Here is a 43,105-nt window from a genome sequence, read left to right on the forward strand (position 1 = left end):
CTCTCTCCCGGCGGGCCCTCCCCCGGCGGGGGGGGGCGGGGGGGGGGGGGGCGCCCGGGCCGCCACCCGCGGCCGGGGGGGGCGGGGCCCCCCCCGTCACCGCGCGTCCATGGCCCCGAATCTCCGTGTACGTCATATTTGGGAGAAACCCGGACCTGGAGGCTCCCATCACTTCCACCGCCACTGGCCCCGCCCTCCCCCCGCTCCACCGGCTCACCTTCGCCCCCGCCCTGCCGCCCCGGCCGACCACCCTCGCCGACGGCACCCCCGCCTGGCTGGTCACCCGCTACCACGACGTCCGCAAGGTGCTGAGCGACCCGCGCTTCACCCGCGACGACCTGAACGCCGTCGGCAGCGACGGCCGCACCGCCGAGGCGACCGGCAACCCGGCGTCGATCTTCAACCTGAACGGCGCCGACCACCGCCGGCTGCGCCTGACCGTCCAGCGCGCCTTCACCCCGCGCGCCGTCGAATCCTGGCGTCCGTGGGTCGCCGAGGCCGTCCAGCGCGCGGTGGACGACCTGGTGGCGGGCGGGTCGCCGGCGGACCTGGTCGCCGCCTTCACCCGGCCCGTGCCGTTCGCCGTCACCAGCCGGCTGATGGCCCTGGAGGGCGTCGACGAGACCCGGCTGCACCGCTGGTCCCTGGCCCTCCTGGCCGAGGGCGATCAGCGGAACGACTCCGCAATGGACGAATTCACCTCCTATGCGGCCGAGTTGATCGCCCGGCGGCGCCGCGCACCCGGCGACGACCTGGTCAGCAGCCTGGTCCGCGCCGCCGACGAGGACGGCGGCATCCCTGAGACCTGGCTCGTCTACCTGGTCTGCGGCCTGGCGGGCAGCGGCAACGAGAGCATCACCGGCGCCCTCGGCAACGCCTTCGTCCACCTCCTCGGCGACCGCCCCTCCTGCTGGCCCCGCCTCGCCGACCCCGCCGTCGCCGAACGCGCCACCGAGCGGCTCCTGCACCACATCCCCCTCGGCGACGACGACGCCACGACCCGGCGCGCCGTCGAGGCGGTCGAGCTCGGCGGGGTGCCGATCCCGGCCGGCGCGGTGGTCGCCGTCAGCCTCAACAGCGCCAACCGCGACGGCGCCGTCTTCCCGGACGGGGGCCTCGACGCCGACCTCGCCGCCCCGCTCGCCGCCCCCACCCTCGCCTTCAGCGCCGGCCCGCACTACTGCCTGGGCGCCTGGCGGATCCGCCTGGAGATGTGCGAGGCCCTCCACCGCCTGGCCGCCGCCCTCCCCGGCCTGCGCCTCGCCGACCCCGGCGCACCGATCGACTGGCAGCTCGGCGGCACGACGCGCAGCCCGTCGCACCTACCCGTGGTGTGGTGACCGGATCGTGGAATTGCGCGCGACCGCAGCGTGGTTGTCGTACCGTCCGGGACCATGGACCTCGAATTCGCCACCCGCTTCGCCCAGGACTGGGCCGCCGCCTGGAACTCCCGCGACCTGGAGCGCATCCTCGCCCACTACACCGAAGACGTCGTCTTCGCCTCTCCCAGGATCCTGGAGATCATCGGCGACCCGTCCGGCGAGGTGCGCGGCAAGGACGCCCTGCGCGCCTACTGGGCCAAGGGCCTCGACCACCTGCCCGACCTGCACTTCACCGTCGAGGACGTCCGCGCCTCGGTCGACACCCTCGTCATCAACTACCGCAACGAGCGCGGCCAGGCCGTCGCCGAGGTCCTGACCTTCCGCGACGGCCTGGTCTGCCGCGGCTTCGGCGCCTACGGCCCGGCGGCGTGACACGGCGGAGCACCCCGGTCGCCCGGGGAGCTCCGCCCTCACCCGCAGGTCAGATCCAGATGACGTAGCGGTCCTCGAACTCCCCGCCGAGGCAGAACTCCCGGCGCTCGCGGATGTCGGTGGCCACCCAGCCGCCACCCTCCTCGCACTGCAGGGCGGTGACGGGCGGCTCGGTGTGCCGGACGTGTGCGGCGTGCCCGGCGGCCCCGGCGTGCTCGGCGGCGAAGGCCGGGCCGCCCATGGAGACGGCGACCGCGGCGAGGAAGGCGGCGGCGGTGATGCGCTTGGAAATGGTCATGCCCGGCCAACGATCCTGCCCGTCCACGGTCACCGCCGCGTCACGCGGTCGTGGGCCGGCGGAGGTCCCCAGCCATCTCCGGAGCGCTATCAGAGGGCGCACCAATCGGGTGCCCCCGGCCCCCGGCCCCGCCTCCCGCCGGTGCCCGCCCCCGATGGTCCGGGCACCGACGGGCCGTCGGATCAGCGGATCAGCTCGCCATGCACTTGGCGTACGCCTTGTTGGCGCGGCGCAGCGCCCCGCCGTGGGAGTAGCCGTTCTCTCGGTAGTGGTAGTAGGTGACGGTGAACTCGACGTCGCAGTCGGCGGCGCCGGCGAGGGCCGCCGCGTGCGTGCCCGCCGGTGCGGCCTCCGCCGCTTGGGCGGCGCCGACGCCCGAGAGCACGACGGCCGCGGCGAGACCGCCGACGACCAGGGAACGGTGCAAGCGCTTCATCAACTGGGCTCCTTCTCAAGGGGTTTGACGTGCACCGTCATTCTGCGGCGGCGGCCGTGGCCGTTCCTATCCCAGACTTGTGGGAAGGGTTCCCGACTGCTGCAGTGCCGATTGATCGGGCGTGAACGGAGCATTAAGCGTTCATTGGGATTCGGTCCCGGGCCCCCGTGCGGGGCCGAGGGTGATCCACTGCCCGGTAAGGTGAGCCTCAGTGCCACCACCCCCTTGGAGACCGACGATGTCCATCAGCCCTGTCCGTCGCCGGGTCGCCGCGGCGCTGGCCGTCTCGGCCGCGGCCGCGCTCGTGCTGTCGTCGTGCAGCTCCTCGTCCGACGGCGGGGACGACTCCGGCTCGGACAGCTCGACTACGGCCCCCGCCACCGGCCCGTCCCTGCCGCCGCCCACCAGCGTCACCCTGCCGCCCGAGCACACGGGCTTCGACTACCAGATCTCCTCGCCCTACCAGCCCCCGGCCGGGGTGCAGGTGGTCAGCCGCGACCACGGCGCGGTGCCGGCCGCCGGGCTGTACAACATCTGCTACGTCAACGCCTTCCAGGCCCAGTCCGGCGCCGAGAAGGACTGGGAGCCGGACCTGCTGCTCCGCGACGGCGGCGGCAAGGTCGTCTACGACACGAACTGGAACGAGGCCCTCCTCGACGTCCGCACCGACGCCAAGCGTCAGCGCATCGCGGCGAAGGTGAACGGCTGGATCGACGAGTGCGCGGCCAAGGGCTTCAACGCCGTCGAGCCGGACAACTACGACAGCTACACCCGCTCCGACAACCTGCTCACCGCGGCCGACGTCGAGGCGTTCCAGACGGTGATCGCCGCCCACGCGCACGAGAAGAAGCTCGCGATCGGCCAGAAGAACACCGTCGAGCTGGCCGGCGACCGCCAGAAGGTCGGGCTGGACTTCGCCGTCGCCGAGGAGTGCGGCGAGCAGGACGAGTGCAACGGCTACGTCGACGCCTTCGGCGACCGCGTCTACGTCATCGAGTACACCGACAAGGGCCTGTCGAAGGCCTGCAAGGGCTGGGGCGACAAACTGAGCATCGTCCGCCGGGACAAGAACGTGCTGCCGCAGGGCAAGGCGGGCAACGTCCGCAAGACCTGCTGAGCCCGGATGTGACGAAACCCTGACGACCGGGCTGCGCCCCTGGTCAAGACGGGGCGGACCTGGTCGAATCGGCGGCGTGGACAGTACAGCGCACAACGGGAAGGGCACCCCGGTCGGCCGCCGGGTCGTGCTCGGGCTGCTCGGCCTCGGCGCGGTCGGCGTCGCCGCCGGGCCGTACCTGCAGAAGGCCCAGGACACCGTGGCCGGCAAGGACCCGACCGGCCTGACCGGGCTCCTCCCCGGGGGCGGCGGCTTCCGGTACTACTCGATCACCGCCTCCGTCCCCGAGCGGACCGCCGAGACGTACACCCTGAGCGTCGACGGCCTCGTCGACCGCCCCGGCACCTTCCGCCTCGCCGAGCTCCAGGCGATGCCCCAGCGCCGGATCGTCCACGACGTGCAGTGCGTGACCGGCTGGCGCGTGCCGGACACCCCCTTCGAGGGCGTCCCGCTGTCGCACCTGCTCGACGCGGCCGGCGTGCGGCCCGGCGCGCGGGCCGTGCGGTTCAGCTGCTTCGACGGCGCCTACACCGAGAGCCTCACCCTCGACCAGGCCCGTCGCGACGACGTCCTCGTCGCCCTGCGCATGCAGGACGCCCCGATCTCCCACTCCCACGGCGGCCCGGCCCGGCTCTACGTCGCGCCGATGTACTTCTACAAGTCCGCGAAGTGGCTCTCCGGCATCACCGTCACCGACGCGGTGCAACCCGGCTACTGGGAAGAGAACGGCTACGACGTCGACGCCTGGGTCGGCCGCTCGAACGGACGTGACGATGCACCGACCTCCTGACCTCCTGCGCCGCTTCACCCGCGCCGAACGCTGGGTCCACCGCGTCACAGCGGCCCTGATGCTGGTCTGCCTCACCACGGCCGCGTTCCTGTACGTGCCGCCCCTGGCCGAACTCGTCGGCAGGCGACGGCTGGTGGTGACGATCCACGTGTGGTGCGGCCTCGCCCTGCCCGTTCCGCTGCTCCTCGGCCTCGCCTCCCGCGCCCTGCGCGCCGACCTCTCCCGCCTGAGCCGCTTCACCCCGACCGACTGGGCCTGGCTGCGCGCCCTGCGCTCCCGCGCCGCCGACCGCCCGGCCGGCAAGTTCAACGCGGGCCAGAAGCTCTACGCCCAGTGGACCCTCGGCGCGATCCTCGTCATCGTCGGCACCGGCCTGCTGATGTGGCTGACCCACCTCGCCCCGCCGTCCTGGCGCACCGGCGCGACCTTCGTCCACGACTGGCTGGCCGCCGCGATCGCCGTCGTCACGATCGGCCACATCCGCATGGCCGTCCGCGACCCCGAGGCCCGCCTCGGCATGCGCACCGGCCTGGTCGACCGGAGGTGGGCCGCCCGCGAACACCCGGAGTGGGACCCGGAGCGCACGTAGGGCGTGTCTTTCGGATCAGCCCGGGTGCCACGACGCCAGGGCACGCGCCTCGCTGCGTTGTCGTCGGTCGCCGATACTCCGCATGGACTCCCTCCTCCGCCTTGCGATGCACGCACCCTGACGCCGCGGCCCTCCGACCTGATCCGAAAGACACGCCCAGGCGGCCGTCGGCGTCAGCGGCCGGCGAGGACGTCCGCGCTCCTGCGCAGCGCCGCGTCCAGTTCGCGGCGCTCCGCCTGGAGCGCCGGCACCCGCTGCCCGAGCGCCTGCTCCTGGAGCCGGACCTCGGCGTCGAACCAGACCTTCGCGACGTTGCTGCGGGCGCGGCAGGCGAGGTCGGCGAGCGCGGTGTCGATCTCGGTCCGCGACACGTCCGTGCCCTTGAAGCGGCGGTCGTCGCTCGCGTCGAGGGGCTCCTTGTAGACGAAGCCGCGCCCCTTAATCCCCGCGGCCCCGCCCCCCACCGCGCCCCCGACCGCCGGATCGCGCTGGCCGCGAACTATGGCGTCGTGGCCGAGCGTCGGGGCGCGCGCGCCCCAGGTGCGGTCGCCGCCGCCCAGACGCTGCTTGCTCTGCACGCCGCACGCCTGCTCCGCCTCGGCGGCGGCGCCCGTGGTGCCGGCCGCGAGGCCCTTCGCGATCGCCGCGTCGTAGGCGGCCTGCTCCGCCGCGTCCGGGCGGTAGCCGCGCTCGGCCGACAGGGCGGCGTCGTGGATGCCGTAGCGCCAGTCGGTGAGGGTCTTGGGGCCGAGCCTCGGCAGTTCCGGCGGCGCCGAGTAGGCGTGGCCGGCCTTGCGCATGCAGTCGCCGACGAGGGTGGTCATCGCCCGGCCGAATCGCCGGGACTCCTCGTCGGTCGGCAGGTGGGCCTCCATCGGCAGGCGCCAGGTCGCGGGGTTCGCGGGGTCGGCGGCGGCGGTCGTGGTGGGACTGGTGGTCCCGGCCGCGGACGGGGCGGGACTGGTGGTCTCGGCCGCCGACGGGGCGGGGCCGGCGAGTCCGCGGTCGACGACGCCGGAACACCCGGCGGCCGTCCCCGCCACGACGGCGGCGGCCACGGCGGTGGCGGACCACCGGCCGAGAGCGGAAATTCTCGTAGCCATCATTCCTGAACTCCTGTGCGTTCTATCGCGATCGCCTTCGTTCGCGGGTTTCCAGGAGTGCGGGGAATTGCCGTCGAGACGTCGGGGATGTGCATTCTTGCCGTGCTGACTTTGCCAATCCTTGAAGGAGGCATGGCCATTACAGCACCGGCGCAACGGGCAAAACGGACACTCGGGAGGCCTCTTGGTAACGGTTTGACATCGCCTGTGTGCTGCCTGGGACTGCTCCGCCGATCGGAGGGGACGCCGGAATGCCCCCCTCTGGCCGGTGGATTTCGGCGATTCGTGCGGGGGTGGTGACAAGAAAGCGCCCCACCGGTGACAGGGAGCCGGTGGGCCGGGCCCGATGGCCTACATGTCGTGCTCGCGCGGCTTGTCGAGCCAGCCGCCCGCGGTCACGTGGGTGTCGTGGCCGACGCCGTTGACCCAGTGCCAGTTGGACGGGGACCCGCCGGAAGCGGTTGCCGACGTCGCCGCGCCGGTGCCCAGGGCGACCAGGGCGGCCGCGGCCATGCCGACCAGTACACGCGTGATCATGGTGGTCCTCCAGGACCTCGAAGGGGTTGGTGCCCCGTACTCGATCACTCGCGCGTAGACGTTCGGTCAACGCCGGTCGCCTACGGTCGGAGCGCGGCGGTCAGGTAGGCGCCGTGGCAGACCACCTCGGCCGGTTCCCGCGCGGGCAGGAACCAGGTGGCGTCCGGTGGCGGGGTGAAGTCCGCGGTGGCGTCGTGGAATTCGCGCAGCAGGGCGCCGACGGCGACGAGGGCGTCATCGGTCAGTGGCCGGTGCCCGACGTCGCCCGGGATGAAGTCGAGGACCTCGCGCCCCTGGGGGTCCAGTCCGTGGGCGCGCGGAGCACCGGCGAAGCCGCGCCGGTGGACGTGATCGAGGAGGGCGTGCACCGTCGCCGTCCACGGCCCCGACGGGCGCCGAACGGTGGCCCCCGCCCGGAAGACCCGGTTGACGCCCCCGCCCGCCAGTTCCACTTCCCGCTGATCATCCGTCATGACCGGGCATGCTACTGCCGAGCCCGGTGCCGTCACGGCGCGACCCGGATGGCCCAACTACCGTTCGTGTTTGCGGACGCGCTCTGCGTGAGAGGATCGCGGGGCAAGGCGATCCGCGTGCGACAAGGAGAAGACATGGCCGACCGTCAGAACGGCACCGTGAAGTGGTTCAACGAGGAGAAGGGCTACGGCTTCATCAGCCCTGAGTCCGGTCCGGACCTCTTCGTGCACTTCAGGGCCATCGAAGGGCAGGGCTTCAAGTCCTTGATGGAGGGCCAGAAGGTCTCCTTCGAAGCCGTTCAGGGCCAGAAGGGCATGCAGGCCGACAAGGTCCGCGTCGAGCAGTAGCCGGGGGCCGGCGGTGCGGACGGGGGGTACCCGGTCGCGTACGCCGAGCACCGTCCGGACGACGCGCAGGCCGCGGCGCGGTGGGCGCTGGAGCCCGCGCCCGGCCTGCGCGTGCCGGACCCCGGTGCTCTTGGTGCCGGGGCGGGCAAGCCGGCGGTGCTGAGCGCCGACGCCACGGCGGTCGGGCCCGGCGCCGGTGTCAGGTTTCACCCGACGCCCTCGCCGGCGACCTTCACCAGTGCCTGCGTGCCGATCACCGCCAGCAGCGCCAGCCGTTCGGCGTCCTCGGTGCCGGGTTCGGCCGTGTAGACCATGATCCGCAGATCGCTGCCCGCGACGCTGAGCACGTCGCAGTCCAGCGTCAGCGATCCCACCTGCGGGTGGTCGATGATCTTGCGCGAGGCCTCCTGGTGTCCCACCGTGCCGGAGTCCCACAGCTCGGCGAACCGCTCGCTGTTGCCGCGCAGATCGGCGATCAGACGCCGCAGCCGCAGATCCGCCGGGTAGCGGCTCGCCGCCGCCCGCAGGTCGGAGACGACCGCGGTCTCCAACGCCTGCCGGGATTCCGGCGTGTGGCGGACCCGGCTGCCCGAGCCGAGGAAGTTCCGCCACGCCCCGTTGCGCTCCTTGCCGTGCCGTTCACCCATCAGCGCGGTGTAGAGCGGATTGGCCAGCAGCAGCGTCCACGCCGCGTCGTAGACCGCGACGGGTGTGCCGGTCAGCCGGTCCAGCATCCGTTGCACGCTCGCCGTGATGTAGGCGGGCACCGTGCCGCGTCCCGGTGCTACCAGCCCGGCGACCCGGAACAGATGCTCACGTTCCTCCGCGTTCAGTCGCAGCGCCCGCCCCAGCGCCTCGACGACCTGCTCCGACGGGTTGGCCGCCCGGCCCTGTTCGAGGCGGGTGACATAGTCGACCGAGATCCCGGCCAGCAGCGCCAGCTCCTCCCGGCGCAGTCCGGCGGCGCGCCGATGGCCGCCCGTCGGCAGGCCGGCCGCCTCCGGCGGGACCCGGTCACGCCAGCGCCGCACCGTCCGCCCGAACTCCGTGGTCGCCATGCCACCACTGTGCACCGTCCCGCCCACGGGTGCCTGGTACCGGCAGTCCCAGGAAGACCGGACGCCTGGCTGACGGCATCGCCGCGCAGCATCGTGGAGGCATGACCACGACACTGATCACCGGAGCGAACAAGGGGCTCGGCTTCGAGACCGCCCGTCGACTCATCGCCGCAGGCCACACCGTGTACATCGGCAGCCGGGACCCCGAGCGCGGGCGTCGCGCCGCCGAGCGGTTGGGCGCGCGGCCGGTCGTCATCGACATCACCGACGACGCCTCGGTCGCCGCGGCGGCGAGGACCGTCGAGGCCGACGGCGGCCTGGACGTGCTGGTCAACAACGCCGGCGTGGAGGAGCGGGCCGAGGACAACGGCATCATCGGTGCGGCGGACGTCACCGCCGACCTGATGCGGAGCACGTTCGAGACCAACGTCTTCGGCACGGTACGCGTCACCCATGCGTTCCTCCCGCTGCTGCAGCGCTCCGCCGCCCCCGTCATCGTGAACCTCAGCAGCGGCCTGGCCTCGCTCACCCGCGTCACCACCGCCGGCACCCCCACCTACGCGTACCCCGGCGTCGCCTACCCGGCTTCCAAGGCCGCCGTCAACATGATCACCGTGCAGTACGCCAAGGCGTTCCCGCACATGCGCATCAACGCCGTCGAGCCCGGCTTCACCAAGACCGACCTCAACGGCAACACCGGCATCCAGACCGTCGAACAGGGTGCCGAGATCATCGTCCGCATGGCCGGCCTCACCCCGGACGGCCCCACCGGCACCTACACCGACGCCGAAGGCCCGCTGCCCTGGTAACCGCCCCGCCCCGACGGCCGCCCCGGCCGACGATCACGTTGTCGCCCTGCAGGAGCACGTGCTCCAGCCCGCACCTTGGGACTCCGCCTCCGGGCCGAGCCCATGCCGCCAACCCCCGCCCATGGCAGTGTCGTTAGGCTGCCCGGATGCAGACAGACGTGCCCCCGTCCCCGGTCAAGGGGCTCCCGGGGCCTCCGGGGCGGCCGGCGTGGCTGACCGAGACGCACCGGTGCGTCATCGACGCGCTGCTGGCCCTGATCCTGGCCGCCGCCACGCTGTCGTTCGCCTACCAGTACCACCCGCCGGGCTGGCCGCCGTTCGACCGGACCGCCGCCGCCCTCTGCCTGGTGGTCAACCTGCCGCTGGCCGTCCGCCGGCTCGCCCCGGTGGGTGTCCTGCTGGTCTCGTGCGCGGCGCTTCTGGCCTACACCGTCGGCGGGTACCAGCCGTCGGCCAACATCTGGGCGCCGCTGTTCGCCGTCTTCACCCTCGCCGCCCGGCGTCCGACCCGTACCTCGGTGGCCGGCGCCTGTTTCGCGGCGCCCGTCTGGCTGTGCAGCGCGATGGCCACGAAGGTGGTCTCCCCGGACGTGGCGCTCGCCCAGGTGGTGCTCGGGGTCGGGACGGCCTGGGCGTTCGGCCTGACGCTGCGGATCCTGGGCGAGCGGAACCTCCAACTCGCCGCACTGACCTTGCGGTTGCAGCACGAGCAGGCCGCCAGGATGCGGCACGCGCTGACCGAGGAACGGCTGCGGATCGCCCGCGAGCTGCACGATGTGATTGCCCATCACATCTCGGTCGTCGCGGTGCAGGCCGGTCTGGCGGGCTACGTGTTCGAGAGCGATCCCACCACGGCACGCTCGGCCCTCGACACGATCGCGGGCAGCAGCCGGGAGGCCCTGGAGGAGATGCGCGGACTCCTCCACGTCCTGCGGGTGCCGCCCGAGGAACCGGAGGGCGGGAGCGGGCGGCCGGAGGAGCCCGCGCCGGGGCTGGCCCGGTTGCCGGCGCTGATCGAGCGGGTCGAGGCGGCCGGGCTGACCGTCGAGCTGACGGTGGCCGGCGAGCCGTACCCGCTCGCGCCCGGCCCGGACCTCAGCGCCTACCGGGTCGTGCAGGAGGCGCTCACCAACGTGCTGAAGCACGCCGGCCCGGCCGACGTGCGACTGTCCCTGGACTACCGGCCCGGCCGGCTGTCGGTCGGCGTCCGCGACGGCGGCCCGACGGCCCGCGGCGGCGCGCCCGTCCCGCCCGGCGTCAGCGGCGGTCACGGGCTCATCGGCATGCGCGAACGGGTCGAGGCCCACGGTGGTATGTTGCGTGCGGGCTCGCTGCCCGACGGGGGGTTCGAGGTGGTGTTCACCCTGCCGGGACCGGGCGCCGGGTCCGCGGGGGGCGGCCCCGATCGCGGGTAGGGGAGAACCGGCGCATGACCACCGTGCTCGTGGTGGACGACCAGATCCTCGTGCGGGCCGGGCTGGCCGCCCTGATCCACGCGGCGCCCGGCCTCGACGTGTGCGGACAGGCCGCCGACGGGGAACAGGCCATCGCGCTCGCGGCCCGATTACGGCCCGACGTGGTCCTGATGGACATCCGGATGCCGGACGTCGACGGCATCACCGCCACCGAACGGATCCTCGCGCAGGCCGCGGATCCGTTGCCCAGAGTCCTCGTCCTGACCACGTTCGACCTCGACGAGTACGTCTACGGGGCCCTGCGGGTCGGCGCCAGCGGCTTCCTGCTCAAGGAGACCCCGCCGGAGCGGCTGCTCACCGCGATCGAGGTCGTCGCCGGCGGCGACATGCTCTTCGCCCCCAGCGTCACCTGCCGCCTGATCGAGGCGTACGCCCACCGGATCGGCCAGGAAGCCGACGCGCCAACGGAGTTGGATCCGCTCACCGCGCGCGAACTCGACGTGCTGCAACTCGTCGGCGCGGGCCTCGGCAACTCCGAGATCGCCGACGAACTGGCGGTGACCGTCGGCACGGTGAAGACCCACCTCAACCGCATCATGACCAAGGTGGGCATCTCCAGCCGCGCCCAGGCCGTCGTCCTCGCCTACGATAGCGGCCTGATCACCCCGCGGCGCGCCCTCCCGGGATAGGCCCGCCCGCGGTACGGAGTCTCGGAGTCCGGGACGAGCAGGACGCGCAGCTCGGCCTGGGCGCGTTCGACGTTCGGACCGGTCCCTGCGGCAACGACCTCCGTACTCGTTGCCGCAGGGCGTCCGGCGCTTTCGTCAGCCGCAGTTCAGACGCTCCGGGCTCCGGCTGACCCACTTCTGGATGATCTCGAATCCGGGGTACTGCGGCTTCGGCTTCGTCCAGGTGGCCACGATCGTGTAGTTGTTCCTGCTGAAGTTGCGGCACTTGTACCTGGGGTTGATGTCACCCTTGCGCGTGGCGGTCTTCTTGTCGACCTGGTGGCCGTTCTTCTGCAGCTCCAGCGACAGGTGGGTGAGGCCGCAGTCGTAGAGCCGGCCGCCGGCCTCCACGTACCAGTCCCGGCCGATCTTGCGTGGGTACGGCTTCCACAGGTCGGGCGACGCGCAGCCCTTGGGGAGGTTCGGCGTCCCGACGGTCTGAGCGAACGGCGTGGCGGCGCCGGCGCTCACGGTCCCGTCGGCGTCGCTCGTGGGCACGGCGACCCACTCCGAGGACACGTCGGCGACGGGGCCGGCGTCGGCCGCCTGAGCGGGAACGGTCAGGCCCAGGGTGGCGAGTCCTGCGAGGGTGGTGGTGACCGCGAGCGTCGTCATGCGCTTGCGCAGATCCATGGATCGGTTCCTTCCGTCTCTGGGTTGCGGTACGGCAGTTCACTCGATCCGGCAAGGCTGGGCGGCACCGAACGGCCGGCCGGCTCACGAGCTGCCGCCGACGGCCGCCCCGGGCCGATGAGTTGTTCACTCGGCCGCCTTCCGGCGAGTGCATGCACATACTGCCGGGCAGCGGGAGGTGCGGTCGTCAGCCCAGTGGGGCAGCGGTCCGTCAACCCTCGCGGTATGCGCGCAGTGGGCCTGCATCCCCCGCGGACGGCCACACCCCGCCGAGTGTCGGTCGCCGCACTCCGGTTGTGTGTTCACAAGAGCGGGAGTCGGCTGCCGGAGGCCTTTCCCCGGGCGTATCCGTCACTGCCCGGTCCGGTTGGTGAGGGGCTGTTGAGGGGCGGTCGGTGGTGCGAATAGTGCCTGGACGGTTTCGGTGGCCAGGTCTCGCAGCCAGGTGTGGGCGCGGTCGTCGTCGTAGCGCTGGTGCCACAGCAGGTACAGGGGGACCTCGGGCAGCGGGAGTGGCGGCGGCAGTGTGGCGAGGCCGAGTTGTTCCCGGGCTGCGCGGGTGACCGCGTCGGGGAGGGTGACGACCAGGTCGGTGTCGAGGGCGAGTTGCAGGGCGAAGGCGGTGGTGGGCCCGGCGGCGACGACGCGTCGTTCGAGGCCGCGGGTGGTCAGGGCGTCGTCGATCGGGTCGCGCAGGCTTCCGCGTCGCGAAACGGTGAGGTGTTCGGCGGCTGCGTAGCGCTCGATGCTCAGCGGACCTTCGGTGAGGGGGTGGCCTGGTCGGACGGCGACGACCAGCCGGTCGCTGCCGACCAGGCGGTGGCGGATGTCCGGGAGCGTCGGGGCGCCGGCGCTCGATTCGAGGTCGACCTCACCCCGGCGCAACTCGGCGTCGTCCGTCCCGGGTTCGGCCGACAGGCGCAGCCGGACGCCGGGGGCCTGGCGGTGGACGGCGGTGATCAGGGCGCTGCCGCAGGCGGCGGTCAGGGCATCGTGCCAGCGCAGGGTGAACACCCGGTCCAGAGCTGCCAGGTCGAGTTCCTGCTGCGCGGACAGGAGTTGGTGGGCCTGCTGTACGAGGGCGTGGACCTGGGCGCGCATGGCCAGTGCGCGGGTGGTGGGGACCATGCTGCGGCCGGTGCGGACCAGGATCTGGTCGCCGGTGGCCTTGCGGATGCGGCCCAGGGAGCGGCTCATCGCCGGTGCGGTGACGTGGAGGCGTGCTGCGGCGCCGGCGACGCTGCCCTCTTCCAGCAGTGCGTCCAGGGCCGTGAGCAGGTTCAGATCCAATTGCATGCCAGTAACTCTATGAGTGAATAGCATGCACTTGTTGTTAATGGCCGGGGATCCTACCTTCGAAGTGCAGGCGCGAGACAAGCCGCCCGCACACATCGAACGCAGGGAGCCCGCCATGAGCACAGCCATGCCTTTCGCCGCCGACACGACGCTGCTGTCCGAGGTGACCGCCGCGGTGGAGACCGCAGGCCTCACGCTGCGCGACCGCCACACCTCGCACGCCCGGGGCGTGAGTCTGGACGAGGTCGTCGCCGAGATCCACGCCAACGACGACGCGGTGCTGGACGTGCTGCGGGAGCCGCTGCTGCGGGCCCGGCCCGGATCGCGGTGGGCCGAGGACGAGCTGGCCGGCGGTGCGCTCCCGCCCGGGGAGTGGTGGGTCGTCGACCCCGCCGAGGGAAACATCAACCACGTCCACGGCATGGAGGACTGGGCCGTCACCGCCACGCTGGTCCGCGACAACCAGCCGGTGCTCACCGTCGTCCACCTGCCGCTGACCGGCGACACCTACACCGCCGTCGCCGGCGGCGGTGCCCGCCTCAACGGCCGGCCCCTGAACGTGTCCGCCAAGACCGATCTGGGCGCCGCGCTCATCGGCACCGGCCAGGCCAGGCCCGGCGAGGACGTGCGCACCTTCCGGCGGATCGGCGACTCGGTCACCGCCATGCTCATCAACGGCCTGGTCGTGCGCGTGTCCGTGCCCGCCACGATGCAGCTCATCCACGTCGCCGCCGGACGCACGGACGCCTTCTGGCAGTTCTCCGACGTCCGCTCCGGCCTGGTCGCCGGCGCCCTGCTGGTCTCCGAGGCCGGAGGCACCGTCACCGACCTGGCAGGCGAACCCTGGCACACCGGCAGCCGCGACTTCCTGGCCGCCGCCCCCGGCATCCACACCGCCGCCCTCAAGGTCCTGTCGACCATCGCCTGACCGGGCACCTCTGCCCCACCCACCCGATACCGCAAGGAGCATCACCTCATGACCAGCATCGGCATCCTGGGCGCCGGCCGCGTCGGCGCCAACCTCGCCGGCAAGCTCGCCGCGGCCGGACACCGTGTCACCCTCGGTGTCCGGAACCCGGAAGAGACCGCAGTCCTTGCCGCCGGCATCGCCCCGCAGATCGCCTTCGCCGACCAGCGCACCGCCGCCCGCACCGCGGACATCGTGATCAACGCGACGCCCGGCGACACCTCCCTGGACCGCCTGGCCGGCCTGCGCACCGAGCTCTCCGGAAAACTCCTCGTCGACGTTTCCAACGCCATCCGCGACACCGACGACGGCCTGCCCGGCGACCTGTGCTACCCCGGCAGCAGCCTCGCCGAGAAGCTCCAGGCCGCGCTCCCCGACACCCATGTGGTCAAGACCCTCAACACCATGTTGTTCATGGTCATGACCGCTCCCGAAACCCTGGCCGTCCCACCGACCGCCTATCTCTCGGGCGACGACCAGAACGCGAAGAAGACCGTCACCGGCCTGCTCGGCGACCTGGGCTGGCAGCCCGCATGGATCGAGGACCTCGGCGGCATCACCACAGCCCGCGCCACCGAGGCCATGATCCTCGTGGTTCCCCACATCCTGCGCCGACACGGCTTCAAGCCCTTCGCCGTCTCCCTCGCCCGCTGACCCATCAAGACCGGGTCCGGACCAAAACCAGCAGCGGGCTCGTGCGAGCCAGCCGGGCGCCGGCACGGACAACGCTCGCTGAGCTGCAAGGGGACGCCCGTTCCCGAGTACAGAGCCGTCCCTCGGGCGCGGCGGCCGAGATCCTGCCTCGCTCCCCATAGCCCCCATACCGACCCGGGTGCCGAATACCCCTGGGGTCCTGATCACCCGGATCGACCTCGCCGCCACGCAGACCGTGCTCCAACGCGCCATCATGAAGGCGGACATCAGCCGTGCCGCCGGCAACGCCTCCGTCAGCGCCGTCTCCTACAACCGGGACGACGCCCGCGTGCGGCGGGACGCCTGGCGGGCGGACGACCTGGAGTCCCAGCGCCGCCAGGCCATCGCCGCCCGCGCCTTCGTCGAGCGCCCTGGCGTCAGCACGCTGACCATTCCCTGTCCGCCGCTTGGTTCACTCATCTATCCTTCCTGACATGTAATTGACGGATTATCAGTTCCCTGAGCCTTTTCGGCCTTGCTGCTCCAGGGTGAGGACGGCCTTGGCCGCTGACGTAAGCCGGCTCGGGCTGCAGCGGGGGTGACGGAAGACCCGCCGGCGCTTGAAGGTGGCCACGCCTCGTTCGACGGGGTACCGGAAGCGGGCGTGGGCTCGGTTCAGCCGGTGAAAGACTCCGCGTAGGCACCGAAGGCGTACATCGCTTCGAGGCTGCCCGGTCGTGGCGGGTCGGCCGGGTCCCAGCCCAGCTCGCGGTCCTGGATCACCTGGGTGAGCAGGGGGCGCCAGCGCGGGTCGAGGGTTTCGCGCGCCCATTCCAGTGCGCCGCGTTTGGAGGCGACCTCGCCGGTGTGCAGGGTGAACAGTGCCCGGCAGTAGGTGGTCACGGCGTAGCGCTGACTCCAGGCCAGGTCGAAGTCGGCCCAGGTCCGCAGGTCTTCCATGAGGCCCGGCAGCATCTCGCGCATCGATTGGCGCAGGGCCTGGGGTGGCACTGGGTCGACGAGGTCGGTGACCGGGGGGCCGGCGAGGGTGATTCCGTGGTTCCTGAGGATCCAGCGGGTGTGCGGGCTGTTGCAGTGGGCGTCCCAGATCAGCTCGCGGTGGCCGTGGTCGCAGAACAGCCACGGTGTTCCGAGCCCGGCGACGGTGCGCAGGGACGTGGTGTCCGCGTAGGAGCCCTCCAGGTGTTTGGTCCAGAAGCCCGGGCGGGTGGGAACCTCGTCGTGGAGCCGGCGGAGCTCCGCCTCTGCGGCCCCGGTGGGCAGGACGGTGGTGGCGACGATGAAGTCGCAGTCGCTGTGCAGGTCTCCGGCGCCCAGTGCGAAGGAGCCCTGCAGGTAAGCACCGACGAACGTGTCGCCGAGGATGGCGCGGACCGCGTGGACGAACTCGTACAGGAGCGCGTCCAGCTCCCGGTACGGGGTGAACATGGGGGATCTCCATACCCGTTGAAGTGGAAGGGGCTCACGGGCGCGGCGGAGATGAACGGGATGTGCCGCCGCGTTCAGGCGCGGCGGATCTGCCCTGCGGCGAAGCAGTACGACGTCATGGGATGGACGGTAGCCGTCGCCCCCTTCGCTGAGCAATCGAGATTCCAGCGGGCGGATCGCGTGGCGGTCTCCTGGGCGGAAGGTCACTCGCCTCGGGGGAGTGCCGGCGGATCGGTCAGAGCCTGGTACCGGGTGAAGGCTTCCTGGGCGTCGGGGACGAACGTCGGGCTGCGGATCGCGTCCCGAAGTTCGGCTTCGGTGAGCCAGGTGTGCCAGGCGATCTCCGAGGCGTCCGGCGTGATCGGCTGGGTGATGGTGGCCTCGTGCACGCCCAGCCAGTAGGGGCTGATCGCTCCGTGGCAGAGGTACTTGAAGACGAGCCGTGTGGAGGTGCGGACACCGATCTCCTCGGCGAGCTCCCGGGCCGCTGCGGCCTCGTACGTCTCACCCACGTTGACGGCGCCGCCCAGCAGCCAGTTGTACCGGCCGGGAAAGCGGGAGTCGTCGTCGGGACGTCGGTGGACCAGGATCCGGCCCTCGGGGTCGCGGCAGACGGTCGTCGCGACGCGATGCAGCCACTGCTGGCGGATCGCCTCGCCCCGCTCGACGACTGCCAGTACGTGGTCTTCCTCGTCGACGCGTTCCACCAGTTCGGCCATGGCGCACACGATGCCAGAGGGCACTGACAGACACAGCTCACGCTGATGCCGGACGAAGGCCGCCACGCCCCGATGGCCGGCCGGGCTCGTCTCTCCGCGCGTCCGCGTCCATTCCCCCCTCGCCGGGCGCGCGGGGCGGCCATCGTGACCCGTGCCCCCCATGGAGCACAACAGATGAAGTACGCCCGCCGCACGGCCGGCCGCGGTCACCGGTGTCGCTCACCGCCGAGGTGATGTACCGGACGGTCATCGACGGCGACGCCAAGACGGTCCGCAACCGGATCGGCCCCGACGGCGAGGCGATCCCGCGCGTCAAGCAACTCCTCGGCCAGGGCCGGGGCCTGGAGGAGCTCACCGCGCGCGATCGCGGCCAGGCCTCCGCCCTGTGGACCGCCCTGATGCCGACACCGGACGGCTCCTAGCCGAGCGATGCTCCGCCGAAGGCGAACCCCAGCACGATCAGCAGCAGGATCAGCGCTGCGGCCGTTTTGATGACCGGATGCTTCTGGCGAAGGGGCTCGTCATCCTCCGGCCCACCGTGCGGTAGGAGTTCGGCCGGCAGCTCGATCCGTTCGTCGGGATCGGCGGGCGGCACCTCCTCCTGGCGCACCGGGCGCCGAACGAGCACCGGCGCCGCGAGATCGACGGGCAGCGTCCGCAGGAAGGCCTCCAGCCGCTGGGCGTCGACGGCCACGGTCAGCTCGTGCAGTTCGGACAGCAGGGCCCGGTCGGCGACCGGGCGGCTCTGCCCGACCCAGGACAGCCGCCAGCCGGTGGCCAGCCCGTCACGGACGAGCACCTGGTCGAGCAGTGCGCGCAGGGCACCGGGCAGCGAGCTGGCAGGAGCCAGTGTCTCCGGGGCCTTGGCGAGGGCCTCCAGAACGGTCCTCAGACTGGGCCGTGTGGTGCGGCCGCTCCGGCCGGCGGCCCGGGCCAGGGCCTGGGCGCTCTCGCCGGTAAGCGTCGCCGCCGCGGTGGAGGCCCAGGCCGCCGTCGCCAACCAGGTCGTGTCCGGGTCGCCGGCGTGTTGTGGCAAAACGGTCAGGCTGAGTTCGACGGTCCGCTGGTCGAGGTCGGTCAGCACGCCGATCGCGGGAACCGGTTCGCGGCACGGTGCGGTTCCGTTCACGCGGTGCGCGAGGGCGTTCAGGCGTTCCGCGAGCGGGGGGTGGCTGTCGAACCGGGAGACGGGCCGGTCCGGTGGCGAGTCCCGCCATCGGCGCAGGGTGTCCTGGTACTCGGGGTCGGCGAGCATCTGTGCGAAGACGGCGAAGGGATCGTCCGGCAGCCAGCCGGCCCGGGCCACCGGCTCCAGGTAGTCGGAGACCAGCCGGGCCCAGGCGAGCGCCAGGGAGTGCACGTTGCGCAAGGCGTCGGCCATCACCGCCGCTCCGACGACCTGGGCCGACATCCGGTCCGCCTCGAACTCCTGGCGCCGCCCGACCGCCGCGGTCAGCCGGAGGTAGACCCGGGCGTAGCCGGAGAACAGGCAGTACCAGGCGTAGGCCGGATGGTAGGCGTTCTCGGCCTGGACCATCGGGTGCCGACCGAGGCGTTCGAGGATGGATCCGAGCGCGGCGGTCCCGCGGCGGGTGACGGACGACAGGGCGGTGTGGCGTCCCGCGTAGTGGCCGAGCTCGTGGCAGATCACCGCCTCCAGCTCGCCCTGCGTCAACCCCACCAGCAGGGGCATCCCCAGGTAGAGCCGACGGGTCCCACCGAGCAGCCCGAGCAGGCTGGCGTGTTCGAGGACCATGGCGTTGGCCTGGGGAATCAGGTACAGCCGGGTCGGCGGGCGCACCCCCAAGCGCTCGGCGAGATCGTACACGGTGTTCCACAGGGCCGGTTCCTCCTCCGGGGCCACCTCGACCGAACCCTCCGGGCCCCGGGCCGGACGACCCGCCGCGCACAACGCGAGAAGGACTGCCGCGACGACGGGCGTGGAGGTGATCACCGTGAAGAGGAGCCTGGCGACGTCGTCCGGCGGTGCCGCCGCGAGGAGGGACAGGAACGCCGCATAGACGGCCACGGCGGCGAGCAGGACCAGGTAGCTGACGAACAGCATGGCGACCGCGAGCAGGGCCCGCAGGGACACGAGGAACAGCGACGGCCTCACCCGCGCCTCCCGGCGTCCTGGGCCCACGCCTCGGCCAGCCGCTCCAGCAGCAGATCGAGACCGAGCTGGTCGTGCTCGAAGGCGTCCTCCAACCACAGGGCCGCGTCCAGGAGTTCGACCATCAGCTGATCCTGCAGCCCGCCGGCCGGCGCGTCCACCAGCGAGTCGAAGTCGGACCAGAGCTCCTGCGAGGTGATCCCGAGCCGCTTCGCCAGGTTGTTGCGGGCCTGCTTCACGTGGACGGCGACCGTGTTGGCGGAGATCTTCAGGTCCTCGGCGATCGCCCGCTGCGGCTCAGCCTGGAGGCAGAACCGCACCAGCACCTCCCGCTGCCGCTCCGGCAGTTCCCGCACGGCCGCGAGGACTTGGCGCGTCTCGACGGTGACCTCGATCCTCGCCTGCTCGGGGATTCCCGCCTGCAACCAGCTCGCACGCTCCCTGGTGCGCCGCTCGACCCGGTCGAGGAACTCGTTGCGCATGATCTGCCGCAGGTACGCCTCGGGGTGGTCCATCGTGCGCAGACGCGACCACATCCGGCTGGCCTGGACGTACGCTTCCTGGACCAACTCCTCCGCGGTCTCCCCGTCCTGGCACAGGAAGCGTGCCTGCATGCGCAACCTGCCCTGGGTCACCCGGACGAACTCCTCCAACTCCTCGGGAGGTTCCATCCGGGGGCGCACTGTTCCCTGATCTGACGTCATGACGTCGTCTCCTGTGTGTGATTCGACTTCGACCGTGCTCCGCGCACCAGGAGGACGCTCCCGTCCGCCTGCCGGTCCTCCACCGTCGCCCCGGGCCCGGCCGCGAGGACAAGGCTCTCCAGTACGGCGCCGCGCGTGCGCTCCCGCATCACGGCCAGTCGGTAGGACACAAGCTGGCGCGCCAGCCTGACGGTGCCGGCGCACACGGCCAGCAGGACCGTCTCCCACATCTCCCCGCCTCCTCTCGTCGACGGCGGCGCTCCTTGCGCCAACCTCGCACGGTGAAAGGGGTCTTGAGCGGAAAACCTTTAGTCCCACAGCAGTCGCACGCATGTGATTCACATCACATTCGTCAAGAGGGGCCCGAGACCGGTCCCTGGTGCCGAGCCCCGCGCCGGTCGGCGCGCGCCCCTGGACGTGTGGCCCGCAGGGTCCCGTGAGTTCATCTCGAACTCTTGTCCAGGGTGCCCGGTGGGTGTCGGGCAAGTCAGGCAAGTGCTCCGGAGCGAAGTTGCCTGACTGGTACGGGGTTCGGTGCCATCGCGCGCAGTCGGCAGGCTGTCGAGGTGTACGAGAGCGAGGCATGCCAGATGGTGCTGGCGGCCCTCCCCGACGGCGTCGAGTGCGACTTCCGCATCATCGAAGGCAACGACTGACCGGCGGGCCCAGCCTTGGCCGGCTCAATGAGTTCGCGTGCCTCTCGGTGTGATGGTGTGTGGCATGCCGCTGTCGGAGCAATCGGGGCACGAGGGCCGTCCGGTCGTCACGCTGTGCCTGTTGACCGCGCTCCGGACCAGGGACAGTACCGCTGCCTGGGTCGCGTGATCCAGTACCCCGAAGCCTCACCTCCAGCCCATCACATCGGGAGACGCCAGTGATCAGACACCACGCCCCAGGACATCCCGTCGCCGGAGGAGAGGCAGGCGTCCACGCTCGTGCGCGGTGGTGGCGGGCCGGGGTCGTGGGAGGAGTGTGCGTGGTGCTGGCCGGTACCGGGGTGATCCCCGTGGCCGCCGCGGCAACGGGGTCCGCGCCGGCCACCACCCCGGTGCGGACCCGAGGCGCCGACCCGGTGTTCACCTTCGGCTTCACCGGCGCCGCGCAGAGCCTCACCATCCCGGCCCAGGCGGTGGTCACGATCACCGCCGACGGCGCGGGCGGCGCCGACAGCACCGGCACCTCCTGTTCCGTCACGGGCACGGGCGGGACGGGAGTGCGGGTCGTCACCACTCTCCCGCAGACCACCGCCCCGACGACGGTCACCGTCAACGTCGGCGGCACGGGCGGCAAGGGCTGCAACGGCACGGGTACGGGGGGTGCCGGCGGGTTCAACGGCGGCGCTCCGGGTGGGGGCATTTTGGCCACGGGTTTCCGGGCGGAAGGGCCGGGTGGGGGCGGGGCCTCCAGCGTCAGCGCGGGCTCCTTCCTGGTGGTCGCCGGGGGCGGCGGTGCCGCCGGGGGTACCGGAGGCGACCTGACGGGCGGCAACGGGGGCAACGGCGGGACGACGCCCGATGCCACCGCCGGTACCGCGGGAAGCGCCACCGGCCCTGGGGCCGCGGCAGGGCAGGGTGGGGACGGCGGCAGGACCAGCACGTCTACGGGTGGTGTGGGCGGTGCGGCCGGCGCGGTCGCGTTCTGTAGCGCCACGCCGGGTACATCGGGCAGCGGGTTCGCCGGTACCACGGTCGGCAGCGGCGGCACCGGCGGAGCGATCGACGGCGGCTGCGCCGCCACTGTCACCGGTGCGGGCGGGGGCGGGGGCGGCGGGTACTTCGCCGGTGGGGGCGGCGGCAGCGGTGCCGTCAACAGAACCGGCACCAAGGCAAGCGGCGGCGGTGGCGGTGGCGGGAGCAGCTTCGCGACCCCGTCGGGCACCGGGACGTCCTATGCGGCCTCGACGGTCGGGACGGCGAACCACAACGGCCAGGTGATCATCAGCTACACCGTGGGGAAGCCGGTCACCACGACCATGACCGCGATGCCCGGGCTCACCCGGATCGGCTCGCCGGTCGTGCTGAGCGACATCGTCTGCCCCAGCGGGGGCTCCACGACCAGGCCCACCGGAACCGTCACGTTCACCGACACCACCACCGGGACGACCCTCGGCACGGGACAACTGTTCCTCCCCCTCGGCAGGTGCGCCGCCGCCGGGACGGTCACCGCCTTCCGCACCGCGGGCACCCACACCATCACCGCCGTCTACAGCGGCGACTCGGTGTACCAGGACAACGGTGCCAGCCCCGAGACCATCACCGTGACGGTGAACCCCTGATCAGAAGGCCGCAGCGACACCGAGGGCACGCCCTCATCAACCGCAACAAGCAGTGCTGCCGGTGCAGGTAACAGCGTGATAGCAGGCGGGGCTCGCGAGGACGAATCGCGGGCTCCGCCACCATCGCGCCCGAAGCCGGCCCCGACGGTACGTGGAATTCGAGAAGCCAGCGGTTCAGCCGCGGATCGCGATGGACGCCCCGGAGTACCGCTCGCCGACCCGGCGGTCGAGCTCGACCTGTCCGGCTCCACTTTCAAGGGCAGGGAGGCAGGCGTCTACCAGCACGGGACGTGACCTACGGTCAGCGGCTCACCGTAGAGCAGCCCTACTTCGGTGGTTCCGAGGCTCAGCGTCGGATGAGGGTGGCAGGCGACCATCGCGTAGTACACCGCGGTTGCCAGTTCGGTCGGGCTGGCCGTCTCGTACCGCAGGTACTCATGACCCACGAGCTCCATGAGATTGATGGTGTCCGGCCCGAGATGGCCGCCCTCGATCAGCAGGAACGGCACGGCCAACAACCCGTACAACCTGCTGAAGGAGAGGTAGAACTCGGCGGTTTGGCCCCTGGCCATCGGAGCGTCGGCAAGGTGGTGCTCAACCCGTCTGTGAATCGCGGACCAAACGGGCCCCGGCACTGTGCCGCCACAGTCGGTGACCAGCTCTTGCGCACACGACACCGCATGCGCCGCCATGTGCTCGGCGCCCCCACGGACGCCGCGTTCTGCGCGTCGGACCGAGTGCGGCGTGTGAAGGCCGGACACGCACGCTTCAAAGGTGTGGCACCAGGGGCAATCCGATGACGTATCCCGGGAGTTCAGGGCAGCCGCCGCGGCCACCTTGGACCAGGTTCGGGACCGTCTGCCCAGGAAGGTGTACGGCAGGGTCACGGCCGCAGCCAGTTCGGCAGGTTCGCAGTCTCCTTCCCGGATGGCCCGCCAACGCCCGCACAGCCAAGCGCTGTAGTGCGCGAACCAGCTGCGCAGTTCACGGCGGAGCCGGAAGACATTCCCCGGCTCGCCCCGCAACACGTCCGTCATGAGGTCGCTCATGTCATTGGTGATGCGCGGAAGGGCGACGAGCCCCATGCCTTCGCGGGACACGAATCGGCGCCGGAGCCAGTTCGGCAGACCCATATCGATCATGGCCCATCGCTCCAGCTCCACATCGCTGAGCGTGCCGGTGTCGAAGAGTGGGACTGTTCCCTGCCTCAACGCCTCGCGACGACCCGCGAGACCTCGCTGCCCGGCCCGGCACACGACGACATCCGCGTAGTCGAGCCACTGCTGGTTGAGACGCAACCGACCGTCGCTGCTCATCGCCCTCGCGGCATCCAGCAGGGCACGGCGCGTCCCGGAATCCGCCCCCATGGACCGGTAGTCCATGATGGTCAGGATGTCGGCCGCGCACCAGTCGCGAGCCTCCGCGTCGGTCAGCGCCCCGGAGTCGGCCATGACGAGAGCCGGCAGAACCCAGCCGAACAGCATGGCCGGTTGCAACAGTGGTCTCCCGACCGACAGCGCCCCAGCTGCGGACGTGTGGAACGCCTCGCTGAAAGCATCCGGGGGTGGTAGTTCCGTCAACAAGCCCCGTTTCCGCGACCAGACGGCCTGGTTCTCCATGAAGAACCCCACGTTCTGACCCGGCTCGCGCACATGGTCGAAACCTTGTCCTGAGTGCCCCGAGACAAGTGCCGCCACGGTTGAGACAGGGCGACTTCTTGTGCGGGAAGTCGGGAGCGCCGGATAGTCGGTATCGACATTCCAGTACTCCGCGGCGTCCGACGGGCACAGCACTCCCATCGTGCGCAACAACGGCGCGCTGGCCTCAACTCCACTGCCCGTCCTTGGCCGCGATCCACCCAGGTCGCTGGCGCACCGCTTCCGTGTCTGCTCGATGCCCCACTCGACCAACGCGTGACGCATGGACCACCCCAGCCTCTCTCCACGCGAGATGTTCTCGCCCCCAATGCCCCGGACGACACAGAATGCACCGGGAAGCAGGCCACTGACAGGCCGATGCCTATAGAACGATGGAGTGTTGGTCGCACGAAAAGCACTTGGTGCACTCACACGGCGCGAGGCATTGGTCGTGCGCCGAAACGACCTCGTCCGACGATGTGCTACAGCATGACGGCGCGCCGACGAACCTGGGTTGTACGCCCGCGATGCCTTCGGGTGCCGACGAACGGACTCCGGTCAGCACCGCCGGCTTGCTCGCGGGCGCTGGCCCCGTCGCCGGCACAACGGGCGCTCGACGCCTTCGAGATCACCCTTCGCTGCCAAGGTGCCTGAATCGCCGAGGCCTGCCAGGAGGCGCGCCACAACGCCCTCGCCGCCGCCGCGCCCGGTCTGGTGGCCGCGGTGCTTGGTCGGCTGGCGGACGGACCAGGCCGCGCCCGCGCCATCGGGCAGTAAGTGCCCCGGCGTCGACCGGATCGTGGGATCAGCCCCGCGGGTGCGGGGAGCAGCGTCGGTGAAGTGCGATTCTGGTGCGAGCGACACGCAGCCGGCGGGGCTGGTCATCTTCACCGACGAGCGGCTCTGCCGGGCGATCGTCGACCGGCTCACCTTCGAGGCCCACATCATCGCGACCGGAACCCAGTCGTTCCGCCTGGCCGGCACCACCGCCAAGCGCCAGGCCGCCGTGGCTGCCACCTGAAGACAAGCTCCCGACAACCCGCATGGATCAACGGGACCGGCCCGTCTCCGGGTCGGCACGCGGGGAGAACACGCAAGCGGATCCGACAACAAGCCTCTGGTGGCCCAGGTGACCGGCTGACGAAGGCACGCCGACTGCCCGAGCACCAAGGCCAGGGCGGCAGTCACCGGGCAGCAGCTCGTCGGCTCAGTCTGTGGTCGAGCGCACCCGGCCAGGGTCCAGGTGCAGCTCATAGGCAGTGTTGCACTCGCTGATCAGCGTGCCCACCTCCACACCGCAGGGGCACAGTTGGTTCATACCGCTTTGGCCGTTGAGGCCGCAGCACCCCCCGGAGTGCTTCCAGTCAGGATGCGGCTGGAGCCCCGGTGCATCCTCCGGGTGCAGGACCACGGTGTTCCGGGGGCCTGCGGACACCAGGAACCCGTCGCTGTCCGGGTCGCCGAGGCAGGGCCCGCCGCCGAAGACCTCTCGACACTCGTCGGAGGGCACGAGCGGGGCGCCCCACGGCTCGGGTTCCAGAGCGAAGAAGCCGAGCCGCAGGGTGGGAGTAGCTCGACGTGATCCGTCTGCCTTGGGAAACCCTTGATCCATCGGACGCGCGGGCACCTCAGGCAGCTTGGTCAATGGCCCCGCTATCGGACGATCGCAGGCCGCACACACGAACACAGTCACCTGGAATTGGTAGCACCCACCCGGCGCCCGTCCAAACGGATTATCAGCCGACGACCGCCGACCAGCCCCGACTCACCATCGGCCCCGACACGGCTGTCGGCTTCCGTTCCGACGCTCCCAGGCGCCCCGCATCGAACACAGCGGCGCCCGCCCTGACGCATCCTGTCGGGGGCGCGACCGGACGGGCAGCACGCAACACAGCTACCGGTCTCCCCGTGGCCGCCGTCCCCGATCCGGAGCCGACCAGAGCAGCAGATCCGGGCTGTCTACTGAGGTTTTCAAGGTGGGGTCGGTGAGGTGAGTGACAGGCCGGTGCCCGTCAGACATCCCTCGATGCGGGTGGACCGGAGCTGGATATGTCGGAGCCCGCGGCGGAGGGTGTGGGCGAGGTGATCGGCGTCGGTGAAGGCGGTGTTCGCCATCGGGCCGCGTCGCAGAAGCGACCAGAGGCCTTCGACCGGGTTGAGGTCCGGTGCATACGAGGGCAGCTGGAAAACGGTGAGCCAGTCGTGCTCGGCGGTGTACCGCTTCATACCGGTTGTTCTCGCATCTATCATCTGCATGCGCGTCGTTCAGGGGGCTGCCGTGGGCTGCTCCACCGTGATGTGCAGGGGTGTCCTTCCGTCGGTCGCGAGGCTAGCGTGACCGCATGGATCCTGACGAACAGTCACGTCATGCCTCGTCGTTCGGCGCCGCCGCGGTCGCGTACGCCGAGCACCGTCCGGACTACGCGCAGGCCGCGGTGGGTTGGGCGCTGGAGCTCGCGCCTGGCCTGCGCGTGCTGGACCTCGGGGCCGGGACGGGCAAGCTGACGGGCGCGCTGGTGGCGCTGGGCGCCGATGTCACGGCGGTCGAGCCGGATCCGGGGATGCTGGCCGAGCTGCGCCGCGCGCTGCCGGACGTCCGGGGCCTGGCGGGCAGCGCCGAGGCGATCCCGTTGTCGGACGGTGCCGTGGACGCCGTGGTCGCGGGCAACGCGATGCACTGGTTCGACATGGCCGTCGCGGGTCCTGAGATCTCCCGGGTCCTCGCGCCGGGCGGCGTTCTGGCCGGCCTGTGGAACCTCCTGGACGACCGGGTCGCGTGGGTGGCCGGGCTCGCGCAGGTTGCCGGGAGTGCGGCGGTCGGCCCCCGGGACACCCCCGACAGCTGGCGCGCCGTGACGGCCGGGCTGCACCTTCCGAAGAACGGCGGGGCCGCCTGCTTCGGCTCGCCGGAGCAGGCCGAGTTCGCGCACGGGCAGCGCCGGACCGCCGGCTCGCTGGTCGAGACTCTCGCGACGCGCGCCGGGGTGCTCGTCATGCCGGAGGGGGAGCGGGAGGCGGCGCTGGGCCGGATCCGCGCCTTCCTCGCCGGTCGGCCGGAGACCGCCGAGGGCGAGTTCACCCTGCCCATGCTGACCGGGGTGCTGCGCCTGCGGCGGGTGTGACCCCGAGGCCTCTACGGTGCCGTCCCCGCGAACCGGGTCACGAGGAGGTCGAGGCGCTCGTCCTGCCAGCCGGACGGGATTCGGCCGCTCTCCGAGAGGACAGCCATGCCGTGCAGCGCGCTCCAGGCGACCTCGGCGAACAGCTCGCGGCGCTCGTTCTCCGGCGGGAAGCAGGCGACGAACTCCTCGAAGCAGGCCCGCATCGGGGCCGGCGTCTCGGCGCTCGCGAACTTCAGGTCGGTGGGCAGGATGAACATCGCCTGGTAGAGGGCGGGCCGCTGGACCGAGAAGTCCAGGTAGGCGCCGCCGACGGCGCGCAGGGCCTGCTCGGGCCCGGCGGCGGCGTCCTGCCGGGCGCGGTGCAGGTGGGCGGCGAGTTCGGCGAACGCGTCCAGGGCGACGGCGCCGACGATCGCGTCCTTGCCGTTGAAGTGGCTGTACAGCACCGGCTGGCTGTACTCGACGCGTTCGGCCAGCCGCCGTGTCGTCACGGCCTCCCAGCCCTCGGTCTCGGCGAGCTCGCGCGCGGCCGTGATGATCAGTTGGTGGCGCTGGGCGCGCTCGCGCTCGCGGCGCTCGCTGATGGCGGACATGTCGCCATTGTAGCAATGCTAGACATTCTGTCGTGGGCAGAGCGCAGCCGCTCCCGAGCCCTCAGACCGCCAGGTCGACCGTGATGTGCGGGGCCAGGGCGCGCAGGAACGCCGGGGCGTCGAAGAGCTCGCCGGCCGAGGCCACGCCGGTGGTGCGGGCCTCGCCGTTCAGGAGCCGGGCGACCGCCTCCACCGCGAGCGGGGCCGTCACGGCGTAGATGTCCCGGCCGGTGGCGACGGCGCGGCGCTCGGCGGTGCCCTTGCGGACCACGACGTCGACGACGAAGGTCTGCGCCGAGCGGCCGTCCGGGTCGACGGGGGCCGGGGCGGGGGTGTCGGGGGCGACGACCTGCGTTGCGGCCTCGACCGTCATGTAGGTGCGGACCTCGGGGATCCGCAGGTGGCTCGGGATCGTGATGACGTCGGCCATCGTGAACTCGGCGACGACGGCGCGCGTGCCGGTCGGGTCGGGGAAGGTCCAGTCGGTGGTCGCCGGGGCGTCGTGGCGGCGCTCGACGGCGCCCTTCGTGTAGACGAGCCGGCCGCCGCTGCCGCGCCGCTCGCGGGAGACGGCGCTGGAGAGGCGGGTGCCGGCGGTGGGGTGCCAGCTGCTGAGGGCGTAGGCGACGTGGGCCTCGTCGGCCTCGGTCCAGTCGGCCATGGCCGCGGTGGCGAGGAGGTCGCCGAGGCCGCCGTAGAAGGCCATCGCGGGCAGGACGGTGGCGCCGGCGGTGCGGGCGCGGTCGGCGAAGTCGGCGAACGTGTCGAGGTTGGCCTCCAGTTCGGCGGCCACGTCGACGTACGGGATCCCGGCGCGCAGGGCGGCCTCGATGACGGGGGCGGTGGTCGAGGCGAACGGGCCGGCGCAGTTGATGACGGCGGCGGCGCCGACCAGGGCGGCGTCGAGGGCGGCCGGGTCGTCGACGGAGGCCGGGCGGACGTCGAGGCCGGTCCCGTCGGCCAGGGCGTGCAGCTTGGCGGCGTCGCGGCCGGAGAGGACGGGGGTGAAGCCGCGCTCGCGCAGGTGGGCGACGACGAAGCGGCCGGTGTGGCCGTAGGCGCCGTAGACGGTGACGGTGGTGTTCGACATTGGGGTTCCCCCGTGCTCGTTCCTTGATCCGACGCGTTCATCCTGCCGGGGGCGGACACCCCCCGACAGTGTCCGGAACGACAGGACCCGTACACTTCCGGACATGGGGACCGTCGCGCTGGCCGTCACGGACGGCATGCTGCACTTCGAACTGGGGCTGGCCTGCGAAGTCTTCGGGGCCGACATGAGCGGGCGGGCCGATTCCTGGTACCGCCTGGAGCTCTGCGGGCCGGGGGCCGTGCAGGTCGGGCGGTTCCGCGTCCAGCCAGACCACGGGCTCGACCGGCTCCCGTACGCGGACACCGTGGTCGTCCCGGGCTGGGCGGACGTCGACGAGGAGCCGCCCCGGGAGCTCGTCGACGCCGTGCGCGCGGCCCACGACAACGGCGCGCGCGTGGTCTCCCTCTGCACGGGCGCGTTCGTCCTCGCCGCCGCCGGGCTGCTGGACGGTCTGCGGGCGACGACGCACTGGGCACACACCCGTGTCCTGGCCGCGCGCTACCCCGAGGTGCAGGTCGACCCGGACGTCCTCTACGTCGACAACGGGAGCGTGCTCACCTCCGCCGGCAAGGCCGCCGCAATGGACCTGTGCCTGCACCTCGTCCGGCTCGACCACGGCTCGTCCGTCGCCAACGCCCTCGCTCGCCTCCTCGTCGTGCCGCCCCACCGGGACGGCGGCCAGGCGCAGTTCGTGCCCACCCCGGTGCCCGCGCCCGGGAACCACCCGCTCGCCGACCTCCTCCCGTGGGTGATCGAGCGGCTGGACCAGCCGCTGACCGTCGAGGACCTGGCCCGCCGGGCCAACATGAGCTCGCGCCACCTGGGACGGCACTTCCGGTCCGTCACCGGCACCAGCCCGCTCCAGTGGCTGCTGACCCAACGGATCCGCCACGCCCAGGAGTTGCTGGAGACCACCGAGGACAGCGTCGACGCCATCGCCGCCGCCACCGGCATGGGCACCGGCACCACGCTGCGCCGCCACTTCAACCGCACGGTGGGCGTGCCGCCGGACGCCTACCGCCGGACGTTCCGACTGCGCGCCGCGGTCAGTCGCTGAGAAGCCGCCACGCGGTCAGTCGCTGAGCCGCCGCCACGCCGTCAGCCGCTGAGCAGCCGCCACGCGGTGAGCGCGAGGCCGGCGCGCAACAGGCCCGCGGGTTCGGTGAGTTCGAGGCCGAGCGCCTTGCCGAGCTGGTCCAGGCGGCGCGCCACGCTGGTGTGGTGCAGGTGGAGGACGGCGGCGGCGCGGCGCAGGGAGCCGGTGGTGCAGTAGGCGTCCAGCGTGTCCAGGGCGTCCGGGTCGCTCGCCGCGATGCGGGCGATCGCGGCCACGTCGGGATCGGCCCGGACGGCGTCCTCCGGCAGGTGGGCGAGGAGGGCCACGGCGCCCAGATCGGCGTGGTGGACGACGGGTTGACGCGCGGTGGTGAAGCGCAGCGCGGTGCGGGCCTCGCGCCAGGACCGGGCCGGTGTCCCGGCGGCGCCGATGCCCGCGCGGACGTCGGGCGGGAGGCGGGACGCGTCGACGGTGGTGGCCAGGACGACCCCCGCGTCGGCGAGTTGGGCCGCCTTCACCGGCCGGTCGGGGCACAGGAGGGTGCCGATCCGGTCGAGGGGGTGCGGCGTGCGCACGGCGACGGCGCGCACCGGCAGGTCGGCGGCGAAGCCGAGCAGGCGCAGCGCCCGGGCGCGGGCGGCCTCGTCGGTGTCGGCGCCGATGACGAGTTCGACGAGCGCGGGGTCGGCCATGGTGGTGCGGGCGGGGCCGTAGCGTTCGACGGCGGTGGCGACGGCGATGGCGAGGCGGTCGAGGAGGAGCTCGTCCAGGAGGCCCGCGGGGGTGGGGCGTTCGAGCCAGACGGTGCCGATCTCCTCCTCGTCCAGGGTGATCAGCGCGGACGTGGTGACGGCGGGCGGCCCGGGCGCCTCGCGGCCGTCGGGGGTCATGCGGATCGTCCGGCCGGTGCCGGTGAGGCGGATCCCGGCCGGGCACTCGGCGAGGTTCGCGGAGGCGCGGGCGAGGGCGGGCAGGTCCACGCGGCGGCGCATCAGGGTGTCGTAGAACATGACGACGCGCACGGCGGCCTCGACGTCCGAGCCCAGTTGCGACATCCGTACCGCCAGTGCCTCCATGGACCCGAGGATAGGCGGGCGCGGGGGAGCGCGGGGGCGCCGATCGGTGCGTGATCCCGGCGGAACGCACGACGGTTGGCGGCGGACCGGGCGGGCGGCGGCCGGGACGATGGTCGGCATGGATCCCGAACTCGAAGCATTCGTCCCCTTCTTCCCCGACCTCGACCTGAACGACCCGGCATCCGCCCGGGAGAGCCTGGCCGCGCTGGCCGGCGGCGTCCCCGCCGCCGACGTCCCTGGCATGGTGATCGAGGACCGCACGGTGCCCGCCGACCCGAAGACGGGCCCCGGCGTCCCGGTGCGCGTGTACCGGCCCCGGGAGGCGCGCGGCGCCGTCATCTGGCTGCACGGCGGCGGGTTCGTCATGGGGGGCCTGGACACCGAGCACCCGTGGGCCGCCCGGATCGCCGCCGACTCCGGCGCCGTGGTCATCTCGGTGGGCTACCGCCTGGCGCCCGAGCACCCGTACCCCGCGGCGCTGGACGACGTCTACGCCGTCCTCCTCTGGGCCGCCGGGAACGCGGCCGAACTCGGCATCGACCCCGAGCGCATCGCGATCGGCGGCCACAGCGCCGGCGCCACCCTCGCGGCCGCCGTCTCCCTGCTGGCGCGCGACCGGAAGGGGCCGGCGATCCACTTCCAGCTGCTCAACCAGCCCGGCGTCGACGACCGGCAGGAGAGCTGGTCGGCCCGCACCTTCACGGACACGCCGTGGATGACCCGCGAGAAGATCTCCGCGGCCTGGCGGCACTACCTGGGCGGCGCACCCGCCACCGCGTACGCGGCCCCGGCCCGCGCCGAGGACCTGAGCGGCCTGCCGCCCGTCCACCTCGCCACGGCGGAGTTCTGCCCGAACCGCGACGAGGGCATCGAGTACGCGCTGCGCCTCCTCCGGGCGGGCGTGCCGGTCGAGCTGCACCAGTGGGCCGGGACGTTCCACGGCTCGCAGGCGCTGCTGTCGGCGGAGGTGTCGCAGCGGCAGATCGCCGAGCTCGGCGCGGTGCTGCGGCGGGCGCTGGCGTAGCGGCCGTTTCCGAGCGTGGGCTCAGACGGGCTCCGGCGGGCTCGGGCGGGTTCAGGCCGGCTCCGGCGGCCACGCGTCCGGCGCCAGGACGCCGTACGCGTAGGCGCGGGCGACGAGCGCCGTGCGGTTGGGGACGTGCCAGCGGCGGGAGAGGCGGGTCAGGTGGTAGTTGACGCCGTCCCTCGTGAGGCCGATTTCCCGGGCGATCTGGGCGGTCGTCGCGCCCCTCGCGGCGGCCGCCAGGATCCGGGCCTCCGTCGGGCTCACCTCGGTGCGCGGCACGGCGGTCTCGGACACCTCGGGCGGCGGATCGGCGGGCAGGTCGGCGAGGACGCGCAGCGAGAGCAGCAGGTTCGGCGTCTGGTCGGGGGTGTCGCTCACGAGGGCGACGTCCATGACGCCGTGCCGCTCCGAGCCGTCGCCGGCCGTCCACGACACCTCGACGCTGTACTGGGAGCGCCGGTGCTTGTGGACGGCCTCGGCGAGTGCCGGGAGGGTCTCGGCGGCGCTGCCCTGGAGGGTGAAGAACTCCAGGATCTTGCGGTGGTGCAGCTGCCCGGTGAGCAGGCCGAACTCGGCGGCCATCGCGCGGTTGACGATGAGGATCCGGCCCGCGTACTCGCACACGGCGATCGGCACCGGCACGTGGTCGAGCAGGCGCAGCGTGCGGTTGCGCCAGACGATCGCGCTGTCGCTGGGGTACACGAGCTGCCTCCTTCAGCAGATCTGACGTCACGTGGGCAAGAGTCGGGTGCCACCGGGTACTACACAATCATGTAGTCGGCGGCGCCCGGTACGGCGGGTGCCGGGCGCAGAGTGGAAGACGTCGCCCCGATCGTCGGCCCGACTCCCGTCACGAAACCCGTGTCACGGAAAACGGAAGGTGAATCACGCATGACCGACACCCTGCCCGAGAGCCTGCCCGCACCCCGGGCCGAGCGCCCGGAGCCCGCCCGGCCCTCGGAGACCCCGAAGGCCGCGGTGGCGCACCTCCCCTCGGCCGCCGCGGGGGCCGTCCCGCTCGTCGACATCTCGGCGCTGCCGCCGATCGCCGCGCCGACCCTGCGCGTGATGGAGCTGATCCGGGAGCACGGCCCGGCCTACGTCCAGCGCGTGCACGGGCGGGACCTGCTGATGGTCAGCGGCCTGGACCTGGTCGAGGAGCTGGCCGACGAGGAGCGCTTCACGAAGTCCGTGGGCCCGGGCCTGGTGAACGTCCGCGAGTTCACCGGCGACGGCCTGTTCACCGCCTACAACGACGAGCCCAACTGGGCCCGCGCGCACGACATCCTGATGCCCGCCTTCGCGCTCGGCTCGATGCGCACCTACCACCCCGTGATGCTCCGGGTCGCGCGCCGCCTGATCGAGGCGTGGGACGGTGCGACGGCCGCCGGGCAGCCGGTGGACGTGCCCGGCGACATGACCAGGATGACCCTGGACACCATCGGCCTGGCCGGCTTCGGCTTCGACTTCGGCTCCTTCGAGCGCGACGAGCCGCACCCGTTCGTCGAGGCGATGGTGCAGTGCCTGGAGTGGGCGATGGCCGCGCTGTCGCGCGACCCCGAGCTCGACCACACCGAGCGCGACGCGGCGTTTCGGGAGGACGCCGCGTACCTCGCCCGGGTGGTGGACGAGGTGATAGCCGCTCGCGTGGAGGCCGCCGGTGCCGCCGGTGCCACCGGGGACGGGGGACAGGACGCCGAGGCCGAGGACCTGCTCGGTCTGATGCTCGGCGCCGTCCACCCCGGTGACGGCAGCAGACTGGACGCCGAGAACATCCGCAACCAGGTGATCACCTTCCTGATCGCCGGCCACGAGACCACCTCGGGCGCGCTGTCCTTCGCGATGTACTACCTCGCCAAGCACCCGGCGGTGCTGCGCGAGGTCCAGCGCGAGGTGGACGCCCTGTGGGGCGACCAGGCCGACCCCGAGCCGTCCTACGAGGACGTCGGGCGCCTGCGCTACACCCGCCAGGTGCTCAACGAGGCCCTGCGGCTGTGGCCGACGGCCCCCGCGTTCAGCCGCGAGGCCCGCGAGGACACCGTCATCGGGGGCCGGATCCCGCTGCGCGCCGGGGAGACGGTCACGGTGGCGACGCCGATGCTGCACCGCGACCCGGCCTGGGGCGACAACCCCGAGCTGTTCGACCCCTCCCGCTTCGACCCCGAGCTGGAGGAGGCCCGCTCCCCGCACGCCTTCAAGCCCTTCGGCACCGGCGAACGCGCCTGCATCGGACGGCAGTTCGCGCTGCACGAGGCCACGATGCTGCTCGGCATGCTGGTGCACCGCTACCGGCTGATCGACCACGCCGACTACCGGCTGACGATCAAGCAGATGCTCACCATCAAGCCGGACGGGTTCACGCTCGCCCTCGCCCCGCGCACGCCCAGGCCCCCGGCGGCGGCGCAGGCCCCGGTGCGCGCCGCCGAACTGCCCGGCCGCGTCCGCCAGGGCACGACGGTGCTGTTCCTGCACGGTTCCAACTACGGCGCCTCGCGCGACTTCACCCGGCAGGTGGCCGAGGCCGCGGGGGAGCTCGGCTGCGAGACCGAGGTCGCCCCGCTGGACGCCTACGCGGACGGGCTGCCCGCCGGCCGTCCCGTGGTGATCACCGCCGCCTCGTACAACGGGCAGCCGACGGACGACGCGGCGCGCTTCGTCCGCGGGCTCCAGGAGGCCGAGGGCGCGGTCGCCGACGGCGTCGAGTACGCGGTGCTCGGCATCGGCGACCGCACGTACGCCGCCACCTACCAGCGCATCCCCACCCTCATCGACGAGCGCCTCGCCGCCCTCGGCGGCACCCGGCTGCTGCCCGCCGGCGAGGCCGACGCCTCGGGCGACCTCGCCGGCGGCGTGCGGGCCTTCGCGACGGCGCTGCGCGGCCTGCTGCTGGAGAAGTACGGCGACGCGGACGCCCCCGCCGCCGGGCTGCCGGAGGCCGCGTTCACCGTGACCGAGGTCGTCGGCGGCCCGCTGGACGCCCTCGCCGCGCGGCACGGGATGACGGAGCTCACCGTCACCGGGGTCGCCGGGCTGACCGACCCCGCCTACCCCCGGGTCAAGCGCCTCGTGCGGCTGGCCCTGCCGGACGGCGTCGAGTACCGCACGGCCGACCACCTCACCGTGCTGCCGCAGAACGACCCGGCGCTGGTCGAGCGCGCGGCCAAGGTGCTCGGCGCGGACCTCGACACCGTGCTGTCCATCGTCGCCCACCGGCGCACCGGCCTCGCCGTCGACCGCCCGCTGACCGTGCGCGAACTGCTCACCCACCACGTCGAGTTGCAGGACCGGCCGACCGCCGAGCAGCGCCTGGTGCTGGCCGGCCTCAACCCGTGCCCGCCCGAGGCCGCCGCGCTGCGCGCCCTGCCCGACGACGACCCGCGCACGCTCGTCGACCTCGTCGAGGACAACCCGGCCCTGCGCGAGGCCCTCACCTGGCCGGTGCTGCTGGAGCTGCTCCCGCCGATCCGGCCGCGCCACTACTCGATCTCCTCGTCCCCGGGCCAGGACCCGGCCCACGTCGACCTCATGGTCTCCGTGCTGAGCGCCCCGGCCCGCTCCGGCCGCGGCACCTTCCGGGGCACCGGCTCGGGCCACCTCGCCCGCGTCGCCGTCGGGGACACCGTCCTGGCCCGCGTCCAGCCCTGCCGGGAGGCGTTCCGGATCGGCCACGGCGCCACCCCGGTCATCATGATCGCCGCCGGGACGGGCCTCGCCCCGTTCCGCGGCGCGGTCGCCGACCGTCACCGCGACGTGGCCGCCGGGGCCGGACTCGCCCCGGCGCTGCTCTACTTCGGCTGCGACCTGCCCGACGCCGACTACCTCCACCGCACCGAACTGGAAACCGCCGAACGGGCCGGCGCCGTCAGCCTGCGCCCGGCCTTCAGCGAGGCCCCCGAGGACGGCCGGCGCTTCGTCCAGGACCGCATCGCGGCGGAGGCCGACGAGGTGTGGCAGCTCCTCGCGGCCGGCGCCGAGGTCTACGTGTGCGGCGACGGCGCCCGCATGGCCCCCGGCGTCCGGGAAGCCTTCCGCGCCCTCTACCGGAGCCACACGCCGGGCGGCGCCGACGAGGAGCAGGCGGAGGCCTGGCTGCAGTCCCTGATCGACGCCGGCCGCTACGTCCAGGACGTGTACGCGGCACGCTGAGCCCGGAGCGCCCCGGAGCCCGGAGCGCCGCGGAGTTCGGGAGCGCCGCGGAGTTCGGGAGCGCCGCGGAGTTCGGGAGCGCCGCGGAGTGCGGGAGCGGGAAGTCGGCCGAGTCGACTTCCCGCTCCCGAACCTTCACACGCGAGTCAGTGGCCGGGGCTCCTCCTGCGGGGACACTGCTCAGCCGTCCGCCGCGCGCGCGGCCGTACCGGAGGTCAGCCGCCAGAGCCCGGCCACCTCGTAGTAGACGCCGTTCACCACCTGCAACAGCAGCAGCGTGACCGGCCAGAGCAGCGCGCCGAGGCCGGGCACCAGGTCCACCGGCAGGGTGTAGGCCATCACGACCCGCACGGCGGCGTCGAGCAGCATCGCCACGCCCCAGATCGCCGTCGAGACCCGCCAGATCCGCCGGAAGGCCGGCTCGCGCTCCCACAGCACGTCCCAGGAAGTGCCGTCGGAGCGGAACCTCCCCTCCAGCAGGGGGCGGCCGCCGTGGAAGAGCAGCGGGCGCCTGGCCCTGATCGAGAGCAGGAACCAGAACCCGGCCACGCCGGTCAGCCAGCCGTCCTTGGCCAGCAGGAACCGCGGGCTGCCGCTCATCAGCGCGGCCGCGACGCCGAGCAGCATGGTCCCGGCGACGAAGCCCGCCATGCCCTCCAGGCTGCGGGTGCGCAGCCACTGCACCGCCGTGGTGAGCGCCGGCAGGAAGGCGCCGGCCAGCAGCGCGACGAAGACGCTCACGCCGGCGGCGCGCAGGCCGTAGTACAGCGCGATCGGGACCGCGATGTCCCGGACGACACCGAGCAGCACGCGCCGGCCGCTCGGCCGCGGCGGCGCCCCGGGGGTCGTCACCGCGGCTCGTTGCGTGTGGTCATGACGTCCTCCGTGTGGCGGGTGTCCGGTCATGACGTCCTCCGCGCGGCGATCGCTGCCCGGCTCGACTGCCGCCTGTCACCTGCACAGCTAACTACTTCCGTGCCGGACGACGGCGAAACCCGGGGCCGCGTCCGGGTGCTCAAGGAGCGCTGGGCGTCGGCCGGTCGCTCTGGGTGACGAACCGGTCCAGCAGCTCGTGCAGTTGATGCTGCTGCTCGGGGGTGAAGACCTCCAGGAGGCCGGCCATCGCGTCGCTGAACAGCGCCGACGCTTCCGCCAGGCGGCGCTCGCCCTCCTCGGTGATCAGGATCTCGTACGTGCGGCGGTCGTTCGGGGTGCGCCGGCGGAGCAGCAGGCCGCGGTTCTCCAGGTCGTCGACGATCCGCACCAGGGTCGACTTGTCGATGCCGAGCGCCGTGCCCAGCTCGCGCTGGCTGCGGGCCCCGCCCTCGCGGACGGCGGTGAGGACGCCGGCGTGCTGCAGCTCGATGCCGCTGGGCCGGGCCGACTGGTTGGCCCTGGCGCGGGCGAGCTGGTGGGCGCGGTACATCAGCAGTCCGAGGGCGGCCGGGGCGGAGGGTTGAGGTTCCATGGGGGTGATGCTACCGTCCGAGACGGTCTCATCTGAGACGATCTCAACTCGGAGGCGCAGCATGCGTGTTCTGATCATCGGTGCGGGCCTGGCGGGCCCGTGCCTCGCCCACGGTCTCCGCCGGCACGGTCACGAGGTGCGGCTCTTCGAGCGGGACGCCGCCATCGACGCCCGCTCGCAGGGCTACCGGATCCACATCGGTGGCGACGGGGACGCTGCGCTGCGCACGTGGCTGCCCGCCGAGGCCTATGCGCAGGCCGTCGCCACGGCCTGCGCGGCGACGGGTGGCGTCAGCATGGCCGGACCCGACCTGCGGGACTTCGCCGAGGTCCCGATCCCGCCGGACTCCGCGGGCCTCACCGTCGACCGGCTCACCCTGCGGCGGATCATGCTGCGGGACCTCGCGGACTCGACCCGCTTCGGCGCCGGATTCTCCCGCTACGAACTGCTCGACGACGGCAGCGTCCGCGTCCACCTGACCGACGGCTCCACCGCCGAGGGCGACCTGCTGGTGGCCACGGACGGCGCCAACTCCGCTGTCCGGCGGCAGCTGTTGCCGGACTTCTCGGTGGCCGTGCAGGACAGCCGGCTCATCTACGGGCGCACGCCGATGACGGACGAGGTGCGGGCACTGACGCCGCGGCAGGCCCTCGACGGCTTCCTCGGGGTGGTCGGTGCGGACGGCCGCCGCCTCGCCCTGGCCGCCCAGCAGTTCCGGCGCGACCCGGCCGACTTCGGGCTCCCGGCGGGCGAGGACTACGTCATGTGGGGCATGGTCGCGCCCGCCGCCCGCTACGGGCCGGACGTCGACGGGCTCGGCGCGGCCGAGCTGCTGGCACTCGCCGAGCGGACCATCGACGACTGGCACCCGTCCCTGCGCGCGCTGGTCGGGCTCGGCGACATCCGGTACGTCGTGCCCGCGAGCATCCTGGTCGCCGAGCGTCCGGCGCCGTGGCCGACGGTGCCGGTGACGCTGGTCGGCGACGCGGCCCACCCGATGGCCCCGGCGGGGGTCAGCGCGGGAGTCGCGATCCACGAGGCCGGACTGCTCGCGTCGCGGCTCGTCTCCGGTGTGCCGCTGCTCGACGCCGTGCGGGCGTACGAGGCGGAGATGCTCGACCACGGTTTCGCGGCGGTCGAGAGGTCGACCCGGCGCCAGGCCGGCGACTTCTCGTAGCAGGCCGCCCCCGGTTACTCCGGCGGCCGGTAGGCCGGCCCCGCGGCCTCGATGTGACTCAGGACGGACGCTCCCGCCAAGGAGACCAGCAGGTCGACGACGACCTCCTCACCCTCCCGGCGGCCGCGCTCGGAGATCTCAAGGCCGATCAGCGCCAGGTCACCGGCCTGGGCCCGCAACTCGTACTGCTCGCGGGTCTCCTCGCCGACGTCACCCGTCTCGTCGCGCTCCCAGGCCTCCACCGCGGCCCTGGCCACGGCCCCGGGCAGCCGCACCGTGACCCGGCCGACCTGGGCGCCGACGCGCTCCCCGATCGCTGCCAGCAGCTTCGCGTCTTCCCGGTACCGGACGTACTGCTCGTCATCCACCACGGGGCGAGACTACTCGGACGACGGGGCCCGGCTCGACCGAATTCGGGCGCGGCTAAGCGACCCGCAGGGTGAGCTCGGCGGTGTGGACCTGGCCCGCGGTCTGGAACTGGAGGAAGACGCGCCAGTCGCCCGGCTCGGGGAGCATGGCCTGGAAGGTCAGCGCCGGGCCGCCGTTGTCGCCGGTCACGGCGTTCGCGGGGTGGAGGTGGGCGAGGGCCTGGTCGCCCTCGTGGAAGGCGCTGAGGTGGGCGTAGCTGTCCAGGTAGGGCTGGAGGTCGGTGACCGGGCGGCCGTCCTTCTCGAAGGACGCGGTCAACTGGTAGGCCCCGGCCATGGGCTGGGCGTGGAGCGTGACGGTGTAGCCGTCCACCGTCGTGCGCTCGGCGGGGGCGGGCAGCGGGACGGGGGCGGCCTCGCCGGGGACGGTCACGGTGCGGCTGAGGACGTACTCCGGGCTGTGGGGGCCGGTGTTCGGGATGAAGTCGGCGTACAGGCGCCAGGTACCCGGGGCGAGGGGCGCGAGGTCGGCGGCCCAACTGCCGTCCGGGGCCTGCTCCGGGTGGAGGTGCTGGAAGCCGGTGAGGTCGGTGCGGATCGCGTAGAAGTGCAGCCGCTTCGTCTGGTGGACGGTGAGGTCGGTGACCGGCGCGCCGTCGGGCCCGGTGATCGTGAAGCGGACGGGCGTCGTGGTGGTCTCCAGCGCGAGCCGGTACCCGTCCTGCTCCGAGGCGAGGCCGCGGGCGGGCGCGGCGGCCTGCGCGACCGCCGGAGCCGGTGCCGTGCCGGTCATCCCCGGCATCCCGGCCATTCCGTCGGCCATCGCGGGCGCGGGCGCTGCCGCGGCGGGCTGCGGGCTCCGCGGGACGGAGAAGGCCATGCCGAGCACGAGCAGCGTCGGCACGCAGGACGCGAGCAGCCAGCCTCGGGAGAACGGACGGGCGGCGGCAGCGGTCATCGGCGGGTCCTTCGGGGCGCAGGCGTTTTCGGTCTTCTCGAACAGGAGACCCCCGGCGGGGCCCGGGATCACACAAAATGCGCGACCTGAACGCGTGGTCGGGAGGCCCGCCCGACCCTGGCATGATCGGAGGCATGCACGAACGAGTCATCGCAGCCTGTGACGGAGCTGCCAAGGGGAACCCCGGCCCGGCGGGCTGGGCGTACGTCGTCGCGGACGCCGCCGGGGCGCCGCAGCGCTGGCAGTCCGGCGCGCTCGGGCACAGCACCAACAACATCGGCGAGCTGACGGCCCTGCGCGAGCTCCTCGCCTCGACCGACGCCGCCGCGCCGCTGGAGGTGCGCCTCGACAGCACCTACACCCGGGACGCGGTCACCAAGTGGCTCGTCGGCTGGAAGCGCAACGGCTGGAAGACGGCCGCCGGGAAGCCGGTCGCCAACCGCGAGCTGATCCAGGAGATCGACGCGCTGCTCGCGGGCCGGGACGTCGCCTTCGTGTACGTCCCCGCCCACCAGGTGGACGGCGACCCGCTGAACGCCATCGCCGACAAGGCCGCCAGCGACGCCGCCCGCACCCAGCAGGGCGCCGCCGGCACGGCCGCCGACCTCCCGGTGCCGGACCCGGTCGCGGCGTCCGCGCGCCCGGCGAAGGCCGCCTCCAAGGCCACGAAGACCGCCGCCAAGAAGACCTCCTCCTCGGGCACCGCCCGGACCCTCGCCGCCCGCTACCCCGGCACCTGCCCCTGCACGCGCCCGTACGCCAAGGGCGACAAGATCACCAAGGTCGGCAGCAGCTGGGGCCACCCGGAGTGCGCGGCGGCCCACGCCTGAGGGCACGCCGAGCGGACTTCTTACACGCCTCTGCCGTTTCCCTTACGAACGTCCGACGTGCCACGGGCACGCTGGCGGCAGGCCACCCGGACCCCGGGACCACCCCCGCCACCAGCGAAGATGACACCATGACAGACACCACCGCGGCCCGCCGCACCGTCCTCGTCGTCGAGGACGACCCGGGCGTGCGCAACACCCTCGACCAGCTGCTCCGCTTCGAGGGCTACGAGGTCCTGACGACCGCGGACGGCCAGGAGGCCCTCGAACTCCTCGACCGGCGGCGCCCGGACCTCGCGGTGGTGGACGTCGTCATGCCCCGCCTCGACGGCCTCGCCCTGTGCCGCATGCTGCGCCGCCGCGGCGACCGGCTGCCCGTCCTCGTCCTCACCGCCCGCCACCAGCTCGGCGACCGCGTCGCCGGGCTGGACGCGGGCGCCGACGACTACCTCGCCAAGCCCTTCGCCGTCGAGGAACTCCTCGCCCGCATACGCGCCCTGCTGCGCCGCGCCGCACCCCTCGACGAGACCGGCCCGCTGCTCTTCGACGGGATCGCCCTCGACGCCGCCGCCCGCCGGGCACAGCGCGGGGACCGTCCGCTCGACCTCACCAAGACCGAGTTCGACCTGCTCGAACTCCTGCTGCGCAACCAGGGGTCGGTGCTCACCCGCCCGCAGATCTACGAGCGCATCTGGGGCTACGACTTCGACACCGACTCGCGCTCCCTGGACGTCTACATCGGCTACCTGCGCCGCAAGACGGAGGAGGGCGGCGAGCCCCGGGTGATCCACACCGTCCGCAACGTCGGCTACACCCTGCGGTCCGCCTGATGCTGCGCGCGCGGATCACCGCCGTCGTCATCGCCGCCGCCCTGTTCGCGATCGGGGTGTCCGTCACCGCTTCCTACCGGGGCGTCCGGGACCTCGTCGCCGACCAGTTCGACCGCAGCCTCAACGACCGGGCCGACGCCGTCGCCGTCATCCTCGACGCCTCGCGCCGCCCGGACCCGCGGCCCGACACCACCGAACAGCTCGTCCTCGCCGACGGGACGGTCGAGTTGCTGACGGCCGGCCGCGCGCCGCTGCCCGTCCCGCCGGGCGCGCTGGACGTGGCCAGGAGCGGGCAGGGCACCCGCGAGGAGGACGTCACCGTCGACGGGACGTCGTACGGCCTCCTCACCAAGGCCCGGCCGGGCGGCGGAGCGCTGATGGTCGGGCAGGCCTACGCGGACGTCGAGCGCGTCGACCACGAGTTCCTGGCCCGGATCACCTGGACCACCGCCGCAGCCACCGCCCTGTCGGCGCTGCTCAGCTGGCTCATCCTCAGCCGCATCCTCGGCCCCGTCCGCCGCCTGGCGCGCGCCGCCGAACACATCACCACCACCCGCGACCTCACCACCGCGCTCCCGCCCGCCGGGCGCGACGAGGTCGGCCGGCTGACCCGCGCGTTCGAGGCGATGGTCGGCGCCCTGCGCCGCTCGCGCGAGCAGCAGCAGCGCCTCGTCCAGGACGCCAGCCACGAACTGCGCACCCCGCTCACCTCCGTCCGGGGCTGCGCCGAGCTGCTGCAGCGGGCGCGGGGCCGGCTCGACCCGAAGGACGAGGAGCAGATCCTCGGCACGCTGGTGACCGAGACCGTCGCCCTCGACGACCTCGTCCGCGAGCTCGTCGAACTCGCCACCGACGCGCACACCGAGGAGGAGCCGGCGGCCGTCGACCTGGCCGAGACGGCGGAGGAGAGCGCCCAGCGTCACCGGCAGCGGACGGGGCGCGCGATCACCGTGACCACCGCCGGCCCGGAGCCCGTGCCGGTGCTGGCCCGGCCGCGGGCCGTCCAGCGCTGCATCGACAACCTGATCGGCAACGCCGTCAAGTTCAGTCCGGACGGCAGCCCGATCGAGGTACGGATCGACGGGCGGCGGCTCGCCGTGCGCGACCGGGGGCCGGGGATCGACCCGGGGGAGCGGGACGCCGTGTTCGACCGCTTCTACCGGGGAGCGGGCCAGCAGTCCGCGCCCGGATCGGGGCTGGGCCTCGCGATCGTGCACGACCTCATCGCCGCCGACGGGGGCACGGTCTTCGCGGGGACGTCCGCCGAGGGCGGGGCGGAGGTCGGCTTCGAGCTGCCGCCGTGCGGAGTGAAGCCGTACGGGGTGAAGCCGTACGGAGCGAAGGTGCCGCGGCCCTCGCGGGAAGGGTGCTCCCGGGGCCGCTGAGCCGGGTTCCGGAACGGGCGCGGGGGGGGGGGGGGGGTGTAGGCGCAGAACAACCACCCCCGCGCCCCCCCCCCCCCCCCCCCCCCCGCGGGGTGAACCC

General features: G+C 72.8%; 46 protein-coding genes and 1 pseudogene. 23 read left to right on the top strand and 24 right to left on the bottom strand.

Going from position 1 to position 43,105, the window contains the following annotated elements; translation table 11 throughout:
- Positions 1–134: 134 nt before the first annotated feature.
- Both ACFV4G_RS01055 and ACFV4G_RS01060 read left to right on the top strand, forming a co-directional pair.
- On the top strand, positions 135–1,340 hold the full coding sequence (locus ACFV4G_RS01055; RefSeq protein WP_380435446.1) for a cytochrome P450: 1,206 nt from the start codon (positions 135–137) through the stop codon (positions 1,338–1,340).
- 54 nt (positions 1,341–1,394) lie between these two features.
- Positions 1,395–1,754 (top strand): nuclear transport factor 2 family protein, encoded by a 360-nt coding sequence (locus ACFV4G_RS01060; protein WP_380435301.1) that lies wholly within the window; start codon positions 1,395–1,397, stop codon positions 1,752–1,754.
- Between the two features lie 49 nt (positions 1,755–1,803).
- Here ACFV4G_RS01060 and ACFV4G_RS01065 read toward each other — a convergent pair whose 3' ends face one another.
- Together ACFV4G_RS01065 and ACFV4G_RS01070 are read right to left on the bottom strand one after the other, a co-directional pair.
- Positions 1,804–2,052 (bottom strand): hypothetical protein, encoded by a 249-nt coding sequence (locus ACFV4G_RS01065; RefSeq protein WP_380435302.1) that lies wholly within the window; start codon positions 2,050–2,052, stop codon positions 1,804–1,806.
- Between the two features lie 190 nt (positions 2,053–2,242).
- Positions 2,243–2,488 carry a hypothetical protein gene (locus tag ACFV4G_RS01070; RefSeq protein WP_380435303.1) on the bottom strand — a complete coding sequence of 82 codons (246 nt, stop codon included), beginning with the start codon at positions 2,486–2,488 and terminating at the stop codon, positions 2,243–2,245.
- Between the two features lie 238 nt (positions 2,489–2,726).
- On the opposite strand from ACFV4G_RS01070, the gene ACFV4G_RS01075 reads away from it, so the two are divergent.
- The 3 genes from ACFV4G_RS01075 (at position 2,727) to ACFV4G_RS01085 (ending at position 4,984) form a co-directional block, all read left to right on the top strand.
- Positions 2,727–3,605, top strand: coding sequence for an endo alpha-1,4 polygalactosaminidase (locus ACFV4G_RS01075; protein ID WP_380435304.1), 879 nt, complete (start codon positions 2,727–2,729; stop codon positions 3,603–3,605).
- 67 nt (positions 3,606–3,672) lie between these two features.
- A complete protein-coding gene (locus ACFV4G_RS01080; protein WP_380435447.1) occupies positions 3,673–4,395 on the top strand; it encodes a molybdopterin-dependent oxidoreductase in 723 nt (240 codons plus the stop codon).
- On the top strand, positions 4,379–4,984 hold the full coding sequence (locus ACFV4G_RS01085; protein WP_380435305.1) for a cytochrome b/b6 domain-containing protein: 606 nt from the start codon (positions 4,379–4,381) through the stop codon (positions 4,982–4,984). Before ACFV4G_RS01080 ends, ACFV4G_RS01085 begins: the two co-directional genes overlap by 17 nt.
- Before the next feature lie 173 nt (positions 4,985–5,157).
- Here the strand turns inward: ACFV4G_RS01085 and ACFV4G_RS01090 are convergent, their stop codons facing one another.
- The 3 genes from ACFV4G_RS01090 to ACFV4G_RS01100 all read right to left on the bottom strand — a co-directional run bounded on the left by ACFV4G_RS01090 (position 5,158) and on the right by ACFV4G_RS01100 (position 7,097).
- Positions 5,158–6,087 (bottom strand): hypothetical protein, encoded by a 930-nt coding sequence (locus ACFV4G_RS01090; protein ID WP_380435306.1) that lies wholly within the window; start codon positions 6,085–6,087, stop codon positions 5,158–5,160.
- A 351-nt stretch (positions 6,088–6,438) separates the two neighbouring features.
- The gene (locus ACFV4G_RS01095) at positions 6,439–6,624 is read right to left on the bottom strand and encodes a hypothetical protein (protein WP_380435307.1); all 186 of its coding nucleotides are present in this window, start codon (positions 6,622–6,624) and stop codon (positions 6,439–6,441) included.
- Positions 6,625–6,704: 80 nt separating this feature from the next.
- Positions 6,705–7,097, bottom strand: coding sequence for a phosphotransferase (locus tag ACFV4G_RS01100; RefSeq protein ID WP_380435308.1), 393 nt, complete (start codon positions 7,095–7,097; stop codon positions 6,705–6,707).
- 135 nt (positions 7,098–7,232) lie between these two features.
- Here ACFV4G_RS01100 and ACFV4G_RS01105 point away from each other — a divergent pair, with 135 nt between their 5' ends.
- A complete protein-coding gene (locus tag ACFV4G_RS01105) occupies positions 7,233–7,445 on the top strand; it encodes a cold-shock protein (RefSeq protein ID WP_380435309.1) in 213 nt (70 codons plus the stop codon).
- 206 nt (positions 7,446–7,651) lie between these two features.
- On the opposite strand, the gene ACFV4G_RS01110 is transcribed toward ACFV4G_RS01105, so the two are convergent.
- Entirely contained in the window at positions 7,652–8,503 is an 852-nt protein-coding gene (locus ACFV4G_RS01110) for a helix-turn-helix transcriptional regulator (RefSeq protein ID WP_380435310.1), read from the bottom strand.
- A gap of 101 nt (positions 8,504–8,604) precedes the next feature.
- Here ACFV4G_RS01110 and ACFV4G_RS01115 point away from each other — a divergent pair, with 101 nt between their 5' ends.
- The 3 genes from ACFV4G_RS01115 (at position 8,605) to ACFV4G_RS01125 (ending at position 11,416) form a co-directional block, all read left to right on the top strand.
- Positions 8,605–9,312, top strand: coding sequence for an SDR family NAD(P)-dependent oxidoreductase (locus ACFV4G_RS01115; RefSeq protein WP_380435311.1), 708 nt, complete (start codon positions 8,605–8,607; stop codon positions 9,310–9,312).
- Between the two features lie 146 nt (positions 9,313–9,458).
- On the top strand, positions 9,459–10,727 hold the full coding sequence (locus ACFV4G_RS01120; RefSeq protein WP_380435312.1) for a sensor histidine kinase: 1,269 nt from the start codon (positions 9,459–9,461) through the stop codon (positions 10,725–10,727).
- A 14-nt stretch (positions 10,728–10,741) separates the two neighbouring features.
- On the top strand, positions 10,742–11,416 hold the full coding sequence (locus tag ACFV4G_RS01125) for a response regulator (RefSeq protein WP_380435313.1): 675 nt from the start codon (positions 10,742–10,744) through the stop codon (positions 11,414–11,416).
- A 135-nt stretch (positions 11,417–11,551) separates the two neighbouring features.
- On the opposite strand, the gene ACFV4G_RS01130 is transcribed toward ACFV4G_RS01125, so the two are convergent.
- On the bottom strand, positions 11,552–12,088 hold the full coding sequence (locus tag ACFV4G_RS01130) for a hypothetical protein (protein ID WP_380435314.1): 537 nt from the start codon (positions 12,086–12,088) through the stop codon (positions 11,552–11,554).
- A gap of 351 nt (positions 12,089–12,439) precedes the next feature.
- Positions 12,440–13,384, bottom strand: coding sequence for a LysR family transcriptional regulator (locus ACFV4G_RS01135; protein WP_380435315.1), 945 nt, complete (start codon positions 13,382–13,384; stop codon positions 12,440–12,442).
- A gap of 115 nt (positions 13,385–13,499) precedes the next feature.
- Here ACFV4G_RS01135 and ACFV4G_RS01140 point away from each other — a divergent pair, with 115 nt between their 5' ends.
- The 3 genes from ACFV4G_RS01140 to ACFV4G_RS01150 all read left to right on the top strand — a co-directional run bounded on the left by ACFV4G_RS01140 (position 13,500) and on the right by ACFV4G_RS01150 (position 15,477).
- Positions 13,500–14,312 carry an inositol monophosphatase family protein gene (locus ACFV4G_RS01140; protein WP_380435316.1) on the top strand — a complete coding sequence of 271 codons (813 nt, stop codon included), beginning with the start codon at positions 13,500–13,502 and terminating at the stop codon, positions 14,310–14,312.
- Between the two features lie 48 nt (positions 14,313–14,360).
- On the top strand, positions 14,361–15,005 hold the full coding sequence (locus ACFV4G_RS01145) for an NADPH-dependent F420 reductase (RefSeq protein ID WP_380435317.1): 645 nt from the start codon (positions 14,361–14,363) through the stop codon (positions 15,003–15,005).
- A 178-nt stretch (positions 15,006–15,183) separates the two neighbouring features.
- A complete protein-coding gene (locus tag ACFV4G_RS01150) occupies positions 15,184–15,477 on the top strand; it encodes a hypothetical protein (protein WP_380435318.1) in 294 nt (97 codons plus the stop codon).
- Positions 15,478–15,659: 182 nt separating this feature from the next.
- Here ACFV4G_RS01150 and ACFV4G_RS01155 read toward each other — a convergent pair whose 3' ends face one another.
- Positions 15,660–16,433: an aminoglycoside adenylyltransferase domain-containing protein gene (locus tag ACFV4G_RS01155; protein ID WP_380435319.1), complete on the bottom strand. Its 774-nt coding sequence runs from the start codon at positions 16,431–16,433 to the stop codon at positions 15,660–15,662.
- 203 nt (positions 16,434–16,636) lie between these two features.
- On the bottom strand, positions 16,637–17,152 hold the full coding sequence (locus ACFV4G_RS01160) for an NUDIX domain-containing protein (RefSeq protein ID WP_380435320.1): 516 nt from the start codon (positions 17,150–17,152) through the stop codon (positions 16,637–16,639).
- 212 nt (positions 17,153–17,364) lie between these two features.
- Here ACFV4G_RS01160 and ACFV4G_RS01165 point away from each other — a divergent pair, with 212 nt between their 5' ends.
- A complete protein-coding gene (locus ACFV4G_RS01165) occupies positions 17,365–17,574 on the top strand; it encodes a hypothetical protein (protein ID WP_380435321.1) in 210 nt (69 codons plus the stop codon).
- On the opposite strand, the gene ACFV4G_RS01170 is transcribed toward ACFV4G_RS01165, so the two are convergent.
- From ACFV4G_RS01170 to ACFV4G_RS01180, 3 genes are read right to left on the bottom strand one after another with little or no spacing between them, the layout of a single operon-like run.
- Positions 17,571–19,268 carry a M48 family metalloprotease gene (locus ACFV4G_RS01170; protein WP_380435322.1) on the bottom strand — a complete coding sequence of 566 codons (1,698 nt, stop codon included), beginning with the start codon at positions 19,266–19,268 and terminating at the stop codon, positions 17,571–17,573. The two genes, ACFV4G_RS01165 and ACFV4G_RS01170, sit on opposite strands and share 4 nt — an antisense overlap.
- A complete protein-coding gene (locus tag ACFV4G_RS01175; protein WP_380435323.1) occupies positions 19,265–19,969 on the bottom strand; it encodes an RNA polymerase sigma factor in 705 nt (234 codons plus the stop codon). Before ACFV4G_RS01175 ends, ACFV4G_RS01170 begins: the two co-directional genes overlap by 4 nt.
- On the bottom strand, positions 19,966–20,199 hold the full coding sequence (locus ACFV4G_RS01180) for a hypothetical protein (RefSeq protein ID WP_380435324.1): 234 nt from the start codon (positions 20,197–20,199) through the stop codon (positions 19,966–19,968). Before ACFV4G_RS01180 ends, ACFV4G_RS01175 begins: the two co-directional genes overlap by 4 nt.
- 746 nt (positions 20,200–20,945) lie before the next feature.
- Between ACFV4G_RS01180 and ACFV4G_RS01185 the strand changes: the two genes are divergently transcribed.
- Positions 20,946–22,244: an Ig-like domain repeat protein gene (locus ACFV4G_RS01185; protein ID WP_380435325.1), complete on the top strand. Its 1,299-nt coding sequence runs from the start codon at positions 20,946–20,948 to the stop codon at positions 22,242–22,244.
- Between the two features lie 275 nt (positions 22,245–22,519).
- Here ACFV4G_RS01185 and ACFV4G_RS01190 read toward each other — a convergent pair whose 3' ends face one another.
- Positions 22,520–23,863 carry a hypothetical protein gene (locus ACFV4G_RS01190; RefSeq protein WP_380435326.1) on the bottom strand — a complete coding sequence of 448 codons (1,344 nt, stop codon included), beginning with the start codon at positions 23,861–23,863 and terminating at the stop codon, positions 22,520–22,522.
- 853 nt (positions 23,864–24,716) lie between these two features.
- Here ACFV4G_RS01190 and ACFV4G_RS01195 point away from each other — a divergent pair.
- Positions 24,717–24,902, top strand: coding sequence for a hypothetical protein (locus ACFV4G_RS01195; RefSeq protein ID WP_380435327.1), 186 nt, complete (start codon positions 24,717–24,719; stop codon positions 24,900–24,902).
- Positions 24,903–25,088: 186 nt separating this feature from the next.
- Here ACFV4G_RS01195 and ACFV4G_RS01200 read toward each other — a convergent pair whose 3' ends face one another.
- Both ACFV4G_RS01200 and ACFV4G_RS01205 read right to left on the bottom strand, forming a co-directional pair.
- Entirely contained in the window at positions 25,089–25,526 is a 438-nt protein-coding gene (locus tag ACFV4G_RS01200; protein WP_380435328.1) for a hypothetical protein, read from the bottom strand.
- Positions 25,527–25,852: 326 nt separating this feature from the next.
- Positions 25,853–26,110 (bottom strand): annotated as a pseudogene (locus ACFV4G_RS01205) (transposase); the annotation flags it as partial.
- Positions 26,111–26,223: 113 nt separating this feature from the next.
- On the opposite strand from ACFV4G_RS01205, the gene ACFV4G_RS01210 reads away from it, so the two are divergent.
- Positions 26,224–27,003, top strand: coding sequence for a class I SAM-dependent methyltransferase (locus ACFV4G_RS01210; protein ID WP_380435329.1), 780 nt, complete (start codon positions 26,224–26,226; stop codon positions 27,001–27,003).
- Between the two features lie 11 nt (positions 27,004–27,014).
- Here ACFV4G_RS01210 and ACFV4G_RS01215 read toward each other — a convergent pair whose 3' ends face one another.
- A complete protein-coding gene (locus ACFV4G_RS01215; protein WP_380435330.1) occupies positions 27,015–27,596 on the bottom strand; it encodes a TetR/AcrR family transcriptional regulator in 582 nt (193 codons plus the stop codon).
- A gap of 61 nt (positions 27,597–27,657) precedes the next feature.
- Positions 27,658–28,686, bottom strand: a complete 1,029-nt coding sequence (locus tag ACFV4G_RS01220) for a saccharopine dehydrogenase family protein (RefSeq protein WP_380435331.1) — start codon at positions 28,684–28,686, stop codon at positions 27,658–27,660.
- A 103-nt stretch (positions 28,687–28,789) separates the two neighbouring features.
- Here ACFV4G_RS01220 and ACFV4G_RS01225 point away from each other — a divergent pair, with 103 nt between their 5' ends.
- A complete protein-coding gene (locus tag ACFV4G_RS01225; protein WP_380435332.1) occupies positions 28,790–29,743 on the top strand; it encodes a helix-turn-helix domain-containing protein in 954 nt (317 codons plus the stop codon).
- Positions 29,744–29,784: 41 nt separating this feature from the next.
- On the opposite strand, the gene ACFV4G_RS01230 is transcribed toward ACFV4G_RS01225, so the two are convergent.
- Entirely contained in the window at positions 29,785–30,819 is a 1,035-nt protein-coding gene (locus ACFV4G_RS01230; RefSeq protein WP_380435333.1) for a PucR family transcriptional regulator, read from the bottom strand.
- A 118-nt stretch (positions 30,820–30,937) separates the two neighbouring features.
- On the opposite strand from ACFV4G_RS01230, the gene ACFV4G_RS01235 reads away from it, so the two are divergent.
- Positions 30,938–31,843, top strand: a complete 906-nt coding sequence (locus tag ACFV4G_RS01235; RefSeq protein ID WP_380435334.1) for an alpha/beta hydrolase — start codon at positions 30,938–30,940, stop codon at positions 31,841–31,843.
- A 51-nt stretch (positions 31,844–31,894) separates the two neighbouring features.
- Here ACFV4G_RS01235 and ACFV4G_RS01240 read toward each other — a convergent pair whose 3' ends face one another.
- Positions 31,895–32,548, bottom strand: coding sequence for a helix-turn-helix transcriptional regulator (locus ACFV4G_RS01240; RefSeq protein WP_380435335.1), 654 nt, complete (start codon positions 32,546–32,548; stop codon positions 31,895–31,897).
- 189 nt (positions 32,549–32,737) lie between these two features.
- On the opposite strand from ACFV4G_RS01240, the gene ACFV4G_RS01245 reads away from it, so the two are divergent.
- A complete protein-coding gene (locus ACFV4G_RS01245) occupies positions 32,738–35,992 on the top strand; it encodes a cytochrome P450 (protein WP_380435336.1) in 3,255 nt (1,084 codons plus the stop codon).
- A 180-nt stretch (positions 35,993–36,172) separates the two neighbouring features.
- On the opposite strand, the gene ACFV4G_RS01250 is transcribed toward ACFV4G_RS01245, so the two are convergent.
- The gene (locus ACFV4G_RS01250; protein ID WP_380435337.1) at positions 36,173–36,844 is read right to left on the bottom strand and encodes a VC0807 family protein; all 672 of its coding nucleotides are present in this window, start codon (positions 36,842–36,844) and stop codon (positions 36,173–36,175) included.
- 163 nt (positions 36,845–37,007) lie between these two features.
- Positions 37,008–37,460, bottom strand: coding sequence for a MarR family winged helix-turn-helix transcriptional regulator (locus tag ACFV4G_RS01255; protein ID WP_380435338.1), 453 nt, complete (start codon positions 37,458–37,460; stop codon positions 37,008–37,010).
- Positions 37,461–37,521: 61 nt separating this feature from the next.
- Here ACFV4G_RS01255 and ACFV4G_RS01260 point away from each other — a divergent pair, with 61 nt between their 5' ends.
- Positions 37,522–38,637, top strand: a complete 1,116-nt coding sequence (locus ACFV4G_RS01260; RefSeq protein WP_380435339.1) for an FAD-dependent oxidoreductase — start codon at positions 37,522–37,524, stop codon at positions 38,635–38,637.
- 14 nt (positions 38,638–38,651) lie between these two features.
- Here the strand turns inward: ACFV4G_RS01260 and ACFV4G_RS01265 are convergent, their stop codons facing one another.
- Together ACFV4G_RS01265 and ACFV4G_RS01270 are read right to left on the bottom strand one after the other, a co-directional pair.
- Positions 38,652–39,008, bottom strand: coding sequence for a hypothetical protein (locus tag ACFV4G_RS01265; RefSeq protein WP_380435340.1), 357 nt, complete (start codon positions 39,006–39,008; stop codon positions 38,652–38,654).
- Between the two features lie 52 nt (positions 39,009–39,060).
- A complete protein-coding gene (locus ACFV4G_RS01270; protein ID WP_380435341.1) occupies positions 39,061–39,963 on the bottom strand; it encodes a hypothetical protein in 903 nt (300 codons plus the stop codon).
- Positions 39,964–40,085: 122 nt separating this feature from the next.
- Between ACFV4G_RS01270 and ACFV4G_RS01275 the strand changes: the two genes are divergently transcribed.
- From ACFV4G_RS01275 to ACFV4G_RS01285, 3 genes are all read left to right on the top strand, one after another.
- A complete protein-coding gene (locus tag ACFV4G_RS01275) occupies positions 40,086–40,793 on the top strand; it encodes a ribonuclease H (RefSeq protein WP_380435448.1) in 708 nt (235 codons plus the stop codon).
- A 128-nt stretch (positions 40,794–40,921) separates the two neighbouring features.
- A complete protein-coding gene (locus ACFV4G_RS01280; RefSeq protein ID WP_380435342.1) occupies positions 40,922–41,620 on the top strand; it encodes a response regulator transcription factor in 699 nt (232 codons plus the stop codon).
- Positions 41,620–43,005 carry an ATP-binding protein gene (locus ACFV4G_RS01285; RefSeq protein WP_380435343.1) on the top strand — a complete coding sequence of 462 codons (1,386 nt, stop codon included), beginning with the start codon at positions 41,620–41,622 and terminating at the stop codon, positions 43,003–43,005. Before ACFV4G_RS01280 ends, ACFV4G_RS01285 begins: the two co-directional genes overlap by 1 nt.
- Positions 43,006–43,105: the final 100 nt, after the last annotated feature.

It is taken from the genome of Kitasatospora sp. NPDC059747 (assembly GCF_042732955.1).
GTDB lineage: Bacteria > Actinomycetota > Actinomycetes > Streptomycetales > Streptomycetaceae > Kitasatospora.

What these genes read in the sequence shown, in the direction of transcription:
- ACFV4G_RS01180 (WP_380435324.1), bottom strand. Translation starts at nt 20,199, where the DNA reads ATGTGGGAGACGGTCCTGCTGGCCGTGTGCGCCGGCACCGTCAGGCTG.
- ACFV4G_RS01280 (WP_380435342.1), top strand. Translation starts at nt 40,922, where the DNA reads ATGACAGACACCACCGCGGCCCGCCGCACCGTCCTCGTCGTCGAGGAC.
- ACFV4G_RS01230 (WP_380435333.1), bottom strand. Translation starts at nt 30,819, where the DNA reads ATGGAGGCACTGGCGGTACGGATGTCGCAACTGGGCTCGGACGTCGAG.
- ACFV4G_RS01190 (WP_380435326.1), bottom strand. Translation starts at nt 23,863, where the DNA reads ATGGAGAACCAGGCCGTCTGGTCGCGGAAACGGGGCTTGTTGACGGAA.
- ACFV4G_RS01210 (WP_380435329.1), top strand. Translation starts at nt 26,224, where the DNA reads ATGGATCCTGACGAACAGTCACGTCATGCCTCGTCGTTCGGCGCCGCC.
- ACFV4G_RS01085 (WP_380435305.1), top strand. Translation starts at nt 4,379, where the DNA reads ATGCACCGACCTCCTGACCTCCTGCGCCGCTTCACCCGCGCCGAACGC.
- ACFV4G_RS01120 (WP_380435312.1), top strand. Translation starts at nt 9,459, where the DNA reads ATGCAGACAGACGTGCCCCCGTCCCCGGTCAAGGGGCTCCCGGGGCCT.
- ACFV4G_RS01095 (WP_380435307.1), bottom strand. Translation starts at nt 6,624, where the DNA reads ATGATCACGCGTGTACTGGTCGGCATGGCCGCGGCCGCCCTGGTCGCC.
- ACFV4G_RS01235 (WP_380435334.1), top strand. Translation starts at nt 30,938, where the DNA reads ATGGATCCCGAACTCGAAGCATTCGTCCCCTTCTTCCCCGACCTCGAC.
- ACFV4G_RS01260 (WP_380435339.1), top strand. Translation starts at nt 37,522, where the DNA reads ATGCGTGTTCTGATCATCGGTGCGGGCCTGGCGGGCCCGTGCCTCGCC.
- ACFV4G_RS01115 (WP_380435311.1), top strand. Translation starts at nt 8,605, where the DNA reads ATGACCACGACACTGATCACCGGAGCGAACAAGGGGCTCGGCTTCGAG.
- ACFV4G_RS01215 (WP_380435330.1), bottom strand. Translation starts at nt 27,596, where the DNA reads ATGTCCGCCATCAGCGAGCGCCGCGAGCGCGAGCGCGCCCAGCGCCAC.
- ACFV4G_RS01060 (WP_380435301.1), top strand. Translation starts at nt 1,395, where the DNA reads ATGGACCTCGAATTCGCCACCCGCTTCGCCCAGGACTGGGCCGCCGCC.
- ACFV4G_RS01275 (WP_380435448.1), top strand. Translation starts at nt 40,086, where the DNA reads ATGATCGGAGGCATGCACGAACGAGTCATCGCAGCCTGTGACGGAGCT.
- ACFV4G_RS01160 (WP_380435320.1), bottom strand. Translation starts at nt 17,152, where the DNA reads ATGGCCGAACTGGTGGAACGCGTCGACGAGGAAGACCACGTACTGGCA.
- ACFV4G_RS01255 (WP_380435338.1), bottom strand. Translation starts at nt 37,460, where the DNA reads ATGGAACCTCAACCCTCCGCCCCGGCCGCCCTCGGACTGCTGATGTAC.
- ACFV4G_RS01245 (WP_380435336.1), top strand. Translation starts at nt 32,738, where the DNA reads ATGACCGACACCCTGCCCGAGAGCCTGCCCGCACCCCGGGCCGAGCGC.
- ACFV4G_RS01100 (WP_380435308.1), bottom strand. Translation starts at nt 7,097, where the DNA reads ATGACGGATGATCAGCGGGAAGTGGAACTGGCGGGCGGGGGCGTCAAC.
- ACFV4G_RS01270 (WP_380435341.1), bottom strand. Translation starts at nt 39,963, where the DNA reads ATGACCGCTGCCGCCGCCCGTCCGTTCTCCCGAGGCTGGCTGCTCGCG.
- ACFV4G_RS01105 (WP_380435309.1), top strand. Translation starts at nt 7,233, where the DNA reads ATGGCCGACCGTCAGAACGGCACCGTGAAGTGGTTCAACGAGGAGAAG.
- ACFV4G_RS01145 (WP_380435317.1), top strand. Translation starts at nt 14,361, where the DNA reads ATGACCAGCATCGGCATCCTGGGCGCCGGCCGCGTCGGCGCCAACCTC.
- ACFV4G_RS01125 (WP_380435313.1), top strand. Translation starts at nt 10,742, where the DNA reads ATGACCACCGTGCTCGTGGTGGACGACCAGATCCTCGTGCGGGCCGGG.
- ACFV4G_RS01090 (WP_380435306.1), bottom strand. Translation starts at nt 6,087, where the DNA reads ATGGCTACGAGAATTTCCGCTCTCGGCCGGTGGTCCGCCACCGCCGTG.
- ACFV4G_RS01220 (WP_380435331.1), bottom strand. Translation starts at nt 28,686, where the DNA reads ATGTCGAACACCACCGTCACCGTCTACGGCGCCTACGGCCACACCGGC.
- ACFV4G_RS01140 (WP_380435316.1), top strand. Translation starts at nt 13,500, where the DNA reads ATGAGCACAGCCATGCCTTTCGCCGCCGACACGACGCTGCTGTCCGAG.
- ACFV4G_RS01285 (WP_380435343.1), top strand. Translation starts at nt 41,620, where the DNA reads ATGCTGCGCGCGCGGATCACCGCCGTCGTCATCGCCGCCGCCCTGTTC.
- ACFV4G_RS01130 (WP_380435314.1), bottom strand. Translation starts at nt 12,088, where the DNA reads ATGGATCTGCGCAAGCGCATGACGACGCTCGCGGTCACCACCACCCTC.
- ACFV4G_RS01065 (WP_380435302.1), bottom strand. Translation starts at nt 2,052, where the DNA reads ATGACCATTTCCAAGCGCATCACCGCCGCCGCCTTCCTCGCCGCGGTC.
- ACFV4G_RS01110 (WP_380435310.1), bottom strand. Translation starts at nt 8,503, where the DNA reads ATGGCGACCACGGAGTTCGGGCGGACGGTGCGGCGCTGGCGTGACCGG.
- ACFV4G_RS01225 (WP_380435332.1), top strand. Translation starts at nt 28,790, where the DNA reads ATGGGGACCGTCGCGCTGGCCGTCACGGACGGCATGCTGCACTTCGAA.
- ACFV4G_RS01155 (WP_380435319.1), bottom strand. Translation starts at nt 16,433, where the DNA reads ATGTTCACCCCGTACCGGGAGCTGGACGCGCTCCTGTACGAGTTCGTC.
- ACFV4G_RS01135 (WP_380435315.1), bottom strand. Translation starts at nt 13,384, where the DNA reads ATGCAATTGGATCTGAACCTGCTCACGGCCCTGGACGCACTGCTGGAA.
- ACFV4G_RS01075 (WP_380435304.1), top strand. Translation starts at nt 2,727, where the DNA reads ATGTCCATCAGCCCTGTCCGTCGCCGGGTCGCCGCGGCGCTGGCCGTC.
- ACFV4G_RS01175 (WP_380435323.1), bottom strand. Translation starts at nt 19,969, where the DNA reads ATGACGTCAGATCAGGGAACAGTGCGCCCCCGGATGGAACCTCCCGAG.
- ACFV4G_RS01070 (WP_380435303.1), bottom strand. Translation starts at nt 2,488, where the DNA reads ATGAAGCGCTTGCACCGTTCCCTGGTCGTCGGCGGTCTCGCCGCGGCC.